We start from the raw sequence: 50,314 nt of genomic DNA, 5'->3' as shown, positions 1-50,314 counted from the left end.
GACGGGATTCGAACCTGTGACCCCAACATTATGAGTGTTGTGCTCTAACCAGCTGAGCTACATAGCCATCTTTTTTTGCTTAACCTTCATCGGCGTTGCGGGGCGCATTATGCTAATTACAGGCAAGACAGTCAACAGCTTTTTGCACTATTTTTTAGAAAATGCGTTTGTTTGTTTGATGAATAATCATTTTGTCGATAAAGACAGCAAAAAACAACCCCGAATTTGAAAAAATGTGATTTGTTATTATTAAGATGGTTAAAAATCACACTGTCATTTATGACGTTATTTCCACGTTAGTGGATAAAAAAGAAAGCAAAGTTAACTTTCTAATAATGTCTGGAGCAATTCTCCGTTTAGCATCGCCCGTTTTGTGAGTGCAAATGCGCCAATTGCTGAATTATGCACCAATTGTGAAGTGACGATGGGTAAATTCTCACGAAAACCTTTTAAGGCTTGTGTGTCGATGCAACTTTGAATCGCAGGTAATAAAACTTGCTCAGCTTCAGTAATGTCTCCTGCAATGACTACTTTTTCAGGATTGAACAAGTTAATTGTGATAGCGATTGCCTTACCTATTTGTCGCCCAACGTGCTGGATAACTTCCGTTGCTAACGGATCGCCTTTATTAGCGGCTTGGCAAATATGAGAGATTGAACAGGTTTCAGGGGTTAATTGGCTGCTATAGCCTTGCTCTAAACGCTGTTTGACTCGCGCTTCAATCGCTTGGTTGGAAGCAATGGTTTCTAAGCAACCAAAATTACCGCAATGGCAAAGCTCACCAAGTGGGTCAACCTGAATATGACCAATCTCTCCTAGATTGCCTCTATGATTTAGCAGTATCTCTTTATTGACAACTATACCGGCTCCAGCCCCCCTGTGAATGCGAACAAGGAGTGAGTCCTTACAATCTTGGGTTGCACCAAAATAGCTCTCAGCTAGCGCTAGGCTGCGAATATCGTGCCCAACATAACAGGTGAGATTAAAATGTGCTTGTAAGTTATCAATCAATCGCCAGTTATCAACCTTAATATGCGGCATATAGTGGACGATACCTGAATGCGGATTTACCAGTCCGGGCAAAATCACGGAGATAGCGATCAATTCTCTAATGCGACGTTGGTGTAGCGCAATAAAGTCTTCAAGAGCGGCAATCAGTTTTTGTTCTACAACTTGCTGGGTGGGTTCAGTGATAGGGTAGTGACCATCTGCCAGCATTTTTCCGCTAAGGTCATACAGGGCGATGGTGGCATCGTAACGCCCCAAGCGCACACCGATGGTATGGAAATGTTTGTATTCGGAGACGATGGATATAGCGCGACGGCCTCCGGTGGAGGCCTGCTGGTCTACTTCTTTAATTAAACCGCGTTCGAGTAACTGACGAGTGATTTTTGTGACACTCGCTGGCGCAAGTTGGCTCTGCTCCGCTATCTGAATTCTAGATATCGGTCCTTGTTGATCAATCAGGCTGTAAACGACAGCACTGTTGAGTTGTTTTACGAGATCAATATTACCAATTTGCTTTAGCGAGTGGCTTTGATTCATCAGCTAGTTACTCATTTTTATAGACTTCCTCTCCGTTTACATAAGTTGAAAGGACTTGGAAGTCTTGGTTAAAGGCAGTCAAGTTAGCCGTTTTGCCGGCTTCGATGGAACCTAATGTTGCCTCTACCCCAATGGCTCTTGCTGGGTAAAGGGTGGCCATTCTTAATGTTTCATCAAGAGGAATGCCAACATGTTCAACACTGTTTTTCACCGCATTAATCATGGTCAGGGAAGAGCCGCTCAGTGTGCCATTTTCATCGACACATAATCCATTTCGGTAGTATATGGTTTTACCTGCGAAGATAAAATGATCCATTTCACCTGTTTGGGGATCAATTCCGGCGGGTGCGGTCGCATCGGTGACTAAAACCAGTTTATCGCCTTTAAGTTGTTTACTATTGCGGATATTTGCCCATTGGACATGTAAGCCGTCAGCGATGATACCAGCATAAACTTCGGGAGTATCGTAAATCGCACCGACTAAACCAGGACCACGACCTGAAATGTAAGGCATCGCATTAAATAAATGCGTTGAAGCTCGGATGCCGGAGCGGAAGCCTTGGCGCGCTTCTTCATAAGTTGCATTAGAGTGCCCTGCGGAGACAACAATACCTGCCTCTGTGAGCTGGTGGATAAAATGCGGCTCAACAATTTCAGGCGCGAGGGTGATCATGCTAATTGCGTCAGCATGGGCCGATAAGTAATCCATCATTTCAACCGATGGCTTACGGATAAACTCTGGGTTGTGGGTCCCTTTCTTAATTAAATTAATGTACGGACCTTCAATATGTAGACCAAGCGCTTGGTTTTTATTTTTTTTCAGATAGTCAGTCATGACTTTTACGCCATGTTTCATCAGCGCATCTGAACAGGTAATTAATGTTGGCAGAAAGCTAGTACAACCAGCACGCTCATTGGCTTTTTGCATGATTTCGAGGTTTTTCAATGTCACGTTTTCTTCGTTATCATTGAATTGCACGCCGCCACAGCCATTCACTTGTAGATCGATAAAGCCAGCCGACAGAATGGCGCCCTGTAAGTCTTTACGTTCGATATCGTGAGTGAGTTCAGATTCTGGGCATACGGCTTTGATGATTTCGCCATCAATAATGACCGCGTGGTTATCCAGTCTTTCGTGACCTGTAAAAATAATGCAATTAGTTAGTGCATACATAGCGTAAAACTCCTGACCGCGAGTAAAAGGGTCACCGACCAGCATGAGTGGTAGCTGGTCGGGTGTTCGATACTCTCTCTATTTTAAATGGCAGTGCCACTTAAATAAGATTGCGTATAAATTAATTAAACGATTCAATATTTTCGCATTCTAATTGCTTGAAATATTTAAGCGTTTTGACTTTCAATTCTAATGTTGCTGGCTCATCGCAGACAATCAATGCTTTCGGATGAAGTTGTACACAACTGACAGTCCATAAATGGTTTACGGAGCCTTCAACTGCAGCATGGACGGCATCTGCTTTGTTTGCGCCTGTTGCTAATACCATTAGCTCTTTTGCATCTAATAGTGTAGCAACACCAACAGTCAGTGCATATTTAGGTACTTGATTGATATCGTTATCAAAGAAACGAGAGTTCGCTTGGCGAGTTTCTGGCGTCAATGTTTTAATTCGAGTTCTGGAATTTAAAGAAGAACCCGGTTCATTAAAGGCGATATGACCATCATTACCTACACCACCCATAAATAGGTTGATTTGACCGTAGGATTTGATTTTATCTTCATAACGTTGACATTCGGCGTCGACATCAGGGGCATTACCGTTCAGTAAATTGATGTTGTCAGCTTGGATATCAATGTGATTAAAAAAGTTTTGATGCATAAATGTGTAGTAACTTTGAGGATGATCTTTGGGAATACCAATGTATTCATCCATATTGAATGTGACTACATGCTTAAAGCTGACTTTACCAGCTTTATATAAGGCGATTAATTCTTTGTAGGTTGCCAGCGGTGTACCGCCAGTTGGTAAGCCTAGAACGAAAGGGCGTTCAGCTGTCGGATTAAATGCGTTGATTTTATCAGCGATGTACTGTGCGGACCATACGCCAACATCATGAGCATTATTTAACGGGATAAGCCTCATGTACTTTTACCTCGAGTGTTTCTTTCAATTTATACTTGTATGACCCCATCTCCAATTATGTTGATCATTTTCAACATATTCTTATGACTGAGGTACTTGGAGTATATACAGCAAATCATATAAAAAACTTATTTTTAATCATAAAATAAGTTTTCAAGAATAGCTACTAATTTAGTCAATATCAGGATCCTTTCGTTGACATTTATCACAGTTTCCAGCTATTTATTTTGTATCGCGAAAAAATTCATCTAGACTATGAATTGCTATAATTAAGCGACATCAGTTATATTCCTGATGCGTGAAAATAAGATCCTGAAATGGGACAAAAATAGAGCGATACAAAGGGGGAGTTTGTGAATATTCTTAGCTACTTACAGCGGATTGGTAGGGCGCTTATGGTGCCTGTCGCCGTATTGCCAGCCGCCGCAATCCTAATGGGGATTGGTTATTGGATAGACCCAGATGGTTGGGGTGCCAATAGTGCAATCGCTGCGTTACTGATCAAATCCGGTGCTGCCATCATTGACAACATGTCTGTGTTGTTTGCGATTGGTGTTGCTTACGGAATGTCTAAAGATAAAGATGGTGCGGCTGCACTAACCGGTTTTGTCGGGTTCTTAGTTGTGACAACACTGTGTTCACCTGCATCGTACTCAATGATTATGAGTGTACCAGTGGAATCAGTCCCTGCGGCATTCAATAAAATCAATAACCAGTTCGTCGGTATCCTTGTTGGGGTTCTCTCTGCTGAATTATACAACCGCTACAGTGGCGTAGAGCTACCAAAAGCGCTGTCATTCTTCAGCGGTCGTCGCCTCGTCCCGATTCTAACCTCATTCCTCATGATCATCTTGGCATTCATTCTGATGTATGTTTGGCCTGTGGTGTATAACGGATTGGTGGCTTTCGGTGAAAGTATCAAAGATTTAGGCTCTGTAGGTGCGGGTATTTATGCCTTCTTTAACCGTTTACTGATTCCTGTTGGGTTACACCATGCGTTGAACTCGGTATTCTGGTTCGACGTTGCAGGAATTAACGATATTCCTAACTTCTTAGGTGGTGCGAAGTCCATCGAAGCTGGTTTGGCAACGGTTGGGATAACTGGACGCTATCAAGCGGGCTTCTTCCCTATCATGATGTTCGGTCTGCCGGGTGCAGCTTTGGCTATCTATCACTGTGCACGCCCAGAAAATAAAGCGAAAGTTGCTGGTATCATGATTGCCGGTGCATTTGCGGCATTCTTTACGGGTATCACTGAACCACTTGAATTCTCATTCATGTTTGTTGCGCCTGTCCTGTACGTGATCCACGCATTGCTGACCGGTATCTCTGTCTATATTGCTGCAACGATGGAGTGGATTTCAGGTTTCGGATTCAGTGCGGGTCTGGTGGACATGTTCTTACAGACACGTAACCCACTCGCTACACACTGGTACATGCTGATTGTTCAAGGTTTAGTATTCTTCTGCATCTATTATGTGATCTTCAGATTCATGATCCGTAAATTCAACCTGTTAACCCCAGGTCGTGAAGAGAGCGCAGGCGATGAAACCGTAGATGGTTATGACGAAAACATCAGTGATGCACACAGTGATGAAAGCGAGATTCAAAAAGAAGCTCGTCAGTATATTGCGGCAGTAGGTGGCAGTGACAACATTGTTAACATCGACGCGTGTATTACTCGTTTACGTTTAGGTGTGAAAGACTCCGCAGTGGTCAACGATTCTCTTGCAAAACGTATTGGCGCATCTGGTGTTATTCGCTTGAATAAACAAAACGTACAAGTGATTGTTGGTACACGTGCTGAATTAATCGCTAAAGCAATGACAGAAGTTATTGCTAAAGGTCCTGTTGCGGCTTCGGCTCCAGTGTCCGCACCAGAAAAAAGTCAGCAAGCGGCAACGACAGAAAAAGCAAAAGGTAATGCGGTATTATCGTTAATCGCGCCTGTTAGCGGTGAAGTTTATTCGCTGGATCAAGTACCAGACGAAGCATTCTCTAGCCGTATTGTGGGTGATGGTATTGCTATCAAACCAACTAGCAGTGAAGTGGTTGCGCCAGCGGCAGGTACCATTGTTAAAATTTTCCCAACCAACCATGCATTCTGCCTTGAAACAGCAAATGGTGTTGAGCTGATTGTGCATATGGGGATTGATACCGTTGCATTAAATGGTGAAGGTTGTGAGCGTTTAGTGGAAGAAGGTGCTGAAGTTGAAGCAGGTACTCCGATTCTGAAACTCGACTTATCTTTCCTTGAAGCCAATGCTAAATCAATGATCAGCCCTGTTATTATCAGCAATATCGATGATTTTGCGGGTGTTGAGATTTTAGCCAAAGGTCAAGTGACCGCGGGTGAAACCGTTATTTACAACGTATTAAAATAGTACGACCATAAATAGCAACGATTCGTTCGTATACAAAATGCCAGCCTAACAAGCTGGCATTTTTTTATTCAAATTAAGCAATGATTAATATTCGAAATATTAATTGATAAATTAATCAATCATGCATTCGGTATAAACGAATTTAACTTTTTGACTCTTATGACTATTTTATTTTCCCCATTGACGAGGATATGGTTTTTTTAAAGGAATAAAATAATATGATGTCGAAAATCACGTTAGTGAATGAAGCTAGCGAATTTGTTTTACAAAAGATGAATCATTTTTTTCAATGTTCAGGTAACGCAATTCGCATTCGAAGAATGAACAAAGAAAACTTAAAGTATTGTCATATCAATTCATTATATACGGTAGATCCTTTAGCTTGGCTTGATTATAGCGAAATTGTTTTAACGAAAGAGAGCTTCAGTTTCTGTTTTAAGCTCATTAGCCGTAATCGAATTTTAGTACGAATCCCCGATAAACCCGCAGGAGGCTGTGTGTGTAGTTATGACCCCCACAGCCGCAGAGCAACCATTGAACTACTCCAAAATTTTGAGAAAAAAATAAAGTTTTAGATGGGAAAATGATGACTTATTCATTAGTCAGCATTTTATTTTTCCTGATTAAAGTGGAGGGGGATGGGATTTATATTAACAATCCAGTGAATGAAGACTTGCTGGACTATTATGTTGGTGAATTCGGCTTTCAGGATGTCTTTAAAGATGGCAGTTTGTTATATAGCACTAAACAGCAATTGTTTGAGGTTTTTAATTCCTTAAGGCAACCATGGCGATCAAAATCCAATAGCACAATGGCACAGATATCAAACGGAAGCAATGAACAGAATGCCGATGAATTTATGCGATTATTGATCAGCGTGGCTCAGGCGATTAAGCAAATGCCTAATGCCCCGAAAGGCGAGGCGGCAGGAAAGCGGATAGACGAGACCTATGGGTAAGCAGATACCAGCCAGTAACTCACTTAAGAAGTGTAGCGAAAAAGTTATATCTGTTAATTAAATTGGCGAAATCTCAAAGTGAGTTGGCAAAATGGCATAAGCATAGGGAAATGCACAAAGATAAGATAAAACCTCACGCACATCTGAGGATTGTCCTGTGGATTTACTACTCTGTTTATTCGGTTTTATTTCGGGGATCACTACCGCGCTATTTGGCTTTGGTGGTGGATTTATCGCCGTGCCATTACTGTATGCCCTGATTACCCTTGTATGGGGACCTCGGCACGATACTAGCGAGGTCGCCATGCAAATTGCGGTAGCGACGTCCACATTTGTGATGATTTTTTCATCAAGCCTATCTAGCCGAGCACATTACTTAAAAGGAAACTTGAATTGGCAAATTATTCAGCCCTTTATGATCCCTATCTCAATTGGTGGCATTTTAGGAGCATTAATCGCACTCTCAGTAGACAGTGAATGGATTCGGTGGATTTTTATCGGTTATTTAATTATCACCATTCTTGACTGTTTTATTCGCCCTGGATTTCTACAAACTCAAGCTGAAGGCAACACCCTAATCAGAGGAAAATGTGTTACTGATGCTGTTATCGGAACGGTGATTGGGACCGTAGCAGCTTTTTTAGGGGTTGGGGGGAGTGTGATGACGGTACCGCTTATGCGCCGTCGTGGGGCGAGCATGTTGCAAGCAGCGGCATTTGCTAACCCGCTTACATTGCCAATGGCCATCACAGGCTCGATTATTTATTTCTATTTTGCCATGGAAAAGCATTTTGAATTAGGAACGGGCTTTTTAGGCATGATTTACATTAAAGGAGCATTAATTTTAATCGCCACTTCTTGGATTGGTATCCGTTTTGCTTCGTTTTTAATGCCATATTTAAGTGATAAACGCCATGCCCAAAGTTATCCAATCTTATTAATGATCGTTCTTGGGGTGATGTTGTTTGTATAAATAGCCTATTTTTTGACAAAAACGCATCTTTGCCATCGCTTTTCCTGACTAAGCTTAATCAAACGGTTGTTTCTGGACGTATTATGGTAGAATATATTCGGTTACTATACGAATATAGCGCGCTTTTGGCACTGAGGAACGATGACAATGAATGAGGCAGATGCTCGCCCAACTAACTTTATCCGTCAGATCATAGATGAAGATCTGGCGACGGGAAAACACACGTCAGTACACACGCGTTTTCCGCCTGAACCGAATGGCTACTTACACATTGGTCATGCGAAATCAATTTGCTTGAACTTTGGTATCGCGAAGGATTATCAAGGTAAGTGTAACTTACGCTTTGATGATACTAACCCGGTCAAAGAAGATGTTGAGTATGTGAACTCGATTCAAAACGACGTCCAATGGTTAGGTTTCCAGTGGAGCGGCAACATTCGCTATTCATCGGATTATTTTGATATTTTATATCAATACGCGATTGAGCTAATCAAAAAAGGTCTGGCTTATGTTGATGAGCTCAGTGCTGACGAAATTCGTGAATACCGTGGCACATTAAAAGAGCCAGGTAAAAATAGCCCATACCGTGAACGCTTGATCGAAGATAACTTGGCGCTGTTTGAAAAAATGCGCGCAGGTGGATTCGAAGAAGGTAAAGCATGTTTACGTGCAAAAATCGACATGGCATCACCATTTATGGTTATGCGCGATCCAGTTTTGTATCGTATTAAATTTGCAGAGCATCACCAGTCTGGCAACAAGTGGTGCATCTACCCGATGTATGACTTCACCCACTGTATTTCTGATGCGCTGGAAGGTATTACACACTCACTGTGTACATTAGAATTCCAAGACAACCGCCGTCTGTATGATTGGGTATTGGACAACATCACTATTGATTGTCATCCACGTCAGTACGAATTTTCTCGTCTGAATCTTGAATACACAGTGATGTCTAAGCGTAAGTTAAACCAACTTGTGACTGAAAAACATGTTGCTGGTTGGGATGATCCACGCATGCTGACAATTTCAGGTTTACGTCGCCGTGGCTATACAGCGGCTTCAATCCGTGAATTCTGTCGTCGTATCGGTGTTACAAAACAAGATAATAATGTTGAAATGGCAGCATTAGAATCTTGCATCCGTGATGACCTAAATGACTCAGCTCCACGCGCAATGGCAGTTATCGACCCTGTACGTTTAGTGATTGAAAACATGCCAGCAGGGGAAGAAATTCTGAAGGCGCCAAATCATCCGAACAACCCAGACATGGGAACGCGTGAAGTGCCATTTAGCAATGAACTGTATATTGACCGTGCAGACTTCCGTGAAGAAGCTAACCGCCAATATAAGCGCTTGGTATTAGGTAAAGAAGTACGCCTGCGTAATGCGTATATCATCAAAGCAGAACGCGTAGAAAAAGATGCAGAAGGCAACATCACCACTATCTTCTGTACTTACGATGCGGACACGCTTAACAAAGATCCAGCCGATGGTCGTAAAGTGAAAGGCGTTATCCACTGGGTAAGTGCAGCACATGCATTGCCAGCGGAAATTCGTCTATATGACCGCTTATTCACGGTACCAAACCCAGCGGCAGAAGATGATTTCTTATCAACCTTAAACCCAGAATCTCTGGTTATCCGCCAAGGTTTTGTAGAACCAAGCCTACGTGATGCGCCAGCAGAAAAAGCGTATCAGTTTGAGCGTGAAGGGTATTTCTGCGCAGATAATAAACTGAGCAGCGCGGATAAACTGGTGTTTAACCGTACGGTTGGATTGCGAGATACGTGGGCTAAGATTGAGTCTAACTAAATCCTCGTCATACTTCGTGCTGTAGCGGCGTTGGCTGCGCTTGCTAACCCTAGTCACATACTTGTGTCGAGGGATTGGCTCACTTGCCGCCTTGCTACAATACGAATTATTTAGAGAATTGTTGAGAACGGTCTAAAAAAAGACCCCCAATAGTTGGGGGTCTTTTTATATCAACATACCGTTGTGGGCGCAGCTGGTCACCCACAGAAGATTCAGCGTTGGCTCGTGAAGTCTTTCAACCCATAAACCAATGCTTCTATCCAAGCAGCATAATCATGACCACTTGACCATGAATGGAAGCTGGTTTTGTAGTTTTTATCTCGCAAAACATGTTCAAGTTCTTGGCTATTAAGCCAAATGCCGCCATCAGCACCTTGGTTTTCAAATAACCCTGCTTGTATCCAGAAACTGATCGGATAATGCGGTGATTGCTGATATTGGCGAGTTAACCATCCTGGCTTTTCACCTTCAGGTGCCCACCAGTACGAGCCAGATAGGCTCAGCACATGACTAAATTGGTTTGGATATCGCAATGCGACCCAGGATGATGCCAATCCTCCATAACTTGCGCCAGCCACAATCGTCTTTTCATTATTTATTTCAATACCATTTTTGCTCACCCAAGGTAGCAGTTCCAGCGCCATAAAGTCAGCAAAGGCTTGGTTTGGGGGGAGTTCCTTGGAGCGACGTTTACTATCCAGACTATCTATAAAGACAATATTAATTGGGGGTAATTGATGATTAGCAATCAAATCATCAATTACATTGGCGGTGTGATATTTATCCTGCCAAATTTGGCCATCAAACAAAAATAATGTCCAACTAACGGGTGTCGTTGCTTTTGGGCGATAAAGAATGATTTCTCGACTATTTCTAAGGAAATTACTTTTTAATGTATGTCGAGTCAAAGAACCATAACGTATAGGCTGTTTCATTGTATCGCGGGTAAAATACCGTGAGGGTTTTAAATCAAGTAAAGATGAGGTGTTCCACTTATCATCATTTTCTATACTCATAGTCGCGGGATTTAAAGGGTCTGCTTGTGCAGTGACTAAAATTGCACGGCGTTGTTCACGCGCACTGCCATCTACTTTAGGAACGTCAGGTGCCAATTGATATTGCATACGCGTATCTGCGGGGACCACGTAGCTGCGAAACCAAACATCGGAGTCAGCAAGTTTAAACATGGGATCATGATCGCCTGCCGGAGACCCTAAAATAAACACGTTACCGCGCGCTGCGCGCCACAAAAAAGTGACTCGTTTATGGGATGTATCTACGGGTTCAACTAAAGGCGTACCGCTGAGCTGTTGCTTTTCCCAAAATGCATCTGTCGTTCCTCCTGCTGCCAGCTCCTTTGCGAGTTGCTGTAAAGTAGGACTGACCGGGTTAAGTTTTCGCACGCGATTGAGTGGCTGAGTTTCTGTCATTTGCCAGTTAAATTTCCATTCACTACCGCTATTTCCATATAACATTAATGATGAAACTTGCCCTATCGGGGATGAAAAAAGTAGCGATTTTTCTCCATCAGCAGGTCCTGCTTCCAATAACGTGCGTAAATGATGGTTTTGCTGGTCGAGCAATTGTGCCCCTGTAGCCCCTTTTAGTGTGGCAACAACATAGTTTTCATTAAGCGCTGGAAGCCTAAAGCAAACCTTGCCCTCGGTATCGAATACACCTTCCTGAACCCCTTGGAGAGGCAGTTCGTTGCAAGGAGCGGCTATTGCGGGTACTGCACTAAAAGCAACCATTACGTAAAGCAAAACAGACTTCATGAGCCCTCACTTTCAAATTAATCGTTATTATTAATGAGATAACAAAGGCTACATCTTAATTTGTCGTAGCCTTTGTTCTTACTTTTTGTTTTACCAGGCGTAATCAAACGTGACAGTACCAGTACGACCGATGCCATAAAAGCAGGCATCACTCATGCCACAGGATGAAACATAATGTTTATCCATTAAGTTATTAACGTTTAACTGTATCGTTGCGCCTTTCAAAGATGGCGAAATATTGGCAAGTTCATAGCCAACCATAGCATCGTAAAGTGTTACCCCAGGCACAGAAAAGCTATTATCTGCCCCAGCCTGACTGGAACCGATATAGCGCACTCCTGCGCCCGCTTTCAGTCCATTTAGCATCCCTGAGTTTTCTTCATATTGTCCCCATACGGAGACCATATTTTTAGGGATTCGAGGAAATTCTTTTCCTTTTTCAGCACTGTTTGACGTTTCAAGCACTTTGGTTCTGGTATATGAATATGCCCCTGTAACAGCAAATTTGTCGGTAAGCTTACTGTTTATCTGGGCTTCCACACCTTTGCTTTCACCTTTGCCGATTAGCGTCATATAACCTAATTCAGAGTCGTATTTAGGAATGTTTTTTTGCTCGATATGATAGAGAGATAAGGTCGCCAGCGTTTTTTGGTCAGGGGTGAGGTACTTAATACCGATTTCTGTTTGTTTTGCTGTTTTAGGATCAAACGGCTGACTTTCTGGCTTTCTGTTGGTAGCAAGATTCGGCTCAAAAGAGGTGCTGTAGCTAATATAAGGGGAAATACCATTATCAAATGAGTATAACACCCCAACTAAGCCGGTTAGTTTGCCATCATTTTGTTGTGATTTGTCACTGTTCGTTCTGTCTAGCGTTTTTACTTCAATCCAGTCATATCGGGTGCTAGCTAATAAGTTCCAGCTATTCCATTCAATTTGGTCTTGAATATAAATACCGATTTGATCGCTTTTTTGTAACTGGTCGGTGAATAGCGTCTGCTTGGATTCATCAATTTTCTGGTATTGGGGGTTACGCCAATCAATATCATAGTTACCGCTTCTGTCACGCCAAAACTGTTTATCCTCTTTAGTCCATTTGTAATCGACGCCGACTAATAGTGTTTGATAAAGCCCCCCATTATCAATGTCGAAATTTAAATGGGTATCAACACCAAATGTATTGAGTTTCGTTTTTTCGTGCTGAGCCATTCGTTTGAGTACATAAGGATAGTTTTTAGCTTCACTTGCTAAGGTGTTAAATACTAAATAATTATATTTTTCATCAATTTCTGCGTAGCGTGCCTTTTGTACCAATGAAATTTGATCACTAAAATTATGTTCAAATTCATATCCAATACTATGTTGTTTTTGTTTGGAAATATTATAGTCAGGATTGCTTATGTTGAAATCTTGTGGAATTTTTCCTTCAGGGGTTGATTCAAGGGTGCCAACTTTAGGAAGAAAATTTCGATAACCATTTTTCGGTGAGTTCTGTAGATAAGCCAAAAGAGTGAACGTTGTGTCTTCATTTAGGAATGATATTGCGGGAGCGATGGCATATTTTTCTTCTTCATAGTCTCGAACCTGAGTGTCTTTCTTTTTTGCCAAGCCATTTAAACGGTAGAGGATATTTCCATCATCCGTTAGCTTGCCACCCAGGTCAAAAAATCCTTCTGTTTTATTTCGATTACCTAGTCGTAACTGAATTTTATTGATGCTCTGCGCGGTTGGTTTTTTGCTTGTCATGGCAATAACCCCACCAGGACTTATTTGCCCATACTGCACAGATGCCGGTCCTTTAATCATCTCAACTCTGTCCAGAAACCAAGGTTCGGTTGTGCCCATTGACGAGGACGCATTTCCGCCAAAAGGAATGCCATCTAGAATTTTGTTCGCATAATCAAAACCGCGACTGAATACTTCATCATTGCGATTTGAGTCACCACGGTATTCTGTAACCACACCTGGTGTATATCTCAATGCATCCACAACAGTTTCTGCTGCTCTGTTTTCTATTTGGGTTTTGGTCACCACATTTACCGTCTGTGGTATTTTCATTATCTCAGTCTCATTCTTCGTTGCAGAAGAAGTCGTTGTTGCGGTATATGAATCATTTGAGCTTGGTGTAGTCACAACCAAAACATCAGTTGCTGAAGCGAATGGAGAAACTACTAACAGTGATAGCACTGATAGCTTATTTTTATTTAACATAGCAATACCTGTTCATCCCTATTTTCAACGTGAAATTTAAGACGGTATGGAAACCTAGTAGTGCAAGTTTTCACACGATGGATATTTTTTGATTTGGTCAGGAGGGGATAAAAGTGAGTTTTTCTTTTACCGTTCATACTTACACCGATGTATTCTTTGACATCTCTGGCGTAAATATATCTGAATTAAATCAATGTGCTCTCAATGTGAAAATGTAAAGTTTTTAGATGAAAAACATATAGATGCGCAAGCTAATACATTAGCATTCTATTGTTTTCAAACTTTAATTTTGCATTCTATATGATAATAATAATCATTTAAATATTATATGATAATAATAATCATTAAGAATAACTTATGATAATTAATCAGTTTTTTATGTTTTAGAAAGTCAGCATTTCAATCAAATTGCTTTTTGAACAATAAGGCAACTATCAACGTATTTCATCAGCGCATCTAATGCTTCGGTCTGTATAGGGTTATAAGATTCGGATTGTGATTCTGATTGGCGGATATATAGGGTCAGGGAAATGGGGCTTCTCGATCATGAAAAAGGTCTTTTCATTATGCGAGGAGTAAGGCGGTTCACGAAAGACAGCGACATAATGAAGTGCCCGCAAGCTATTGGGGCGCTTCATTAATCGGGAGGGGATAAAACGGGTTATTTGGTTTTTTATCAACGTTATTTTTCAATAAATCATGCAGATATTGATTGGCGCTGGTGACTTTACCTTGGGCATCGGTGACTTGATACTCTTCTCCGGTGATAGAGGATTTGGATGCCACATTGTCAATAAACTGCTCTGTTGTCTGTAAGCGCTTTTCGGTTTTACCCAGCTTTAAACGCAAATGGGATTCAGCTTCTGGTGCGGAATGACCGGAACCATTACGCGTGAACGTTAAATTCTGCTGTTTGCCCAATTCCGTTAACAACGCTTCAGTCCGCATTTTCTCTTCTGGGCTTAGCGCAAGGGCTTTGGTGGTGACGAAAATAGTTAAAAAAATCACTAAGATTGAAGCAAAACGGCGAGAAGCTTGAGTCAGTAACGATTGCACAGGAAACGCTCCGATAAATTAAGATTGGAGAGATTATAGGCAGCCGCGATGAATAAACTATCAGTAATAGTCTGAGAATCATGCGTTAAGACAAACTTAGGTTTTAAGGCATAAATTAAGGCATAAAACGGTAGCCAATACCGGTTTCAGTTAAAAGATGTTCGGGGCGAGCAGGGTCATTTTCCAACTTCTGGCGTAAATGCCCCATATAAATGCGTAGATAATGATTATGTTCGACGTAACTCGGTCCCCAGACTTGCAGCAACAAATGGCGCTGAGTGAGTACTTTTCCACTATTGGCGACAAGTTCGCTCAGTAACCGAAACTCAATGGGGGTAAGGTGCAGCTCTTCGCTACCTTTAGTCACGATGCGGTTGATAAAATCCACGGTGACATCGCCAAATTGAAACGTAGGGCTTTCTTGACCCGCTTTACCAAAGCGGCGCAAAGCGACTCGAACACGGGCGAGTAATTCACTGATACCAAAAGGTTTTGTGAGATAATCATCGGCACCCGCATCCAGTGCGGCGACTTTTTGTGATTCTTCTTCTCGAGCGGAAAGCACAATCAGCGGGATACTGCTCCATTGGCGCAAATCACGGATCAAATCTAATCCATCGCCATCCGGTAATCCAAGATCCAAAATCACCAAATCGGGCTGACGAGTACCCGCTTCAATGAGTCCTCGTTGGTAATTTTCGGCTTCAAAAATTTTCCAGCCTTCACCCTCCAGCGCTAATCGAACAAAGCGGCGGATCTCTTTTTCATCTTCAATGATCAGGATTTGATGGGAACTCACAGTACGCTAGATGCTCCTAAATTTCGTTTTCGCTTTCGTTTTCAATCTCGGGTAACGGCTTTAATGGCAAAACAAAATGGAAGCTGGCGCCACCTTTATCATTGTTTTGTGCCCAAATTTCACCGTCATGGAGATGGATAATAGCACGACAGATAGCTAAACCTAAGCCAACGCCTGGAATTGCTGACTCTTTTTGTGCGCGAGAAAATTTATCGAAAATGGTTTTTTCTTGCCCGTCAGGGATTGCATTACTGGCATCCCACACTTCGATATGGACCTGTTGTGCCTCAATCGAGGCTCGAATGCCGATAGGGGTGTCATTATCGCTATATTTGATGGCATTTTCGAGTAAGTTAATTAACACGCGTTCAATCAAGTTTCCGTCGCAATACAATAGTAAATCTGCTGGAATATCAATATCAAGAGGATGACTATTTAAAGTGTAATCTAAGATCCTAACTGCGCTACTGGTAATTTCTTGCAGAGATTCCCACTCTAGATTTGGGTGGATCCCACCTGATTGTAAGCGAGCCATATCCAGTAAATTATTGACCAGTCGTGATGTGCTCAAAACTTGCTGGCGCATCTGGTTAACTTGCTCCGTGAGAGGGGAGTTTTCCGCAGATAGCTCTAACATTAAAATTTCACTCTGCCCAAATAAGACCGTCAGTGGTGTTTTGAGATCATGGGATAGGGCAGCCAGCAGTGAATTTCGTAATTGCTCCCGTTCAACATCCAATTTAGCTGTTTCTGCCTGTTTGGTGAGTTGTAAGCGTGACAGGCTACTCGCGATGAGCCCTGTAAAGGTTTGCAGCATACGTTGCTGCTCAGGGATCAATAATTGGCGAATATTGCGCGGTTCAATTGCAAGAACGGCAAGGGTTTCATCGGCGGTCGTGATAGGTTGTAATTGGTATGGCACGCTGGGCAGCGTATCAGTTCCTGCGCCAGCCGGTTGGCGCTTATCAAAGCTCCATTTAGCAATGGCTTTGTCTATCTGTAATTGACTATAACCTTCACACTGTAATGGTGTGAGTTGGTTATTCTCATCAGGCAGAAGTAAACAGGTTTTTGCTTGGAAAGCATTATTCAAAAAATGATAGCCTGTTTTTCCGATATCTTCAGTGCTAAGTGCTTGCCCCAGCTCTTTAGTCATTTCATATAAATGGCGTGTACGTTGCTCACGGTAGCGAGCAATGCGCGCTTGATAGCGCATGCCAGCGGTGAGGTTCCCGACGACAACCCCCACAATTAGCATCACAGTAAAAGTCACTAAATACTGCATATCCATAATGGCTAATGAAAAGTGAGGTTGCACAAAGAATAGGTCAAAGCTGACTACGTTGATTAACGCGGCAAAGACGGAAGGGCGCCGACCATAAAATAGCGCGACTAGCACCACCCCAAGCAAATAGAGTGTCACGAGGTTAGCTTTGTCCAGTGCCAGTAAAAATGTACGTGAGAATAAAGTGATGGCAGCACACATGGCTATCGCCATTAAATAACCATTCATGTCTGAACGCCATTTTTCGGTGAATGGCTTTCTTTCCGGCTCTTTATCCCAATCACTTTTTTCTTCGAGAGCAACGATGATTAAGTCTAAATCAGGACCTAGCTTACCCAGTCTATCGGCAAAGCCTTGGTGTAATTTAAATTTATACCATTTGCGATGTTTATCACGCCGGCCAATTAAAATCTTACCCAGGTTATGTTCACGAGCGTAACGTAAAATCGCTTTTTCCTCGTTGGGATCAGACAGTGTGGCGGTTTCGGCACCCAAGTCTTGTGCGAGCCGAAGTGCTTTTAAAATGGCGCGGCGCTGATTTTCAGGAAGTTGGTGCAATGTGGGGGTTTCGACATATACCGCATGCCAAACACTGCCAAATTTAGCGGCGAGTCGGGCTGCTGCGCGTACCAGTTTTTCATTGCCAGTATTATGCCCAATGCATAACAATAACCCATCCCGAGTATGCCAAACGGGGGCTTCTCCTTTGCCATCGCGAAACTCTCGCATTTGATCATCAACACGGTCGGCTGTGCGTCGTAACGCCAATTCACGTAAGGCAATGAGATTACCTTTACGGAAAAAATGCTCGATAGCGCGTTCTGCTTGCCCCGGTATATACACTTTGCCTTCTTTTAGGCGCTGGCGAAGGTCATCTGGCGGCAAATCAACTAATACCACTTCATTGGCGGCATCAAAAATATGGTCGGGAACGGTTTCTCGTACGCGAATGCCCGTGATGCTTCCCACGATATCATTCAAACTTTCAATATGTTGCACATTCACTGTCGTAAGAACATCGATCCCCGCATCCAGCAGTTCTTCGACATCTTGCCAGCGTTTAGGATGACGGCTGCCATTTGGATTACTGAAGGCAAGTTCATCCATCAAGATAATGGCAGGATGCCTTGCTAATGCTGCATCAATATCGAAGGCGTGCAGGCGACGCCCTCGATGGCTGATTTTTAACGGAGGTAGTTGCGGGAGCCCATCCAGCAGTGCGGCGGTTTCTTCTCGTTCATGAGTTTCGACCACGCCAATCAGCACATCTAACCCTTGTGCTCGAAGGCGTTGCGCTTCTTGCAACATGGCATAAGTTTTCCCAACACCCGCACAAGCACCGAAGAAAATCTTAAGTTTGCCGCGTCCAGTTTCATTTGCCTTTACCAACAGGTCATCTGGGTTTGGGCGGATAGGCTCCTGATTATTCATAACTGACCTCAGTGATTTTGACTGTTAGCTTCCCGCTGATAGGCATCAAGGGCAAGGTTCAATTCTAGCACGTTGACAACTGGCTCCCCTAAGAATCTAAACAGCGGAGATTGAGTGTTATCAGCGATAATCGATTTTACTGTGTCTATCGATAACTGTCTGTTTTTGGCAACCCGTGGCGCTTGATATAAGGCGGCAGCTACTGAAATATGTGGATCTAACCCACTTGATGATGCGGTGAGTAAATCCACGGGTAGAGAGTCTCCGCCATCAGGTTCATGCTGTTTCAATGCCACAGCGCGCTCAGTTAATTCTTTTGTTAACAAAGGATTGCTGATCGCTAAATTGCTACCACCAGATGCCAGTGCATTATACGGTACATCTGCCGTCACTGAGGGGCGACCGTAGAAATAATGGTCATTTTGGTAAGACTGCCCAATTAATGATGAACCAATAACGCGATTATCTTGCAGGATCAGCGAGCCCATCGATTGAGCTGGAAAAATTACATTGGCGATCCCTGTGACGAGTAGCGGGTAAGCAATCCCCGTGACCAATGTCAGTAAAACTAAGATCATAAATGAAGAACGAAACATGTTCATAATAGGCTCCTTAAATACCAAATAAGCTGATGAACATATCGATAAGCTTGATCCCCACGAATGGGACAATCAATCCGCCTAAACCGTACAAGCTTAAATTGCGTTGTAAAAGTGACTGAGAGCTCATTGGGCGATAATTTACCCCTTTTAATGCCAGTGGAATTAAGAACACAATAATCAGGGCATTAAAAATAACCGCGGACAGCAACGCCGATGCCGGTGAATGTAAGTGCATAATATTTAATGCATTGAGCTGTGGCCATGTGACGGCAAAGCATGCCGGAATAATCGCGAAGTATTTGGCGATATCGTTGGCAATACTGAATGTGGTTAATGAACCTCGGGTCATCAGCATTTGTTTACCAATATGAACGACTTCAATTAACTTGGTTGGGTTCGAATCCAAATCCACCATGTTCCCCGCTTCTTTAGCGGCTTGAGTACCTGAGTTCATCGCGACAGCAACGTCAGCTTGTGCCAGTGCAGGGGCATCGTTAGTCCCGTCCCCCGTCATCGCAACGAGTCGACCTTCGGATTGGTACTGGCGTATTAAGGCGAGTTTTGCTTCTGGAGTGGCTTCCGCTAAGAAATCATCCACGCCTGCTTCCGCAGCGATTGCTGCCGCTGTCAGGTGGTTATCCCCCGTAATCATAACGGTTTTGATCCCCATGGCGCGCATTTGTGCAAAACGCTCTTTCATCCCACCTTTCACGATGTCTTTGAGTGCAACGACGCCGAGAACGGTTTGGCTATCAACAACGACTAATGGTGTTCCCCCTGCATGGGCAACTTGTTCGACAAGCTTGTCTGCTTCAACAGGGAATTTTCCATGATTGGCTTCTACATAGCGACGGATAGCATCCGCAGAACCTTTACGGATCATGCGCTCACCCACGTTAACACCGCTCATTCTTGTCATCGCGGAGAAGGGAACAAAAGTCGCATTCATTGCGTGGATATCACGTTCGCGTAAATTGAATTTCTGTTTTGCGAGCACCACAATACTGCGTCCTTCTGGGGTTTCATCCGCCAGTGAAGAGAGCTGAGCCGCATCGGCTAATTGCTGCTCTGTGACGCCGCTTAGCGGTAAAAAGTCAGAGGCTTGACGATTACCGAGGGTGATGGTGCCCGTTTTATCCAACAACAGTACGTCCACATCCCCAGCGGCTTCAACAGCACGACCGCTGGTGGCAATCACATTTGCGCCTAGCATACGACTCATACCAGCAACACCGATGGACGAAAGCAATCCACCAATCGTGGTTGGAATCAAACAGATCAGAAGGGCAATTAAAACAATAATCGAAACTGCACCACCTGCACCTGCATACTCAGTGGCAAACAGGGTGAATGGGTATAAGGTTGCGCAGACTAACACAAAGATAATTGTTAGCGCGGTTAACAAAATAGTTAAGGCGATTTCATTTGGCGTTTTACGGCGCTGTGCGCCTTCCACCATCGATATCATACGGTCTAAGAAGGTTTCGCCCGGGTTAACCGTACATTCGACGATCAGCCAGTCGGAAAGGACTCGAGTTCCCCCTGTGACCGATGAGAAGTCACCACCGGATTCGCGGATGACGGGTGCTGATTCCCCTGTAATAGCACTTTCATCTACCGATGCACCGCCTTCAATCACTTCACCATCACAAGGGATAGTTTCCCCAGCTCGGATCAGCACGATATCACCTTTGCGTAGCTGGTCTGAACTGACCATTTCTTGCGGTGCATCGAGAGCGGCTGTTGCCAGTTTGGTCGCACGACTTTGTTGTTTGACCCCTTTTAAGCTTTGTGCTTGGGCTTTACTACGTCCTTCCGCTAGCGCTTCTGCAAAGTTAGCAAACAGTACGGTAAACCATAACCATAATGTCACCATGCCACTAAACCAAGCGTTGCCTTCGCTATAGCCAGCGATCATCGCTATCCATAATAATGTCGTCATGATGCTGCCGATGTAGACAACAAACATCACTGGGTTACGCCATTGTGCTTGTGGTGTCAGTTTTTTAATGGCATCAAGGGTTGATTGGCGAACCAGTTTGCTATCAAATAATTGTGTTTTTTGATTTTTCATTTTTTCACCCTCATTATGCCGCTAACCAAATTTGCAGATGTTCTGCGATCGGACCTAACGCAAGGGCAGGTACAAAGGTCAGCGCACCAATGAGAAGAACTGTCATGATTAATAAACCGATAAACAGCGGACCGTGTGTTGGTAATGCAGCAAGGCTTGCCGCTTGAGGTTTTTTCACTGCCATAGAACCCGCGATGGCTAATACTGGGAAAATGACACCAAAACGACCAAAGAACATGGCTAACGCCAGCATCACATTATAATACGGCGTATTCGAGCTTAATCCTGCAAATGCACTGCCGTTGTTGTTGGCTGCGGATGAGAAAGCGTATAGCACTTCACTGAATCCATGTGCGCCTGGGTTAAGAATGCCAGCACGTCCCGCTTCAGTCATGAGTGAAATTGTTGTGCCGAGTAGTACTAAGGTTGGCGTGACTAAAATTGCCAATGCCACCATTTTCATTTCACGCACTTCAATTTTTTTACCAAGGTATTCAGGTGTGCGCCCAATCATCAACCCAGCTAAGAAAACTGCGAGTAAAACAAATAACAGCATACCGTAGAGGCCTGATCCCACGCCGCCAAAGACAACTTCTCCGATTTGCATTAGCCACATAGGCACCATGCCGCCTAATGCCGTGTAGGAATCATGCATTGAGTTCACTGCACCACAAGATGCTGCGGTAGTCACGACGGCATACAAGGCAGAGCCTAATGTACCGAAGCGATTTTCTTTTCCTTCAAGATTAGCGGTGCTTGTTGCATGCAACTCCCCTAAAAATGGGTTGCCAACGTATTCTTCGTGGATCACGACCGCTGCGGCGATCACAAAAATAATCGCCATTGCCCATAGCAGAGCATGACCTTGTTTGCTATCACTGACGGTACGACCAAAAGCAAAGCAGAGTGCAGTTGGAATTAAGAAGATAGCCAACATTTGGACAAAATTGCTTAAGGCTGTAGGGTTTTCAAATGGGTGTGATGAGTTAGCCCCAAAAAATCCCCCTCCATTGGTTCCTAACAACTTAATGGCTTCTTGCGAAGCAACGGGTCCCATCGGCAATAATTGTGAGCTGCTATCAAGGTTACTACTTAGAATATAAGGGGAGAAATTCTGAATAACCCCTTGGCTAACAAAGAATAAAGCCAACACAATGGATAATGGCAAAAGGAGATATAGCGTGATACGTGCTAAATCGACCCAAGCATTACCAATGGTTTTGCTGCCGTGTCGTGAGAATGCACGGATCAGTGCAAACACGACGGCTATCCCTGTTGCAGCCGAGAGGAAATTTTGCACCGTTAACCCGACCATCTGGCTCAAATAGCTTAAGGTGTTTTCTCCGCTATAAGATTGCCAGTTGGTATTTGCCACAAAGCTAATGGCAGTATTAAACGCTAAGTCCCAGCTCATGCCTGGGTAGTGTTGTGGGTTTAAAGGTAACGAGCCTTGGCACAGCAAAATAACAAATAGTAATCCAAACCCCAGCAAATTAAACATGAAGATGGCGATGGCATATTGCCTATAATTCATCTCAGGGAGATCTCGCCCTATTTGTTTGATTCCGCTTAACCGCCAGAATACCGATTCACTCTTTGAAATAGCACGAGGCATATCACCATCGATAAGATAGGCAATAAAGTGACCAAGTGGTTTGGCTAGCAGCATTAATACCAGTAAAAAACTGGCAATGAGTAAAAACGCATTGGTGGCCATATCAGAAATTCTCCGCGTTGAGCAGGGCATAAATCAGATAAACCAGCAGTACAACAACAAGAACTGCCCCAGAAATGGAAAGTAGCGACATTGTTATCTCCTTATTATTTCCATTGCGTTAGGTTAGGCATTTACTTGTAAATAAGCTGATAAAAAAAGAAGGTAGGGTGTAAAAATAGTATAAAAATGCCCAATTAAATTTACTCATTCATTATTCATGATGAAAGCACTAACCAAAGTATAGTCTGTTAATGAAATGTGATTTATTTGTTGGTTTATTACTGCCTTTTGCTACATTTCGTAATAAAACAACAGAATTAGCTAAAAAAAATGAATTTATTTTAATCTGAAGTGGTCAGATGAGTAGTTTAATTACACAAATTACGTTATTATAGGTTCAGTTAATGAAGATTAACGTTGGTGTTCGATTTTGGTGCCTCTTTTGTGACTTAGGTTGATGGGAGTAAAGAGCAATACTGGAATCGGCAAAAATTGAGTGGCTACTGAAGGAGGATATCGATGTCCACATATCAAGAATATTCCCGTAATCAGGTACTTTTACGCCGCACTGCTGCTGTAACAGCTGGCATTATTGCGTTTCCGGTTATGGTTTTTTATCCAAAAAGAGCACGATTTTATAGCTACCTGCATAAAGTCTGGGCGAAAACGAGCGATAAACCTGTGTGGTTGGCTAGCTCAGAAGTGACGATGGAAAGCCATCGTTAATCAGTGATTCAATTCACTAAAAAGATATCCCTGCAATAATTTAATTGTGGGGATTTTTTTATATAAAAATCATAATAATTAATTCCTATACTTCAATGTTATTTAAATTACAGTCATGTTATTTAATTTGAAATTTAAATTAATTAACTTATTTGACACTGAGAAGTGAATCACGGTAATTGTCTTTATCTCATTGCTAATATCCATTCCCAATAAAATTAGATTATATTTTATTAAAATTCAAAAGATATTTAATTATAAATAGCCAATGAGGAATATCATGATTCTATTTAAAAAATGTGTTATCGCATTGTCAATTAATATCGCATTAATATCATCTGGATTGGCTTGTACCACACTACTTGCAGGTAGTGAAGCTACGAATGATGGCTCGTTAATTATCGCGAGAAGCGCTGATAGCAGTGCATTAAAAGCTCAGCATTTTGTAATACATCCAGCCAAAAAAAATCAATCAGGAATATATAGTACAAAAGAACATAATGGTGCTAATAATTTCACCTACCCATTACCAAAAAATTCATTACGATATACAACTGTGCCAAATTGGAAAACACAATTACATGGTGCAACCGGATTTAATGAATTAGGTGTAGGAGTCAGTGGTACTGAATCTATATTTGCTTCTCCTAAAGCATTAGCGTTTGATCCCTATGTTGAAGAAACTGGAATTACAGAAGATGATATTCCAGATGTACTTCTTTCCCGTGCAAAAACAGCCCGTGAAGCGGTGGAGCTTTTAGGTAATATTATTGAAACCCAAGGTGCTGGTGAAGGTTTTGGTGTTGCTGTCGTCGATAAAAATGAACTGTGGTATTTAGAAACTGGAACGGGGCATCAATGGATGGCTCAAAAAATTGCAAAAGATAAATATTTTGCAACGGGAAATCAGGGGCGTTTACAAGCGTTTGAGGCTAATAATCCCGATATGCTTGGCTCTAAAAATCTCGTTGAATTTGCAATAGAAAAAGGTTTATACAACCCAGAAAAAGATGGCGCATTCAATTTTTCTAAAGCCTATACGCGTGATGATGAACGTGATCGTGATTATAACGATCCACGAGTTTGGATCATTCAGCAGCAGTTTAATCCGTCGTTAAAACAAGATATTGCAGATGGTAGAAATTTTGCTCCATTCTTAACACCAGAGAAAAAAGTCTCTGTAGAAGAAGCGAAAGCCATGCTACGTAATCACTTTGAAGGCACGGAACATGATCCGTATACCAACGGCTTAAACGGAAAAGAGCCATGGCGACCAATTAGCGTGTTTAGAACTTATGAAGCTCATGTGATGCAAGTACGTCCAGAGTTACCGCAAGAAATTGGTGAAGTGACATATGTTGGTCTAGGGATGGCGGATTTGACCGCATTTGTTCCTTACTATAGTGGGCTAGAAGCTTATCCAAAACATTACGGTGTTGGAACTGACAAGGCGGATAGCGATTCTATTTATTGGAAATACCGTAAATTACAAACATTGGTGATGACTGACTACCCTAAACTTGCGCCTATTGTTAAAAAAGCCTACCAAGAGTGGGAAGCGAAAACGGCGTTAGAGCAAAAAGCTATGGAAGTGAATTACTTAAAAATGGCCAAAACAGATAAAGCCGCTGCCAATAAAATGCTTAATAAGTTTAATCTGGATGTCATGGCAAGCGCCGAGAAGTTAACTGAAGATTTAACTAACCAACTTTTCACTATTCGAACTGAAGATATTCAATCTGATATTTTCTTTGCGAACAAATCGAAGAAAGACTAAAAATAGCCGTAATTCTGTAAACTCAAGAAGACTCTCCGTGGGGAGCCTTCTTGTTTAATTCCCTTTCTTTTTCAAATTCAGCTTAATTCTTAGCTTGTGTGAGTTTGCCAATAAATACAGCAGAAAAAAATGTGATTTACGTTTATGCTAATCAAATACCAATAAGTTAGGAATTCAGTAGGTAAAGGATACGATTATGCATAATTTTAAGTTAGAAGAGCTGATTAACGATGAGTTAAAAGTCAGTGAAATCCAAGACTTCGCACCAAATGGATTACAAGTGGAAGGTCGTCCACATGTGAAAAAAATTGTTACAGGTGTGACAGCTTGCCAAGCATTATTGGATGAAGCGGTAAGATTAAATGCAGATGCAGTGATTGTACATCATGGTTATTTCTGGAAAAACGAACCTGCCATTATCAAAGGCATGAAAAGAAATCGCCTAAAAACATTACTGGCAAATGATATCAACCTTTATGGTTACCACCTTCCGTTAGATGCTCACCCAGTCCTAGGCAACAATGCACAACTCGCGCACATTATGGGCGTGCAAGTAAATGGCAACATTGAGCCACTAATGCCATTTGGTTTCTTTGATCAACCAATTTCGCCAGCAGAGTTAACTCAGCGTTTAGAAACTCGCTTAGGACGCAAAGTATTACATTGTGGTGATAATGCCAAAGACGAGATTCGCCAAATCGCATGGTGTACAGGTGGCGGTCAAAGCTTCATCATGCAAGCCGCTGAATTTGGTGTTGATGCCTTTGTGACAGGGGAGGTCTCAGAACAAACCATCCATATAGCAAGAGAAATGGGTATTCATTTCTACAGCGCAGGGCATCACGCAACAGAGCGTTATGGGATTAAAGCGTTGACTAAGTGGCTGGTGGATCAGCATGGGATGGATGCAGTTTTTATCGATATAGATAACCCAGCCTAAATTTTCGTCATATTTCACGCTGTGGCTGTGTTGGTTTCACGCAGCCACTTGGGTCACATACTTGTGTATGCTCCCCAAGCTGTCTTTGCTCACCGCCTTGCCACAGCCTGAACTATTTAGAAAATACATATTTTCTTTGTCTTTCAAACCACAACGTTGTTGGCTGCATTCGTGAACCTTAGTCACATACTTATGTATGCTCCTAGGGCTTCACTCTTTTGCCGCCTAGTTGTGGCTCGAAATCCTTAGAAAATAGCTACGTAATCGAAAATAATTTCTCGATAGAAAATATTCTCGTTGTGCTTGATGAAAGAAATAGGTCAAGTTCGGTATTTTAGTGCAGTAAGGAGCAGTATTAGGCTTGAAGTGATGAGCACTAATCCTAGGTTTTGAACCTCGCCGGCGACCATTAATCCAAGTGCTAATCCCATATAGTAAAATAGCCCTAAAATTGCGCCTGCAGTGCCTTTTCTATCTTGATAATGATTTAATGCATGCGCCAGAATATTTGGGATGGCAATTCCATAGCCAATGACAATCCCCATCACAGGAAACACAAACCAGACACTGTCGTGTAGTAGATAAACTAAACAGCCACTGACCAAAGATAGCCCACTTGCTAACTTAACTAATTTTTCTGGTGGCTGTTTTTTCGCCAATAAATAGTGGTTAATCAGTGACCCCATTCCCACACCAAACGCCAATAAAATACCGGTTAGCCCAAATTGTTGCTGATTGAGCATTAATTGTTCAAAAATAAAGGGTCCAAGTTGGTAATAACTGAATAAATTAATGTTGAAAAATGCAATCAACATCACATTTTGGAAAATTCGTTTATCCCCTAACATGTGTAAAAACGTAGTCAAAAATGGGGTTTTGATCACGTTTTGTGGTTTGGTCTCTGGAAGCTTATAACATGACCATAACAAAAGTATGGTCGCTAACAACGCTAAACCCATAAAAACGGCTCGGTAACTACCTAGCCAAACTAAGCTGGCACCGAAAATCATGCCAAGAGCGGGACTTATTGCTAAGGCGATGCCCATCACCGAGAAAACTTTGGCTAACGTATGACCTTGAAAACTGTCACGCATCATGGTTTGTGTACCAATAGAGCCAACTGCTGCACCAAAAGCGGATAGCATTCGTAGCAGCAACAGCCAATAGAATTGAGATACAAAAAGCGCACTAACCGATGCAATTCCATATAGGGTTAAGCCCAATAAAATGGTGGGACGGCGCCCGATGACATCACACATTCTTCCCCAAAAAACAACGCCTAAGGCGAATGCAAAAAAGTAAAGAGAAAGCGTTTGAGATGCTTGCTCTGCATCGACATTGAATGCGCTAGCGATATCCGTTAATGCTGGGCTATATATGGTTTCGACAATCTGTGGAAACATCATTAATGCAATTGCCAATGATAATGAAAGTGCACGCTCCATATTGATTTACCTATTTATTTTCAAATTTGATGGAATGGCGCAAAGTTTAGTGGCTTTTTGGTTGTCTTATTACAATAATAAAGACAATAAATATCAAAAAAGAGACGTTTATGGCGTGGTTATTACAGTCGGATGAGTTTCAAACTCACTGGTATGATGCCCCTATTTTGGGGATTGCCGCACAGATGGGGCAGCACGATTCAGGCGCTCATTCCCATGAAATGGGACAATTGTTGTTCACTCAACAAGGATGCATTCGTATTAGTTTGGAAAATAAAATTTCGTTGTTACCTCCAGGAAGAGTGGCGTGGATCCCGCCATTTACAAAGCATCGAGCTCAAATGCGAGCTTCAGTGGGTTATCGCTCGGTTTACTTAAGCCAAGAATATGCTCAGCAAATTTCTGAACAGGTTTGTATTTTAAGTATTTCCCCTTTACTCCGAGAGTTATTAGAACGCATTGCAATTGCTCCCTTTGAGAGTGACTGGAAAAGGGGACGGCTAGCAAGGTTACTGCCTGTTTTTATTGATGAATTACAAAGTGCAACAGCAGAGCCAATGTTACTATCATTACCTCAAGACCGGCGCTTTAAGCACTTGAATATTGAGTTGTTGCCTCCACCGCTCAATCAACTCGCTAGAACCGTCGGTGCGAGTGAAAAAACCATTACTCGGATATTTTTAAAAGAAACAGGGATGAATTACCAAGTTTGGCGACAACAGTGGCGGTTTATCAAAGGGATAGAACTGTTAACGCTAGGAAAATCGTACGGATTTATTACCCAAGAGTTAGGGTTGACCAGCGACAGTGCATTTATCAGTTTTTTTCGTAAAATGAGTGGAATGACGCCGCGGGAATATCGTGATGGGTTAAGCCAAGAAATAGTGAATAAACAGTGAGTTAAAAGCCAAAAAGCCCCGAGTTTTCGAGGCTTTAAGTCTTAATCAGTCAAATTATTTTTTCTTTAAATCTGAACTGAATTCACGTTTGTCATAGCCGGTATACAGCTGACGCGGACGTGCAATTTTCAGACCTTCATCATGCATTTCGTTCCAATGTGCAATCCAGCCAATAGTACGGGCAATAGCGAAGATAACAGTAAACATTGATGATGGAATTCCCATCGCTTTCAGGATGATACCTGAGTAGAAGTCCACGTTCGGATACAGTTTCTTCTCAATGAAGTACGGGTCGTTCAGGGCGATACGCTCTAATTCCATAGCCACTTCAAGCAGGCTGTCATTTAGACCCAGCTCATTCAGTACTTCATGGCAAGTTTCACGCATGACGGTAGCACGTGGATCATGGTTTTTATAAACGCGGTGACCAAAGCCCATCAGGCGGAAAGAGTCATTTTTATCTTTCGCACGCTCGATAAATGCAGGAATGTGTTCGACAGTTTGGATTTCTTCCAGCATGCGTAAGCAAGCTTCGTTAGCACCACCGTGAGCCGGTCCCCACAGGGATGCGATACCTGCTGCGATACAGGCAAATGGGTTTGCACCGGAAGAACCTGCGGTACGAACTGTTGAGGTTGATGCGTTTTGCTCATGGTCAGCGTGCAGGATCAGGATTCTATCCATCGCGCGCTCAAGAACTGGGTTAACCACATATTCTTCACATGGTGTAGAGAACATCATGTGCAAGAAGTTACCCGCGTAAGATAGATTATTACGAGGATAAACAAAAGGTTGACCAATAGAATATTTGTAACACATTGCTGCCACAGTTGGCATTTTAGACAGCAAACGGTAAGCGGTAATTTCACGGTGACGTGGATTATTGACGTCTAGTGCATCGTGATAGAATGCCGCTAACGCCCCTGTGACACCACACAGTACAGCCATTGGATGAGAGTCACGACGGAAACCATTAAGCATACGAGTGATTTGCTCATGGATCATGGTGTGACGAGTCACTGTTTGTTTGAAGGTGTCATATTGCTCTTGAGTAGGTGCTTCGCCGTATAGCAGGATGTAGCAGACTTCAAGATAGGAGGCTTGGGTAGCGAGTTGGTCGATTGGGTAACCACGGTGGAGTAGAACGCCTTGATCGCCATCGATGTAAGTGATTTTAGACTCACATGATGCCGTTGAAGTAAAACCTGGGTCGTATGTATAAAACCCTTTTGAACCTAAAGCTCGTACATCGATAACATCTTGACCAATTGTAGGGCTTAGGATGTCTAGCTCGAATTCACCTTTACTTCCAGTCATTATCTTAGCTTTGTTATCAGCCATTTACGGTCTCCTTAGCGCTTGATAATCCACACTCAACAACCCAGAACTCAGCGTTATACTGCGTCTTTGAGCATTGTTCTATCGGTGTGTTGAGAAAATCAGCTGGATATCACATAAAACCTTGAAATCCGGCAACCGATAACAATGGGGTTAGGTTGTTTACGAGTGTATAGGGCGTTATGTTCTTTTTTTGTTGTTTTCTCTACAATATCATTATTTGTGGTAAGGGAAACAACTTTCATAACTTTTGTTTATACTTGCATACTCATTCACATTACTACACGACTCTGGGTCATCCGTAACGTATTCAGATAAATCTGTCAGGCATATATGTAAGATAAATGTTGAATCATTGTCAAATAAGATAAGCACATTTATATAAAATGTTTAAATCGTGATCCTTCTCACTGTTCGGGCTAAATGTCTCCAAACCTTTTGTGTGGGAATTGTAATAGCAATGTGAAGACTTTATACTGGCGGCAGGTCTCCGGATTACCCTGAGTAGGAGTTCCCAGCGTGATCAGTATGCAACTTTATTCAAACATGATGGATTAAAGTTTGTGTTAAGTTGCATTTTGTACCCCTGTCGCTGTCTGATTTCCACCCCAGGTCCGGAGGATGGAAAATAATAAAGAGCTGTGTGGGCAAAATTGTGAAAAAACAAAGACCTGTCAACCTTGATTTGCAGACGATTCACTTTCCGATTACTGCAATATCTTCGATCTTGCACCGTGTCTCTGGCGTCATTACTCTCATCGCAGTTGGTATTCTGCTTTGGTTGCTAGGGACTTCTCTCTCCTCTCCAGAAGGTTTTCAATACGCGTCTGAAATAATGACTGGCTTTTTTGCTAAGTTCATTCTTTGGGGAATCTTAACAGCACTGGCTTACCACATTTGTGGTGGTATTCGTCATATGCTGATGGATTTCGGCTGTGTTGATGAAACCCTTGCTGCGGGCAACTCATCCGCAAAAATTACATTTGTAATTACTGTAATTCTGGCAATTCTGGCGGGGATCTTAGTATGGTAAGTAATGCTTCAGCTTTAGGCCGTACTGGTATCCAGGACTGGCTGCTAATTCGTGGCTCGGCGATCGTTATCGTCCTCTACGTACTCTACATTGTTGGCTTTGTCGCAATCAATGATATTACCTATGAAGTATGGCGTGGCTTCTTTGCCTCCTCTGTGACCAAAGTATTCACTATCCTCACATTGTTCTCAATTCTTGTGCATGCCTGGATTGGTATGTGGCAAGTGCTGACTGACTATGTTAAGCCGTTAGCGATTCGCTTAGTACTACAACTGGCAATTATTGTCGGTTTACTGGCTTACTTAATTTACGGAACAATTGTTGTGTGGGGTGCATAAAATGAATCTGCCAATCAGAGAGTTTGACGCTATCGTTATCGGTGCGGGCGGTGCAGGTATGCGCGCAGCACTACAAATTTCTCAACAAGGCCTATCTTGTGCTTTGTTATCTAAAGTATTTCCAACCCGTTCTCATACTGTGTCAGCGCAAGGTGGTATCACTGTTGCACTGGGTAACACACACCCTGATAACTGGGAATGGCATATGTATGACACCGTTAAAGGCTCCGATTATATCGGTGACCAAGACGCTATCGAATACATGTGTAAAACAGGACCGGAAGCTATCCTAGAATTAGAACATATGGGATTGCCTTTCTCACGTCTTGATGATGGTAGTATTTATCAACGTCCATTCGGTGGTCAGTCTAAGAACTTCGGTGGCGAGCAAGCAGCACGTACTGCGGCGGCAGCTGACCGTACTGGTCACGCACTGTTACATACTCTGTATCAGCAAAACTTAAAAAATCACACGACGATCTTTTCCGAATGGTATGCGCTGGATTTAGTAAAAAACCAAGATGGAGACATCGTGGGTTGTACTGCAATCTGCATGGAAACAGGCGAGCTGGTTTATTTTAAAGCGAAAGCGACCATCTTAGCGACTGGCGGTGCAGGTCGAATTTACCAATCTACAACTAACGCTCACATCAATACGGGTGATGGTGTTGGTATGGCGGTACGCGCTGGCGTTCCACTGCAAGATATGGAAATGTGGCAATTCCACCCAACGGGTATTGCGGGTGCAGGTGTTCTGGTTACAGAAGGTTGCCGTGGTGAAGGTGGTTATCTGCTGAACAAAGACGGCGAGCGTTTCATGGAACGTTATGCACCAAACGCGAAAGACCTTGCGGGTCGTGACGTTGTTGCACGCTCTATCATGATTGAGATCCGTGAAGGTCGTGGTTGTGATGGCCCATGGGGTCCACACGCGAAACTGAAACTGGACCACTTAGGAAAAGATGTTCTGGAATCTCGCTTACCGGGTATCCTTGAATTATCTCGTACTTTTGCCCACGTTGACCCAGTTAAAGAGCCAATCCCAGTTATCCCAACTTGTCACTATATGATGGGGGGTATTCCAACTAAAGTGACGGGTCAAGCGATTCGCTATAACGAAAAAGGCGAAGACGAAGTCATTCCGGGTCTGTTTGCTGTGGGTGAGATTGCTTGTGTATCTGTACATGGCGCTAACCGTTTAGGCGGTAACTCCTTACTTGACCTTGTGGTATTTGGTCGTTCGGCTGGTTTACACCTGAATGAATCCATCATGGAGCAGGGGCCAATGCGCGATGCGTCTGAATCGGACATCGATGCGGCAATGGCGCGTTTCAATCGTTGGGAAAATGCGCGTACAGGCGAAGATCCAACTGAAATTCGCAAAGCACTGCAATCTTGCATGCAGAATAACTTCTCCGTATTCCGTGAAGGGGATGCGATGGCTAAGGGCTTAGAAGAGCTGAAGGAAATCCGTGAGCGTCTGAAAAATGCACGTCTGGATGACACTTCAACTGAGTTCAACACCCAACGTATTGAATGTTTAGAGCTGGATAACCTGATGGAAACCGCTTATGCAACAGCACAAGCTGCAAACTTCCGTACAGAGAGCCGTGGTGCTCACAGCCGCTTCGACTTCCCAGATCGTGATGATGCAAATTGGTTATGTCACTCATTATATCTACCGCAATCTGAAACGATGACTCGTCGTGAAGTGAACATGCAGCCTAAGTTGCGTGAAGCCTTCCCACCGAAGATTCGTACTTATTAATGCGTGGTGTTAATCCAGTTGCGGAGAAATAAACTATGAAACTAGAATTTTCGATTTATCGCTACAATCCTGATGTAGACAATGCGCCACGCATGCAAGATTACACCCTTGAAGTAAAAGAAGGGCGTGACATGATGTTGCTGGATGCATTAATTCAGTTAAAAGAACAAGATCCAACACTCTCATTCCGTCGTTCTTGCCGTGAAGGGGTGTGTGGTTCTGATGGTCTGAACATGAACGGTAAAAACGGGCTGGCTTGTATTACTCCACTGTCCGCTTTAACCCGTAGTGGTAAAAAAATTGTGATCCGCCCATTACCAGGTCTACCAGTTATTCGTGACCTGATTATCGATATGACACAATTTTATACCCAATATGAAAAAATTCGTCCGTATCTTATTAATGATAATAAGAATCCACCTGCGCGTGAAAACTTACAGTCACCAGTACAACGTGAAAAACTCGATGGTCTTTATGAGTGTATCCTGTGTGCGTGCTGTTCAACTTCATGTCCGTCATTCTGGTGGAATCCGGACAAGTTTATCGGTCCAGCAGGTCTGTTAGCTGCGTACAGATTCTTAATTGACAGTCGCGATACTGAAACGGATTCACGATTAGATGATCTGAACGACGCTTTTAGTGTTTTCCGCTGTCATAGCATCATGAATTGTGTCAATGTATGCCCTAAAGGACTAAATCCAACGAAAGCTATCGGTCACATTAAGTCTATGTTGTTGAAACATAGCGCCTAAATCGATACAGCCTGCGGTGCTTAGGTGCCGTAGGCTAAATTTGGATAGCACAAAATACGTACTTAAAGTAAAAAATAAGCGTAAAGTAAGTATAAGTCTTAAATTGAATCACTGAAACGTAAAGTAAAAAGTCAAAAAGTGAAAGTAAAAAGCCAACTGCAAAACAAGATGAAGACACTTGCGAAAGCAAGGAACCTTTAAAAACCGCAGACAGTTTTTAAAGGTTCCTTAAAAGGGAAACCCTTAATTGATAAGAGGGACTCCCAAAGTGAGAACATGCAAAAAGCACGTCCAAGAGAACCTTTATCGAGGTCGCTTAAATGCGGCGATTAGTTAACCACGGCGAAAACTAAAGCTTATAAAGCTTAAGGGATCACAATGCAGAACGGCGTAATGAAGGACTGGCTGGATTCAAGCTTTCTGGCAGGCGCGAACCAGTCTTATATAGAACAGCTCTATGAAGATTATCTGACTGACCCTAATTCCGTAGATGCCGAGTGGAGAGAAATCTTCCAGCAACTACCTGGAGCAGGTAATAACGGTGAACAATTACATTCGCAAGCACGAGACTACTTCCGTCGCTTAGCAAAGGAGTCCACCCGTTACCACACCTCTGTTAGCGATCCTACGATCGACGCAAAACAAGTCAAAGTTTTGCAGCTCATCAATGCCTTCCGCTTTCGCGGACACCAAAATGCAAATCTCGACCCGTTAGGACTTTGGAAACGCGAAGCCGTTCCAGATCTGGACCCTACATTCCATAATCTAACGAAAGAAGATTTCGACGAAACTTTCAATGTGGGTTCTTTTGCAATCGGCAAAGAAACCATGAAACTCAGTGAGTTATATGAGCATCTGAAGCGTATTTATTGCGGTTCAATTGGTGCAGAATATATGCATATCACTAACACTGAAGAAAAACGCTGGATTCAACAACGTCTTGAATCAGTCAATGTTGCTGAACAATTTTCTAAAGAAGAAAAACGTCGCTTCTTAGCCGAATTAACGGCTGCGGAAGGTCTTGAGCGTTATCTTGGTGCTAAATTCCCAGGTGCAAAACGTTTCTCTTTGGAAGGTGGTGATGCACTGATCCCAATGCTGAAGGATCTTATCCATCATGCAGGCAAACAAGATACCCGTGAAGTGGTTCTTGGTATGGCGCACCGTGGGCGCTTAAACGTTCTGATTAACATTCTGGGTAAAAAACCTGCTGAACTATTTGATGAGTTTGCAGGCAAGCATAAAGACCATTCAAGTGCAGGTGACGTTAAATATCACCAAGGTTTCTCTTCTGATTTTGAAACTGCGGGTTCTCGTGTTCACTTAGCGCTGGCATTTAACCCATCACACTTAGAAATTGTAAGCCCAGTAGTTATTGGTTCTGTACGTGCTCGCCGTGACCGTTTGGACGAAGGTCGTAGCAACATGGTTCTGCCAATCACCATTCACGGTGATTCAGCAGTAACTGGTCAAGGTGTGGTACAAGAAACCCTGAACATGTCTCAGGCTCGTGGTTATGAAGTCGGCGGTACTATGCGTATCGTTATCAACAACCAAGTTGGTTTCACAACCTCCAACCCGAAAGACACGCGTTCAACAGAATACTGTACTGATATCGTGAAAATGGTTCAGGCACCAATTTTCCACGTTAACGCAGATGATCCTGAAGCTGTCGCATTTGTGACTCGCTTAGCCTTAGATTTCCGTAACACCTTTAAGCGCGATGTTATGATCGACTTAGTGTGTTACCGCCGTCATGGTCATAACGAAGCTGATGAGCCAAGTGCAACTCAGCCAATCATGTACCAAAAAATTAAACAGCATCCAACGCCACGTAAAATCTACGCAGACCGTTTAATCGAAGCTGGCGTAGTTTCTGCGAATGAAGTTACTGAAATGGTTAACCTGTATCGTGACGCGTTAGACCGTGGTGACTGTGTTGTTGAAGAATATCGTGAAATGGGTCTGCATTCTTATACATGGGAACCGTACTTAAACCATGAATGGAATGAGCAATACAAATCTGGCTACGATATTAAGCGTTTAACTGAGCTGGCAACCAAGCTGAGCACGATCCCTGAAGGTATCGTTGCACAGTCTCGTGTTGAGAAAATTTATGCTGACCGCGCAGAAATGGCGAAAGGGACAAAATTACTCGACTGGGGTGCGGCAGAGACTCTGGCTTACGGTACGTTAGTTGATGAAGGTGTCCCTATCCGTTTATCTGGTGAAGATGCGGGTCGTGGTACGTTCTTCCACCGTCACGCGGTGGTACATAACCAAACGAATGGTTCAGTTTATGTCCCATTACAAAATGTTCATAGCGGTCAAGGCGTGTTCAACGTTTGGGACTCTGTTCTGACTGAAAACGCAGTATTGGCATTTGAATATGGCTATGCAACAACAGAACCTCGCGCATTAACAATTTGGGAAGCGCAGTTCGGTGACTTTGCTAACTGTGCGCAAGTTGTTATCGACCAATTCATTAGCTCTGGTGAGCAAAAATGGGGTCGTATGTGTGGTTTGGTGATGTTACTGCCTCATGGTTATGAAGGTCAGGGGCCAGAACACTCATCTGCACGTTTAGAACGTTACCTGCAACTGTGTGCTGATCAAAACATGCAAGTGTGTGTGCCATCAACACCTGCTCAGGTTTATCACATGTTACGCCGCCAAGCACTGCGCGATATGCGTCGTCCTCTGATTGTGATGTCACCTAAGTCACTGTTACGTCATCCATTAGCAGTTTCTAGCATGGATGAGCTGGCGAATGGCTCATTCCAACCAGTTATCGGTGAAATTGACGAAATTAATCCGAAAGATGTGAAACGCGTCGTTATGTGTTCCGGTAAAGTTTATTACGATTTATTAGAACAACGTCGTAAGAAAGAACAAAAAGATGTGGCTATCGTACGTATTGAACAGTTGTATCCGTTCCCTCGCGAAGATATCCAAAAAGTATTGGCTCAGTACGCTCATGTGAAAGATTTTGTTTGGTGCCAAGAAGAGCCACTGAACCAAGGTGCTTGGTATTGCAGCCAGCACAATTTCCATGAAGCCATCCCAGCAGGCGCAACTTTACGCTATGCGGGTCGAGCAGCTTCTTCTTCTCCAGCAGTTGGTTATACCTCCGTTCACCAGGAACAACAAGCGGCCCTGGTTAATGACGCTTTGAACATTGCATAATTAAAGGATAGAAAATGAGTAGCGTAGAAATTCTTGTTCCCGATCTTCCTGAATCCGTCGCTGACGCAGCGGTTGCCACATGGCATAAAAAACCAGGTGACAGTGTTCAGCGTGACGAAGTTCTGGTTGAGATCGAAACAGACAAAGTTGTTCTTGAAGTTCCTGCAAGTGAAGCAGGTGTTCTGGAAGCCATTATTGAAGAAGAAGGCGCAACTGTTTTATCTAAACAGTTACTGGGTCGCATTCGTTTAGGCGATAGCACAGGCATCCCTGCTGAAGTTAAAGAAGCAGAGCCAGCGCCAGCAGCACGCCAAACCGCAAGTTTAGAAGATGAAAGCAACGATGCGCTGAGCCCAGCGATTCGTCGTCTGGTTGCTGAACACAACTTGAATCCAGCAGACATCAAAGGCACAGGTGTTGGTGGTCGTCTGACTCGTGAAGATGTTGAAAAACACTTAGCAGCTAAACCAGTAGCAGCGCCAGCAGCTCAAGCTCCAGCAGCAGCTCCAGCACCATTAGCTCACCGTAGTGAAAAACGTGTTCCTATGACTCGTTTGCGTAAACGTATCGCAGAGCGTCTGTTGGAAGCGAAAAACAGCACTGCGATGTTAACGACCTTCAACGAAATTAACATGCAGCCTATCAAAGACCTGCGTGCACAGTACGGTGAAGCATTCGAAAAACGTCATGGTGTACGTTTAGGCTTTATGTCTTTCTACATCAAGGCGGCGGTTGAGGCACTGAAACGCTATCCAGAAGTGAACGCTTCTATCGATGGTTCTGATGTGGTTTACCATAACTATTTTGACATCAGTATTGCGGTATCAACACCGCGTGGTCTGGTAACGCCAGTTCTGCGTGATGTGGATGCAATGAGCATGGCTGATATTGAGAAAAATATTAAAGAGCTGGCTGTCAAAGGTCGCGACGGTAAATTAACTGTTGAAGATTTAAGTGGCGGTAACTTCACTATCACTAACGGTGGTGTATTCGGTTCTCTGATGTCTACTCCAATCATTAACCCACCACAAAGCGCAATCTTAGGTATGCATGCCATCAAAGACCGCCCAATGGCAGTTAATGGTAAGGTAGAAATTCTTCCAATGATGTATTTAGCGCTGTCTTATGACCACCGTTTAATCGATGGTCGTGAATCAGTTGGCTTCTTAGTGGCTATCAAAGATATGTTGGAAGATCCAACTCGTTTACTGCTAGACGTATAGAAACATAACAGGGCAGGGGGACAACCTGTCCGGTCTGAGGTAACCGATGCAGCCAGTTCGCTGGCTGCTAAATCTGTAACAATTGCAAGGGGCGATAAACGCTCCTCCAGACTCAATTATGGATAGAACATCATGAATTTACACGAGTATCAGGCAAAACAGCTTTTTACACGCTATGGTTTACCAGCACCAACTGGTTATGCCTGTTCATCAGTAGAAGAAGCAGTAGCTGCGGCGAAAAAAATCGGTAATGGTCCATGGGTTATCAAATGCCAAGTTCACGCAGGTGGACGTGGTAAAGCTGGCGGCGTAAAAGTTACAAAAGATATCAATGATATCCGTGAATTTGCTGAAAAATGGTTAGGTAAGAATCTGGTTACTTACCAAACTGATGCAAATGGTCAGCCGGTTAACCAAATTTTAGTTGAAAGCGCGACAGACATCGCTAAAGAACTGTATTTAGGTGCAGTCGTTGACCGTGGTACACGTCGTGTTGTATTCATGGCTTCAACTGAAGGCGGCGTTGAAATTGAAAAAGTTGCTGAAGAAACACCAGAACTGATCCACAAAGCTGTTATCGATCCACTGACTGGTCCAATGCCATATCAAGGTCGTGAATTGGCATTCAAATTAGGCTTAACTGGCAAACAAGTTAGCCAATTCGCGAAAATCTTCATGGGATTAGCGACCATGTTCTTAGAGCGCGATTTAGCGCTGATCGAAGTTAACCCATTAGTTATCAATACTGAAGGTGATTTAGTTTGCTTAGACGGTAAATTAGGCGTTGATAGCAACGCTCTGTATCGCCAAGCTGAAATGCGTGAAATGCACGACCCATCTCAAGAAGATGCGCGTGAAGCTCAAGCGGCTAAGTGGGAACTTAACTACGTTGCTCTGGATGGTAACATCGGCTGTATGGTTAATGGTGCGGGTCTTGCAATGGGCACCATGGATATCGTTAAACTGCACGGCGGTGCTCCAGCTAACTTCCTCGATGTTGGTGGTGGTGCGACCAAAGAGCGCGTGACTGAAGCGTTTAAAATCATTCTTTCTGATAAGAGCGTTAAAGCCGTATTTGTAAACATTTTTGGTGGTATCGTTCGCTGTGACCTGATTGCAGACGGCATCATTGGTGCAGTAGAAGAAGTTGGTGTGAATGTACCAGTAGTTGTACGTTTAGAAGGTAACAATGCAGAGTTAGGTGCGAAAAAACTGGCAGACAGCGGCTTGAATATTATCGCTGCAAACAGCCTGACAGATGCAGCTAAGAAAGCAGTAGCAGCGGCGGAGGCTAAATAATGTCTATTTTAATCGATAAAAACACCAAAGTAATTTGCCAAGGATTCACTGGCGGTCAAGGTACTTTCCACTCCGAACAAGCTATTGCTTACGGTACAAAAATGGTTGGCGGTGTAACGCCAGGTAAAGGGGGAACAATCCACCTTGGTTTGCCAGTATTTAACACTGTGCGTGAAGCGGTTGAAGCAACCGGTGCGACTGCCTCTGTTATTTATGTTCCAGCACCATTTTGTAAGGATTCAATCCTTGAAGCAATTGATGCAGGTATCAAATTGATCATCACTATCACAGAAGGTATTCCAACGCTGGATATGCTGACTGTTAAAGTGAAATTAGACGAAGCTGGCGTTCGTATGATTGGCCCTAACTGCCCGGGTGTTATCACTCCGGGTGAATGCAAAATCGGCATCCAACCTGGTCATATTCATATGCCAGGTAAAGTTGGTATCGTTTCACGTTCAGGTACACTGACTTATGAAGCGGTAAAACAAACCACGGATGCAGGTTTAGGTCAGTCAACTTGCGTTGGTATCGGTGGGGACCCAATCCCTGGTTCAAACTTTATCGATATCCTGAAATTATTCCAAGAAGACCCACAAACTGAAGCGATCGTGATGATCGGTGAAATCGGTGGTAACGCGGAAGAAGAAGCGGCTGCATACATCAAAGAGCACGTTACTAAGCCTGTTGTTGGCTATATCGCGGGTGTAACTGCACCTAAAGGTAAGCGTATGGGTCATGCTGGTGCCATTATCGCTGGCGGTAAAGGGACTGCTGACGAGAAATTCGCTGCTTTAGAAGCGGCAGGCGTGAAGACGGTTCGTAGCTTGGCTGATATCGGCGATGCCGTGAAGTCCCTGCTAAACAAGTAAGTGCAATATGAGTTTATAGCTCGTATAACGTAAGAGACGAAGCCCGTGCTTTCTAGGAAGCACGGGTTTTTTTATGCTTATTGATACCTGCACTTAATTTAATACTGGAAAAAACGTATGACCTAGGGTTTTTGGTAAGTAAAAGAGGAATAAATTAGCATAAATAGTAAGTTTTAGATAAGTGTCTTATTGTGGAAGAAATAGCACAAAATGAACATTTAGATAATTTGATATTAGATCAATTTTTTTATTTTTAAATTATTTTGATTAATGGAATATAAGGGATTTTCTACGGTAATTATCTTTATTAATAAATGAAGGAATAATTTAGAAATAGTCTACTATTATAAATGTATATTCTTTTTTAGATTGAAAAAACAAAAGTTACCATATTGTTTTAATCTTATTAAAAAAGTAAAAAAGTCTTTATCAATGAAAATAACAGGTAGTTAACAACTGGGTAACTATTATTGGAATAGGGACTCAATCAATTAACAAACCGGAAAAAATTGACATAAATCAATTTATTACCACTAGCTTTATTTGTTCAAATTGCTTAAATTGGTGCTCGATCAAATACTCATTTTTCTATTAAAGGGTATAATTATTGATATAACTTCAGAATTCAAATCTGAATCACGTAAAAGAAGTTTATTGTATGTGAAGATAGGCGTACTATTATTATGGTAGGTTTTTTCTTTTACTTTTGTTAATTATTTGTTGTTTTGAGGCATTTTTTGCTGGTAGTTAAGAGGCTTTTTCATTTAATACTGGAAGCCGGGTTGCCGCAAGTCGGTGTCTTCCTGCTAGGAGCAAGGAGTCAAGATGTTTGATATTGTCGAACTGTCACGATTACAGTTTGCCTTAACTGCGATGTATCACTTCCTATTCGTTCCATTAACGCTTGGTATGGCGTTTTTGCTTGCGATTATGGAGACGGTATATGTGCTGTCTGGTAAACAAATTTATAAAGATATGACTAAGTTCTGGGGTAAGTTATTTGGTATTAACTTCGCCCTAGGTGTTGCGACTGGTTTGACTATGGAGTTCCAATTCGGGACTAACTGGTCATACTACGCCCACTATGTTGGAGATATCTTCGGTGCGCCTCTGGCAATCGAAGGTTTGATGGCATTCTTCTTAGAATCTACCTTTGTTGGTTTATTCTTCTTCGGTTGGGATCGTTTAAGCAAAACTCAGCACCTTGCGGTGACTTGGTTAGTTGCTTTAGGTTCAAACTTCTCTGCACTGTGGATTCTGGTTGCGAACGGTTGGATGCAAAACCCTATCGCTGCTGACTTCAACTACGAAACAATGCGTATGGAAATGGTTAGCTTCTCTGAGCTAGTCCTGAACCCTGTTGCGCAAGTTAAATTCGTTCATACAGTTGCTGCTGGCTATTGTACTGGTGCCATGTTCGTTCTGGGTATCAGCGCTTACTATATGCTTAAAGGTCGTGACTTGGCATTTGCTAAGCGTTCTTTTGCAATTGCTGCAAGCTTTGGTATGGCTTCTGTTCTGTCTGTTATCGTTCTTGGTGATGAATCAGGCTACGAAATGGGCGACGTACAGAAAACGAAGCTGGCCGCAGTTGAAGCAGAGTGGGAAACCCATGCGCCTCCAGCTGCATTTAACCTAATCGCATTCCCAAGTAATGAGAAACAAGAGAACACGTTCTCAATCTCTATTCCATGGGCGATGGGTATCATTGCAACACGTTCGATCGACACTCCAGTGTTAGGTCTGAAAGATCTGATGAAGCAACACGAAGTCCGTATCCGTAACGGTATGGTTTCATATGGTCAATTACAACAGCTGTTAGCTGGTGATAAGAGTCCAGAATTACGTGCTGCATTCGAAGCAAGTAAAAAAGACCTCGGTTATGGTCTTCTGCTAAAACAATACACACCAAATGTTGTTGATGCGACAGAAGAACAGATTCAGAAAGCGGTTAAAGACAGCATTCCTAATGTTGCGCCTCTGTTCTGGGCATTCCGTATCATGGTTGCAGTTGGCTTTGCGTTACTGTTAATCATCGGTTGGTCATTCCTGTCAGTCGTTCGTAACCGTATTGGTAAAAACAAACTGCTGCTTCGTCTGGCACTGTTTGGTATTCCATTACCGTGGATTGCAATTGAATCAGGCTGGTTTGTGGCTGAGTATGGTCGTCAACCGTGGGCAATTGGTGAGGTGTTACCGGTTTCGGTTGCACACTCTAACTTAACCCCACAAGACTTGATCTTCTCTATGGCTCTGATCTGTGGTCTGTACACACTGTTCTTGATTGCCGAAATGTTCTTAATGTTCAAATTCGCTCGTAAAGGGCCTAGCAGCCTGAAAACCGGTCGTTACCATTTTGAACAGAAAAACAGTTCAGCACACGACGTTCAGTAAACAGGAGTCCACTTATGTTTGATTATGAAGTTCTTCGATTTGTGTGGTGGATCCTTATCGGCGTACTGCTGATCGGGTTTGCCGTCACGGATGGCTTTGACATGGGCGTAGGCTTCTTATTACCTATCTTAGGTAAAACGGATACTGAACGCCGAGTTATGATTAATGCTGTTGCACCGCACTGGGATGGTAACCAAGTTTGGTTAATCACTGCGGGTGGTGCAATGTTCGCTGCATGGCCACAAGTTTATGCTGCTGCATTCTCTGGTTTCTATGTTGCTATGATTTTGGTATTAGCTGCATTGTTCTTCCGTCCGGTTGGTTTCGACTACCGTTCTAAACTGGAGAACCCAAAATGGCGTAGCATGTGGGATTGGGGTCTGTTCATTGGTGGTTTCGTTCCACCATTAGTAATCGGTGTTGCGTTTGGTAACCTGTTACTGGGTGTCCCTCTGCAAATTGATAACCAACAGTATCTGACTTACACAGGTAATCTGTTTGGTCTGCTGAACCCATATGGTTTGTTAGCGGGTGTTGTCGGTTTGATGATGATTGTTACCCAAGGTGCAACTTATCTGCAAATGCGTACAACGGGTGAACTGCACTTACGTGTTCGTAAAGCAACGTATATCTGTGCATTCCTCACTCTAGCTGCTTTTGCTGGCGCTGGTGTATGGTTAGTGATGGGTATTGATGGTTATGTAGTGACTTCAACTATTGATACATTAAGCCCGTCTAACCCACTGAACAAAACTGTCGAAGTTGTTTCAGGTGCATGGTTAACTAACTTTAACACGTATCCAATCCTGTGGGCTCTTCCTGCTCTGGGTGTTGGGTTACCACTGTTAACGATGATTGCAACAAAAGCGGATAAAAATGGTTGGGCATTCTTGTTCTCATCATTGACTATCGCATGTATCATTCTGACATGTGGGGTTGCGATGTTCCCATTCATCATGCCATCAAGCATTATGCCAAATGCAAGCTTGACCATGTGGGATGCAACATCTAGCCTGTTCACTCTGCAAGTTATGACTGTTGTTGCTATCATTTTTGTTCCAATCGTTCTGGCTTACACCATCTGGTGTTACTACAAAATGTTTGGTCGTTTGGACAAAAATTTCATCGAAAGCAACAAGCATTCACTGTATTAAGGAGCATAACATATGTGGTATTTCGCCTGGATCCTCGGCACTCTGTTAGCTTGTAGTTTTGCAGTGATTGCAGCATTAGCACTTGAGCACTCTGAGAGCGCAAAAGAAGCTAAAACAGCTAAAGATGGTGAGTAAATAACATGCTGATGGATAAATCCTATCAGCTATTAGGAAAGGGCCCGATAAGGGCCCTTATCCTTATATTAGCTTTAGTAACCGCTGGCGCAGTGATGTGGGATCCTTCCCTGTTTGCAGCAAATACCAGTACATTTCCAATCTGGCAAGGTCTTCTCATGATATGGGCAACTTGCAGCGCCATCATTTTTGGGGTGGGTTTCCTCCCAAATAAATTGACGTGGCGACTCCTGTTCCACCCATTACCTGCAGCCATCATTCTTATCTGGGGACTTGTAAAAGTCTTTAGTTAATCTAAATTCAGATTGTGGGTCATGCGACCCGCAATTATTTTTGATATCTTTACCTGCAAAGTGATTCCAAAGCGGCACTGTCTTGCGTATAGTGGCACCGTTAATTAATTTAACCTAAGACGGAGTGGTTTTTTATGTTATTTCGCTGGCCCGTTCGTGTGTATTATGAAGATACTGATGCGGGCGGAGTTGTATATCATGCACGTTATCTGGCTTTTTTTGAGCGCGCAAGAACGGAAATGTTGCGGAATAAAGGTATCAACCAACAAAGTTTACTCGCTGAGAACCTTGGATTTGTTGTCCGTAATATGACAATCGATTTTGTTAAAGGGGCTCGGTTAGACGACCTGCTGGAAGTTGAAACAGAAATCGTTGAAATAAAACGTGCTTCTTTACTCTTTCAGCAAAGGTTAGTTGATTCGCAAGGTAACTTGCTTTGTGGGGCAACGGCCCTAATTGCTTGTGTGGACACATCTAAAATGAAGCCGAAAGCGCTTCCTAAGTCTATTGTCGCGGAGTTTAAACAGTGACTGACATGAATATCTTGGATTTATTCCTAAAAGCGAGCCTATTGGTTCAGATCATTATGTTCGTTTTGATCGGTTTTTCTATTGCATCTTGGGCGATTATTATTCAGAGAACCAAAATTTTAAATGCCGCAACGCGTGAAGCTGAAGCATTTGAAGATAAATTCTGGTCAGGTATCGAACTGTCCCGCTTATATAAAGAGAGCCAAGCTCGCCGTGATGCATTAGGTGGCGCAGAGCAAATTTTTTACTCTGGCTTCAAAGAATTTGTCCGCTTACATCAAGCTAATATTCATGCACCTGATGCCGTGGTTACAGGCGCATCACGTGCTATGCGTATTTCCATGAACCGTGAGTTGGAATCGGTTGAATCACATATCCCATTTTTAGGTACAGTAGGGTCAATTAGCCCTTATATTGGTTTATTTGGTACCGTTTGGGGGATTATGCATGCCTTTATCGCGTTAGGTGCGGTAAAACAAGCAACATTGCAGATGGTTGCTCCGGGTATCGCAGAGGCGCTGATTGCAACGGCAATCGGTCTATTTGCTGCAATTCCAGCTGTTATGGCGTACAACCGCTTAAACTTGCGTGTGAATAAACTTGAGCAAAGCTATGATAACTTTATGGAAGAATTCCTAGCTATCTTGCATCGCCAAGCATTCTCTGCTGATAAGAAATAAGACGGGGAGAACAGCGAATGGCGCGCAATAGTCGCAAACGTGAGCTAAAATACGAAATCAATATTGTTCCATTACTGGACGTACTGTTGGTGCTTTTGCTGATCTTTATGGCAACGGCTCCCATTATTTCTCAAAGTGTGGAAGTTGACTTACCGGATGCAACAGATACTCAAACGGTCTCATCCAATGATAATCCACCCGTCATTTTAGAAGTGGCAGGTGTTGATCAGTATAATTTATTGGTCGATGGTGAGCGTATGGAGTTACTGCCTCCTGAACAAATTTCAGCCGTCGCAAAAGAACAGTTAGAGAAAAATCCTAAAACCATTTTCCTAATTGGTGGTGCGAAAGAAGTTCCTTATGATGAAGTCATTAAGGCGCTGAACATGTTGCATAGTGCAGGAATCAAATCTGTTGGTTTGATGACTCAACCAATTTAATGTGCTGACGCCATGTTGAAAGTGGCGCAGATATAGTTGAAAAGAATCGATTCTTTTTTTGGAAACCAGAGTGGGAAAGACAAAAGAGAAACAAGATGACTTAAAGCGCTCATTAATGATGTCGATTGGATTGCACATCTTATTGGTCGCTTTAATTGTTATAGGTTCTTTAGTGACTGTCGTCCAACTTGGCGGCGGCGGGGAAGAGGGAACGGTCATTGATGCAGTAATGGTCGATCCTGGTGCAGTCGTGGAGCAATATAATCAAGCTCAACAGCAGCAAAAAAGTTCCCAGCAGGTGGCTAAAGAGCGTAAAGAACAGCAACAAAAACAAGATGCTGAGCTAAGAGAAAAGCAAGAGCAGGAACAAAAGCGCCTGCAAAAGCTTGAAGAAGAGCGTATTCAGACTCAGAGAGAAACTGAACAGCAGAAAAAACAGGCTGAGGAACAGCAGAAACAAGCCTTAGACGCCGCGAAAAAAGCGAAGGAAGAGCAAAAAATAGCGGAAGAAGCCGCGGCACAAGCCAAAGCTGAGAAAGAGAAATTAATCAAAGAGCAAGCTGTAGCGAAAGAGAAAGCAGAGGCTCAAGCTAAAAAAGAAGCTGAGGCTGCTAAAGCTAAAGCTGAAAAAGAAGCTAAAGAAAAAGCAGAAGCTGACGCTAAAGCTAAAGCAGATAAAGAAGCGAAAGCCAAAGCGGATGCAGATGCTAAAGCTAAAGCTGAAAAAGAAGCTAAAGCTAAGGCAGATAAAGAAGCAAAAGCAAAAGCGGCTAAAGCAAAAGCTGAGGCTGCGAAGAGTGCATCATCCGTTGATGATTTACTGGGTGATTTGACTGCTTCGGGTCCGAGTAAGCAGGGTGGACAAACAGCAGCGGGTAGCGGTGGCGGTAAAAAGTCAGGCGCATCAAATGCTGATGTTGATAGCTATGCGGGGAAAATTAAAGCTGCAATCCAAAGTAAGTTCTATGATTCAGAAAGTTATCGTGGACGCACTTGTGAGCTGCAATTGAAACTGGCACCAGATGGATTATTGGTTAGCATTACACCGAAAAGTGGTTCAGCAAATGATCCCGCGCTATGTGAAGCGGCAATAAGAGCAGCGAAGCTTGCAACTATGCCGAAACCACCTAGCAGAGAGGTCTATGATACGTTTAATAAATCGGGTAGCACATTGGTATTTAAGCCTTGATTTTCAATAACTCAGAGCAGTCTGTATTGTAAATCTTTAGGCAATGTAATAAATAGTTTGTGTGCTATCTAGTTTTGTTAGTATACCTTTGTTAAAATTCAGCGAATTATTGCGGTGGTGAATATCGCAGTAAGGGAGATCAGGATGAAGCAGGCGTTTAAAATAGTTCTCGGGTTCTTAATGCTATGGGCTACTGTTGCTCAGGCAGAGATCCGTATTGAGATTACTGAAGGTGTTAACTCAGCTCAGCCAATCGGTGTTGTCCCATTTAAATGGGCTGGCGCAGGTGCTCCTCCACAAGAAGTGGGGGGAATTGTTGGTGCTGATTTACGCAATAGTGGTAAATTTAACCCTATTGATCCAAACCGCATGCCTCAGCAACCGGGTACGGCTTCAGAAGTTACTCCTGATGCTTGGACTGCGCTAGGTATTAACGCAGTGGTTGTTGGACAAGTTCAGCCAGCAGCAGATGGTAGCTATGTTGTTAGCTATCAGTTAGTGGATGTTGCCGCTAACCCTGGTGCGGTTTTAGCTCAAAACCAATTTAAAGTAACTAAAGATTGGTTACGCTATGCAGCACATACTGCAAGTGATGAAGTTTTTGAGAAATTGACAGGTATCCGCGGCGCTTTCCGTACGCGTATAGCTTACGTTGTGAAAACCAACGGTGGTCAATATCCATATGAATTACGAGTTTCTGACTATGACGGTTTTAACCAATTTACGGTTCACCGTTCGCCAGAACCTTTGATGTCGCCAGCTTGGTCACCAGATGGCCAAAAGATTGCGTACGTAACGTTTGAAAGTGGTAGTTCTGCGCTAGTTATTCAGACTTTATCTAGTGGAGCGGTTCGTCAGGTGGCATCTTTCCCACGTCATAATGGGGCACCTGCTTTTTCACCAGATGGGACTAAACTGGCATTTGCTCTGTCGAAGACAGGCAGCCTGAATTTATATGTGATGGACTTAGGTAGTGGTCAGATTCGTCAAGTAACAGATGGTCGCAGTAATAATACTGAGCCAAGCTGGATGCCGGATAGCCAAACTTTAGTTTATACCTCGGATCAGGCAGGACGTCCGCAAATTTATAAAATGAATATTAATGGTGGTAGTCCTGTTCGAGTGTCCTATGAAGGATCACAAAATCAGGATGCTGATGTAAGCCCGGATGGAACTTTCTTAGCGATGGTCAGCTCCGGGGGCGGTCAGCAACATATCGCCAAACAGGATCTGGCAACGGGTAACGTTGAATATTTAACGTCAACGTTTCTAGATGAAACGCCGAGTATCGCACCTAACGGCACTATGGTAATTTATAGCTCCTCTCAAGGCTTGGGGACTATATTGCAGCTAGTTTCGACCGACGGGCGTTTCAAAGCGCGTCTTCCGGCAACCGATGGACAGGTAAAATTCCCTGCCTGGTCGCCGTATCTGTGATGCATAATAATAATGTGTGGCAAAAATATTAAGGATCAAAACGATGCAACTGAACAAAGTGCTTAAAGGGCTGATGATCGCATTACCAATCATGGCAGTCGCAGCTTGTAGCTCTAACAAAAACAACGACCAAACTGGTGACGATTCTTCTATGAATCAAACTAACACTGGTCTGTCTGCGGAAGAGCTGGCACGTCAGCAAATGGAACAACTGCAACAAAACAACACAGTTTACTTTGGTTTCGATAAATACAATGTATCCCCAGAGTACGCTGAAATGTTAGATGCACATGCAGCATTCCTGCGTAGCAACCCATCTGTACGTGTTGTTGTTGAAGGTCATGCGGATGAGCGTGGTACTCCAGAATACAACATCGCACTGGGCGAGCGTCGTGCTAATGCAGTTAAAATGTATCTGCAAAGCAAAGGTGTTTCAGGTGACCAAGTTTCACTGGTTTCTTACGGTAAAGAAAAACCAGCTGTGTTAGGTCACACTGAAGCAGACTACGCGAAAAACCGTCGTGCAGTCATTGCATACTAATAGATAAGCGAAATTATCTATTATGAACAGTAACTTCAGACAATTACTAGTTGGTCTGTCGTTATTGGTTGGCGTAGCGGTCCCTTGGGCCGCTATTGCCCAAGCGCCAATCAACAATGTCGGATCGGGTTCTTCCGCAGACCGCCTCACTCAACTTGAGACCGCTGTTAGCTCTCAAGGTCAAATTATTTATCAAATCCAGCAGCAATTAGCCGATAACCAGCGTGATATCGATATGTTACGCGGGCAGATTCAAGAAAGTGAATACAAATTGAATCAAGTTGTTGAGCGCCAAAAAGATTTGTATATGCAGTTAGACAAAGCGAGTGGTGGTGATTCTTCAAACTCTTCAGATGCAACTGATACCAGTGCATCAAATGCGCAATCATCTTCTTCAGATACACCCGCAGCAAGTTCTGGCGGTAATGAAAAAGATGATTATAACGCAGCGGTTAAGCTGGCGATGGAAAGTAAATCCAAAGCACAGATTGACGAAGCGATCGGTGCATTGCAAGGGTTTATCAAAACATATCCGAAGTCAGGATATCAATCTAACGCCAACTATTGGTTGGGGCAGTTAAACTACAACAAAGGTAGCAAGGATGACGCCGCATTCTACTTTGCGACTGTAGTTAAGCAATATCCTAAGTCTCAAAAAAGCAGTGAAGCCCTATTTAAAGTGGGTCTGATCATGCAAGATAAGGGACAGAAAGATAAAGCGAAAGCTGTTTACCAACAGGTATTACAACAATACCCAAATAGTGCTGGTGCGAAACTTGCAGAGAAGAAGCTCAGTACACTGTAATTGATAACCCCGAAGCGATGTAGCCGAATATTTCGGGGTTATCCGTATGTTTAGTGTGCACTTAATCTTTTTTTTTAAAAAAATCGTTGCACCCTCGTCAGAAATCAGTAATATAAGCCGCCGTTGATACGAGAAAGCGCGGATTGAAAAATCCTAGTTATATCAGCAAGAATCAATTACACATTGATTCTAAAAACATTTAGATGGATCGTTAGCTCAGTAGGTAGAATCGTTAACTGTTAATAAGATGGTTGCAGGTTCGACCCGAAGGGCAAAGAACCAAAGAATAATGTTTTAAGATGGGTCGTTAGCTCAGTTGGTAGAGCAGTTGACTTTTAATCAATTGGTCGCAGGTTCGAATCCTGCACGACCCACCATCAAAATATTAGCGTCATGAAG

At 43.1% G+C, this 50,314-nt stretch carries 43 protein-coding genes and 2 tRNA genes; 29 read left to right on the top strand and 16 right to left on the bottom strand.

From position 1 onward, the window contains the following. The 4 genes from PROVALCAL_RS16550 to nagB form a co-directional block, all read right to left on the bottom strand. A tRNA-Met gene (locus PROVALCAL_RS16550) sits at positions 1-59 on the bottom strand. A 262-nt stretch (positions 60-321) separates the two neighbouring features. After that, positions 322-1,545, bottom strand: a complete 1,224-nt coding sequence (nagC, locus tag PROVALCAL_RS16545; protein ID WP_006660478.1) for a DNA-binding transcriptional regulator NagC — start codon at positions 1,543-1,545, stop codon at positions 322-324. A gap of 7 nt (positions 1,546-1,552) precedes the next feature. Continuing rightward, positions 1,553-2,719, bottom strand: a complete 1,167-nt coding sequence (gene nagA, locus PROVALCAL_RS16540) for an N-acetylglucosamine-6-phosphate deacetylase (protein ID WP_039862279.1) — start codon at positions 2,717-2,719, stop codon at positions 1,553-1,555. Between the two features lie 121 nt (positions 2,720-2,840). Further along, complete coding sequence (gene nagB, locus PROVALCAL_RS16535) at positions 2,841-3,644, bottom strand: glucosamine-6-phosphate deaminase (RefSeq protein ID WP_006660476.1); 804 nt, start codon at positions 3,642-3,644, stop codon at positions 2,841-2,843. Between the two features lie 353 nt (positions 3,645-3,997). Between nagB and nagE the strand changes: the two genes are divergently transcribed. The 5 genes from nagE (at position 3,998) to glnS (ending at position 9,774) form a co-directional block, all read left to right on the top strand. Beyond that, a complete protein-coding gene (gene nagE / locus PROVALCAL_RS16530) occupies positions 3,998-6,028 on the top strand; it encodes an N-acetylglucosamine-specific PTS transporter subunit IIBC (RefSeq protein ID WP_006662318.1) in 2,031 nt (676 codons plus the stop codon). A gap of 218 nt (positions 6,029-6,246) precedes the next feature. After that, complete coding sequence (locus PROVALCAL_RS19100; protein ID WP_006660474.1) at positions 6,247-6,603, top strand: hypothetical protein; 357 nt, start codon at positions 6,247-6,249, stop codon at positions 6,601-6,603. 11 nt (positions 6,604-6,614) lie between these two features. After that, positions 6,615-6,986, top strand: a complete 372-nt coding sequence (locus PROVALCAL_RS19095; RefSeq protein WP_050788088.1) for a hypothetical protein — start codon at positions 6,615-6,617, stop codon at positions 6,984-6,986. A gap of 157 nt (positions 6,987-7,143) precedes the next feature. Next, positions 7,144-7,959 (top strand): sulfite exporter TauE/SafE family protein, encoded by an 816-nt coding sequence (locus PROVALCAL_RS16520; protein ID WP_006660472.1) that lies wholly within the window; start codon positions 7,144-7,146, stop codon positions 7,957-7,959. Between the two features lie 147 nt (positions 7,960-8,106). Continuing rightward, positions 8,107-9,774 (top strand): glutamine--tRNA ligase, encoded by a 1,668-nt coding sequence (gene glnS / locus PROVALCAL_RS16515; protein ID WP_151899080.1) that lies wholly within the window; start codon positions 8,107-8,109, stop codon positions 9,772-9,774. A 212-nt stretch (positions 9,775-9,986) separates the two neighbouring features. Here the strand turns inward: glnS and PROVALCAL_RS16510 are convergent, their stop codons facing one another. The 9 genes from PROVALCAL_RS16510 to kdpF all read right to left on the bottom strand — a co-directional run bounded on the left by PROVALCAL_RS16510 (position 9,987) and on the right by kdpF (position 22,812). Continuing rightward, a complete protein-coding gene (locus tag PROVALCAL_RS16510; protein ID WP_006660470.1) occupies positions 9,987-11,549 on the bottom strand; it encodes an esterase family protein in 1,563 nt (520 codons plus the stop codon). A 90-nt stretch (positions 11,550-11,639) separates the two neighbouring features. Continuing rightward, complete coding sequence (locus PROVALCAL_RS16505; protein WP_006660469.1) at positions 11,640-13,757, bottom strand: TonB-dependent siderophore receptor; 2,118 nt, start codon at positions 13,755-13,757, stop codon at positions 11,640-11,642. A gap of 621 nt (positions 13,758-14,378) precedes the next feature. After that, on the bottom strand, positions 14,379-14,813 hold the full coding sequence (locus PROVALCAL_RS16500) for a DUF5329 family protein (protein WP_207383146.1): 435 nt from the start codon (positions 14,811-14,813) through the stop codon (positions 14,379-14,381). A gap of 115 nt (positions 14,814-14,928) precedes the next feature. Continuing rightward, positions 14,929-15,612 carry a two-component system response regulator KdpE gene (kdpE, locus tag PROVALCAL_RS16495; protein ID WP_006660467.1) on the bottom strand — a complete coding sequence of 228 codons (684 nt, stop codon included), beginning with the start codon at positions 15,610-15,612 and terminating at the stop codon, positions 14,929-14,931. 16 nt (positions 15,613-15,628) lie between these two features. Next, complete coding sequence (gene kdpD, locus PROVALCAL_RS16490; protein ID WP_006660466.1) at positions 15,629-18,328, bottom strand: two-component system sensor histidine kinase KdpD; 2,700 nt, start codon at positions 18,326-18,328, stop codon at positions 15,629-15,631. An 8-nt stretch (positions 18,329-18,336) separates the two neighbouring features. After that, complete coding sequence (gene kdpC, locus PROVALCAL_RS16485; RefSeq protein ID WP_039862274.1) at positions 18,337-18,930, bottom strand: potassium-transporting ATPase subunit KdpC; 594 nt, start codon at positions 18,928-18,930, stop codon at positions 18,337-18,339. A 10-nt stretch (positions 18,931-18,940) separates the two neighbouring features. Continuing rightward, positions 18,941-21,004: a potassium-transporting ATPase subunit KdpB gene (gene kdpB, locus PROVALCAL_RS16480; protein ID WP_006660464.1), complete on the bottom strand. Its 2,064-nt coding sequence runs from the start codon at positions 21,002-21,004 to the stop codon at positions 18,941-18,943. Between the two features lie 13 nt (positions 21,005-21,017). After that, on the bottom strand, positions 21,018-22,721 hold the full coding sequence (gene kdpA / locus PROVALCAL_RS16475) for a potassium-transporting ATPase subunit KdpA (protein ID WP_006660463.1): 1,704 nt from the start codon (positions 22,719-22,721) through the stop codon (positions 21,018-21,020). 1 nt (position 22,722) lies between these two features. Beyond that, a complete protein-coding gene (gene kdpF / locus PROVALCAL_RS19385; protein ID WP_071524944.1) occupies positions 22,723-22,812 on the bottom strand; it encodes a K(+)-transporting ATPase subunit F in 90 nt (29 codons plus the stop codon). 428 nt (positions 22,813-23,240) lie between these two features. Here kdpF and PROVALCAL_RS16470 point away from each other — a divergent pair, with 428 nt between their 5' ends. From PROVALCAL_RS16470 to PROVALCAL_RS16460, 3 genes are all read left to right on the top strand, one after another. Then, positions 23,241-23,447: a YbfA family protein gene (locus PROVALCAL_RS16470; protein ID WP_006660462.1), complete on the top strand. Its 207-nt coding sequence runs from the start codon at positions 23,241-23,243 to the stop codon at positions 23,445-23,447. A 280-nt stretch (positions 23,448-23,727) separates the two neighbouring features. Next, complete coding sequence (locus PROVALCAL_RS16465) at positions 23,728-25,224, top strand: C69 family dipeptidase (protein WP_006662307.1); 1,497 nt, start codon at positions 23,728-23,730, stop codon at positions 25,222-25,224. Between the two features lie 196 nt (positions 25,225-25,420). Next, complete coding sequence (locus tag PROVALCAL_RS16460) at positions 25,421-26,164, top strand: type 2 GTP cyclohydrolase I (RefSeq protein WP_006660460.1); 744 nt, start codon at positions 25,421-25,423, stop codon at positions 26,162-26,164. Positions 26,165-26,200: 36 nt separating this feature from the next. On the opposite strand, the gene PROVALCAL_RS19810 is transcribed toward PROVALCAL_RS16460, so the two are convergent. Both PROVALCAL_RS19810 and PROVALCAL_RS16455 read right to left on the bottom strand, forming a co-directional pair. Next, positions 26,201-26,350: a hypothetical protein gene (locus PROVALCAL_RS19810; RefSeq protein WP_006660459.1), complete on the bottom strand. Its 150-nt coding sequence runs from the start codon at positions 26,348-26,350 to the stop codon at positions 26,201-26,203. Positions 26,351-26,484: 134 nt separating this feature from the next. Further along, positions 26,485-27,609, bottom strand: a complete 1,125-nt coding sequence (locus PROVALCAL_RS16455; RefSeq protein ID WP_006660458.1) for a multidrug effflux MFS transporter — start codon at positions 27,607-27,609, stop codon at positions 26,485-26,487. Positions 27,610-27,719: 110 nt separating this feature from the next. Between PROVALCAL_RS16455 and PROVALCAL_RS16450 the strand changes: the two genes are divergently transcribed. Beyond that, entirely contained in the window at positions 27,720-28,508 is a 789-nt protein-coding gene (locus tag PROVALCAL_RS16450; RefSeq protein WP_006660456.1) for an AraC family transcriptional regulator, read from the top strand. A gap of 54 nt (positions 28,509-28,562) precedes the next feature. Here PROVALCAL_RS16450 and PROVALCAL_RS16445 read toward each other — a convergent pair whose 3' ends face one another. Continuing rightward, the gene (locus PROVALCAL_RS16445) at positions 28,563-29,849 is read right to left on the bottom strand and encodes a citrate synthase (RefSeq protein ID WP_006660455.1); all 1,287 of its coding nucleotides are present in this window, start codon (positions 29,847-29,849) and stop codon (positions 28,563-28,565) included. Positions 29,850-30,489: 640 nt separating this feature from the next. On the opposite strand from PROVALCAL_RS16445, the gene sdhC reads away from it, so the two are divergent. From sdhC to PROVALCAL_RS16350, 20 genes are all read left to right on the top strand, one after another. Beyond that, complete coding sequence (sdhC, locus tag PROVALCAL_RS16440; RefSeq protein WP_004909059.1) at positions 30,490-30,879, top strand: succinate dehydrogenase cytochrome b556 subunit; 390 nt, start codon at positions 30,490-30,492, stop codon at positions 30,877-30,879. After that, positions 30,873-31,217 carry a succinate dehydrogenase membrane anchor subunit gene (sdhD, locus tag PROVALCAL_RS16435; RefSeq protein ID WP_006660454.1) on the top strand — a complete coding sequence of 115 codons (345 nt, stop codon included), beginning with the start codon at positions 30,873-30,875 and terminating at the stop codon, positions 31,215-31,217. Before sdhC ends, sdhD begins: the two co-directional genes overlap by 7 nt. A gap of 1 nt (position 31,218) precedes the next feature. After that, positions 31,219-32,985 carry a succinate dehydrogenase flavoprotein subunit gene (gene sdhA / locus PROVALCAL_RS16430; RefSeq protein WP_006660453.1) on the top strand — a complete coding sequence of 589 codons (1,767 nt, stop codon included), beginning with the start codon at positions 31,219-31,221 and terminating at the stop codon, positions 32,983-32,985. Positions 32,986-33,020: 35 nt separating this feature from the next. Further along, entirely contained in the window at positions 33,021-33,737 is a 717-nt protein-coding gene (locus PROVALCAL_RS16425; protein ID WP_006660452.1) for a succinate dehydrogenase iron-sulfur subunit, read from the top strand. A 378-nt stretch (positions 33,738-34,115) separates the two neighbouring features. Further along, on the top strand, positions 34,116-36,923 hold the full coding sequence (gene sucA / locus PROVALCAL_RS16420; protein ID WP_006660451.1) for a 2-oxoglutarate dehydrogenase E1 component: 2,808 nt from the start codon (positions 34,116-34,118) through the stop codon (positions 36,921-36,923). A gap of 14 nt (positions 36,924-36,937) precedes the next feature. After that, the gene (gene odhB / locus PROVALCAL_RS16415) at positions 36,938-38,146 is read left to right on the top strand and encodes a 2-oxoglutarate dehydrogenase complex dihydrolipoyllysine-residue succinyltransferase (protein ID WP_006660450.1); all 1,209 of its coding nucleotides are present in this window, start codon (positions 36,938-36,940) and stop codon (positions 38,144-38,146) included. Between the two features lie 132 nt (positions 38,147-38,278). Then, positions 38,279-39,445 (top strand): ADP-forming succinate--CoA ligase subunit beta, encoded by a 1,167-nt coding sequence (gene sucC / locus PROVALCAL_RS16410; RefSeq protein WP_006660449.1) that lies wholly within the window; start codon positions 38,279-38,281, stop codon positions 39,443-39,445. Further along, on the top strand, positions 39,445-40,317 hold the full coding sequence (gene sucD / locus PROVALCAL_RS16405; protein WP_006660448.1) for a succinate--CoA ligase subunit alpha: 873 nt from the start codon (positions 39,445-39,447) through the stop codon (positions 40,315-40,317). Before sucC ends, sucD begins: the two co-directional genes overlap by 1 nt. 825 nt (positions 40,318-41,142) lie before the next feature. Next, positions 41,143-42,711: a cytochrome ubiquinol oxidase subunit I gene (gene cydA, locus PROVALCAL_RS16400; RefSeq protein WP_006660447.1), complete on the top strand. Its 1,569-nt coding sequence runs from the start codon at positions 41,143-41,145 to the stop codon at positions 42,709-42,711. Positions 42,712-42,725: 14 nt separating this feature from the next. Beyond that, entirely contained in the window at positions 42,726-43,865 is a 1,140-nt protein-coding gene (gene cydB / locus PROVALCAL_RS16395; RefSeq protein WP_006660446.1) for a cytochrome d ubiquinol oxidase subunit II, read from the top strand. A 12-nt stretch (positions 43,866-43,877) separates the two neighbouring features. Next, a complete protein-coding gene (gene cydX, locus PROVALCAL_RS19380; protein ID WP_006660445.1) occupies positions 43,878-44,000 on the top strand; it encodes a cytochrome bd-I oxidase subunit CydX in 123 nt (40 codons plus the stop codon). Between the two features lie 5 nt (positions 44,001-44,005). Further along, positions 44,006-44,293, top strand: a complete 288-nt coding sequence (ybgE, locus tag PROVALCAL_RS16390; protein ID WP_006660444.1) for a cyd operon protein YbgE — start codon at positions 44,006-44,008, stop codon at positions 44,291-44,293. A gap of 134 nt (positions 44,294-44,427) precedes the next feature. Next, positions 44,428-44,823 carry a tol-pal system-associated acyl-CoA thioesterase gene (gene ybgC / locus PROVALCAL_RS16385; protein WP_006660443.1) on the top strand — a complete coding sequence of 132 codons (396 nt, stop codon included), beginning with the start codon at positions 44,428-44,430 and terminating at the stop codon, positions 44,821-44,823. Continuing rightward, on the top strand, positions 44,820-45,503 hold the full coding sequence (gene tolQ, locus PROVALCAL_RS16380; RefSeq protein WP_006660442.1) for a Tol-Pal system protein TolQ: 684 nt from the start codon (positions 44,820-44,822) through the stop codon (positions 45,501-45,503). Before ybgC ends, tolQ begins: the two co-directional genes overlap by 4 nt. 17 nt (positions 45,504-45,520) lie before the next feature. Then, complete coding sequence (gene tolR / locus PROVALCAL_RS16375; protein ID WP_006660441.1) at positions 45,521-45,943, top strand: colicin uptake protein TolR; 423 nt, start codon at positions 45,521-45,523, stop codon at positions 45,941-45,943. A 70-nt stretch (positions 45,944-46,013) separates the two neighbouring features. Next, positions 46,014-47,132 (top strand): cell envelope integrity protein TolA, encoded by a 1,119-nt coding sequence (tolA, locus tag PROVALCAL_RS16370; protein WP_006660440.1) that lies wholly within the window; start codon positions 46,014-46,016, stop codon positions 47,130-47,132. 144 nt (positions 47,133-47,276) lie between these two features. Then, a complete protein-coding gene (gene tolB, locus PROVALCAL_RS16365) occupies positions 47,277-48,569 on the top strand; it encodes a Tol-Pal system beta propeller repeat protein TolB (protein WP_006660439.1) in 1,293 nt (430 codons plus the stop codon). Between the two features lie 43 nt (positions 48,570-48,612). Beyond that, a complete protein-coding gene (gene pal / locus PROVALCAL_RS16360; protein WP_006660438.1) occupies positions 48,613-49,110 on the top strand; it encodes a peptidoglycan-associated lipoprotein Pal in 498 nt (165 codons plus the stop codon). 22 nt (positions 49,111-49,132) lie between these two features. Next, entirely contained in the window at positions 49,133-49,915 is a 783-nt protein-coding gene (cpoB, locus tag PROVALCAL_RS16355; protein WP_006660437.1) for a cell division protein CpoB, read from the top strand. Between the two features lie 301 nt (positions 49,916-50,216). Then, positions 50,217-50,292, top strand: a tRNA-Lys gene (locus PROVALCAL_RS16350). Positions 50,293-50,314: the final 22 nt, after the last annotated feature.

The organism is Providencia alcalifaciens DSM 30120, from assembly GCF_000173415.1.
In the GTDB taxonomy this organism is placed as follows: Bacteria; Pseudomonadota; Gammaproteobacteria; order Enterobacterales; family Enterobacteriaceae; genus Providencia; species Providencia alcalifaciens.
This window is presented reverse-complemented; position numbering and strand designations above follow the sequence as displayed.

Bases quoted from the DNA above. Each gene is read 5' to 3' on its own strand.
- nagC (WP_006660478.1), bottom strand. From the start codon at position 1,545: ATGAATCAAAGCCACTCGCTAAAGCAAATTGGTAATATTGATCTCGTA.
- nagA (WP_039862279.1), bottom strand. From the start codon at position 2,719: ATGTATGCACTAACTAATTGCATTATTTTTACAGGTCACGAAAGACTG.
- nagB (WP_006660476.1), bottom strand. From the start codon at position 3,644: ATGAGGCTTATCCCGTTAAATAATGCTCATGATGTTGGCGTATGGTCC.
- PROVALCAL_RS19100 (WP_006660474.1), top strand. From the start codon at position 6,247: ATGATGTCGAAAATCACGTTAGTGAATGAAGCTAGCGAATTTGTTTTA.
- PROVALCAL_RS19095 (WP_050788088.1), top strand. From the start codon at position 6,615: ATGACTTATTCATTAGTCAGCATTTTATTTTTCCTGATTAAAGTGGAG.
- glnS (WP_151899080.1), top strand. From the start codon at position 8,107: ATGAATGAGGCAGATGCTCGCCCAACTAACTTTATCCGTCAGATCATA.
- PROVALCAL_RS16510 (WP_006660470.1), bottom strand. From the start codon at position 11,549: ATGAAGTCTGTTTTGCTTTACGTAATGGTTGCTTTTAGTGCAGTACCC.
- PROVALCAL_RS16505 (WP_006660469.1), bottom strand. From the start codon at position 13,757: ATGTTAAATAAAAATAAGCTATCAGTGCTATCACTGTTAGTAGTTTCT.
- kdpD (WP_006660466.1), bottom strand. From the start codon at position 18,328: ATGAATAATCAGGAGCCTATCCGCCCAAACCCAGATGACCTGTTGGTA.
- kdpC (WP_039862274.1), bottom strand. From the start codon at position 18,930: ATGAACATGTTTCGTTCTTCATTTATGATCTTAGTTTTACTGACATTG.
- kdpB (WP_006660464.1), bottom strand. From the start codon at position 21,004: ATGAAAAATCAAAAAACACAATTATTTGATAGCAAACTGGTTCGCCAA.
- kdpA (WP_006660463.1), bottom strand. From the start codon at position 22,721: ATGGCCACCAATGCGTTTTTACTCATTGCCAGTTTTTTACTGGTATTA.
- kdpF (WP_071524944.1), bottom strand. From the start codon at position 22,812: ATGTCGCTACTTTCCATTTCTGGGGCAGTTCTTGTTGTTGTACTGCTG.
- PROVALCAL_RS16470 (WP_006660462.1), top strand. From the start codon at position 23,241: ATGTCCACATATCAAGAATATTCCCGTAATCAGGTACTTTTACGCCGC.
- PROVALCAL_RS16465 (WP_006662307.1), top strand. From the start codon at position 23,728: ATGATTCTATTTAAAAAATGTGTTATCGCATTGTCAATTAATATCGCA.
- PROVALCAL_RS16460 (WP_006660460.1), top strand. From the start codon at position 25,421: ATGCATAATTTTAAGTTAGAAGAGCTGATTAACGATGAGTTAAAAGTC.
- PROVALCAL_RS16455 (WP_006660458.1), bottom strand. From the start codon at position 27,609: ATGGAGCGTGCACTTTCATTATCATTGGCAATTGCATTAATGATGTTT.
- PROVALCAL_RS16450 (WP_006660456.1), top strand. From the start codon at position 27,720: ATGGCGTGGTTATTACAGTCGGATGAGTTTCAAACTCACTGGTATGAT.
- PROVALCAL_RS16445 (WP_006660455.1), bottom strand. From the start codon at position 29,849: ATGGCTGATAACAAAGCTAAGATAATGACTGGAAGTAAAGGTGAATTC.
- sdhD (WP_006660454.1), top strand. From the start codon at position 30,873: ATGGTAAGTAATGCTTCAGCTTTAGGCCGTACTGGTATCCAGGACTGG.
- sdhA (WP_006660453.1), top strand. From the start codon at position 31,219: ATGAATCTGCCAATCAGAGAGTTTGACGCTATCGTTATCGGTGCGGGC.
- PROVALCAL_RS16425 (WP_006660452.1), top strand. From the start codon at position 33,021: ATGAAACTAGAATTTTCGATTTATCGCTACAATCCTGATGTAGACAAT.
- sucA (WP_006660451.1), top strand. From the start codon at position 34,116: ATGCAGAACGGCGTAATGAAGGACTGGCTGGATTCAAGCTTTCTGGCA.
- odhB (WP_006660450.1), top strand. From the start codon at position 36,938: ATGAGTAGCGTAGAAATTCTTGTTCCCGATCTTCCTGAATCCGTCGCT.
- sucC (WP_006660449.1), top strand. From the start codon at position 38,279: ATGAATTTACACGAGTATCAGGCAAAACAGCTTTTTACACGCTATGGT.
- sucD (WP_006660448.1), top strand. From the start codon at position 39,445: ATGTCTATTTTAATCGATAAAAACACCAAAGTAATTTGCCAAGGATTC.
- cydA (WP_006660447.1), top strand. From the start codon at position 41,143: ATGTTTGATATTGTCGAACTGTCACGATTACAGTTTGCCTTAACTGCG.
- cydB (WP_006660446.1), top strand. From the start codon at position 42,726: ATGTTTGATTATGAAGTTCTTCGATTTGTGTGGTGGATCCTTATCGGC.
- cydX (WP_006660445.1), top strand. From the start codon at position 43,878: ATGTGGTATTTCGCCTGGATCCTCGGCACTCTGTTAGCTTGTAGTTTT.
- ybgE (WP_006660444.1), top strand. From the start codon at position 44,006: ATGCTGATGGATAAATCCTATCAGCTATTAGGAAAGGGCCCGATAAGG.
- ybgC (WP_006660443.1), top strand. From the start codon at position 44,428: ATGTTATTTCGCTGGCCCGTTCGTGTGTATTATGAAGATACTGATGCG.
- tolR (WP_006660441.1), top strand. From the start codon at position 45,521: ATGGCGCGCAATAGTCGCAAACGTGAGCTAAAATACGAAATCAATATT.
- tolB (WP_006660439.1), top strand. From the start codon at position 47,277: ATGAAGCAGGCGTTTAAAATAGTTCTCGGGTTCTTAATGCTATGGGCT.
- pal (WP_006660438.1), top strand. From the start codon at position 48,613: ATGCAACTGAACAAAGTGCTTAAAGGGCTGATGATCGCATTACCAATC.
- cpoB (WP_006660437.1), top strand. From the start codon at position 49,133: ATGAACAGTAACTTCAGACAATTACTAGTTGGTCTGTCGTTATTGGTT.